This is a genomic window from Pantoea sp. EA-12 (assembly GCF_030053355.1).
Taxonomy (GTDB): Bacteria; Pseudomonadota; Gammaproteobacteria; order Enterobacterales; family Enterobacteriaceae; genus Pantoea; species Pantoea vagans_C.
In genome coordinates this window covers 115343-173013 of record NZ_JASGBY010000012.1, presented here as the reverse complement: position 1 = coordinate 173013, position 57671 = coordinate 115343, and the positions used below count along the sequence as shown (strand labels likewise).

At 53.3% G+C, this 57671-nt stretch carries 52 protein-coding genes (2 of these 52 running past the window's edge); 19 read left to right on the top strand and 33 right to left on the bottom strand.

The genetic code is table 11. The features are described 5' to 3' along the window. The 6 genes from QMZ30_RS18240 to QMZ30_RS18215 form a co-directional block, all read right to left on the bottom strand. A protein-coding gene (locus QMZ30_RS18240; RefSeq protein WP_283228469.1) for an ABC transporter substrate-binding protein crosses the window boundary here: on the bottom strand, positions 1–614 show its beginning. The gene continues 658 nt to the left of window position 1, outside the view; the window shows 614 of its 1272 coding nt (coding positions 1–614); the start codon lies at positions 612–614; its stop codon lies off the left edge, out of view. A 21-nt stretch (positions 615–635) separates the two neighbouring features. Further along, positions 636–1802: a PLP-dependent transferase gene (locus QMZ30_RS18235; RefSeq protein WP_283228468.1), complete on the bottom strand. Its 1167-nt coding sequence runs from the start codon at positions 1800–1802 to the stop codon at positions 636–638. Continuing rightward, positions 1789–2499: a FadR/GntR family transcriptional regulator gene (locus QMZ30_RS18230; protein ID WP_283228467.1), complete on the bottom strand. Its 711-nt coding sequence runs from the start codon at positions 2497–2499 to the stop codon at positions 1789–1791. Before QMZ30_RS18230 ends, QMZ30_RS18235 begins: the two co-directional genes overlap by 14 nt. Before the next feature lie 544 nt (positions 2500–3043). Then, a complete protein-coding gene (locus QMZ30_RS18225; RefSeq protein ID WP_283228466.1) occupies positions 3044–3400 on the bottom strand; it encodes a cupin domain-containing protein in 357 nt (118 codons plus the stop codon). Between the two features lie 163 nt (positions 3401–3563). Beyond that, positions 3564–4331, bottom strand: a complete 768-nt coding sequence (locus QMZ30_RS18220) for an amino acid ABC transporter ATP-binding protein (RefSeq protein WP_283228465.1) — start codon at positions 4329–4331, stop codon at positions 3564–3566. Between the two features lies 1 nt (position 4332). Beyond that, a complete protein-coding gene (locus tag QMZ30_RS18215; RefSeq protein ID WP_349306836.1) occupies positions 4333–4983 on the bottom strand; it encodes an amino acid ABC transporter permease in 651 nt (216 codons plus the stop codon). Between the two features lie 290 nt (positions 4984–5273). On the opposite strand from QMZ30_RS18215, the gene QMZ30_RS18210 reads away from it, so the two are divergent. From QMZ30_RS18210 to QMZ30_RS18200, 3 genes are read left to right on the top strand one after another with little or no spacing between them, the layout of a single operon-like run. Beyond that, a complete protein-coding gene (locus QMZ30_RS18210) occupies positions 5274–6023 on the top strand; it encodes a substrate-binding periplasmic protein (RefSeq protein WP_058973414.1) in 750 nt (249 codons plus the stop codon). Positions 6024–6063: 40 nt separating this feature from the next. Next, positions 6064–6669, top strand: a complete 606-nt coding sequence (locus tag QMZ30_RS18205) for a cupin domain-containing protein (protein WP_283228463.1) — start codon at positions 6064–6066, stop codon at positions 6667–6669. A gap of 18 nt (positions 6670–6687) precedes the next feature. Beyond that, a complete protein-coding gene (locus QMZ30_RS18200) occupies positions 6688–8016 on the top strand; it encodes an NAD(P)/FAD-dependent oxidoreductase (RefSeq protein ID WP_283228462.1) in 1329 nt (442 codons plus the stop codon). 447 nt (positions 8017–8463) lie between these two features. On the opposite strand, the gene QMZ30_RS18195 is transcribed toward QMZ30_RS18200, so the two are convergent. The 3 genes from QMZ30_RS18195 to QMZ30_RS18185 all read right to left on the bottom strand — a co-directional run bounded on the left by QMZ30_RS18195 (position 8464) and on the right by QMZ30_RS18185 (position 12882). Beyond that, entirely contained in the window at positions 8464–9750 is a 1287-nt protein-coding gene (locus QMZ30_RS18195; RefSeq protein ID WP_039332861.1) for a methyl-accepting chemotaxis protein, read from the bottom strand. Positions 9751–9997: 247 nt separating this feature from the next. Continuing rightward, a complete protein-coding gene (locus tag QMZ30_RS18190) occupies positions 9998–11311 on the bottom strand; it encodes an MFS transporter (RefSeq protein WP_283228461.1) in 1314 nt (437 codons plus the stop codon). Positions 11312–11583: 272 nt separating this feature from the next. Then, positions 11584–12882, bottom strand: a complete 1299-nt coding sequence (locus QMZ30_RS18185; RefSeq protein WP_283228460.1) for a serine hydrolase domain-containing protein — start codon at positions 12880–12882, stop codon at positions 11584–11586. Positions 12883–12994: 112 nt separating this feature from the next. Here QMZ30_RS18185 and QMZ30_RS18180 point away from each other — a divergent pair, with 112 nt between their 5' ends. After that, complete coding sequence (locus QMZ30_RS18180; protein ID WP_283228459.1) at positions 12995–13915, top strand: LysR family transcriptional regulator; 921 nt, start codon at positions 12995–12997, stop codon at positions 13913–13915. Between the two features lie 245 nt (positions 13916–14160). Continuing rightward, complete coding sequence (locus QMZ30_RS18175) at positions 14161–16125, top strand: autotransporter outer membrane beta-barrel domain-containing protein (RefSeq protein ID WP_283228458.1); 1965 nt, start codon at positions 14161–14163, stop codon at positions 16123–16125. Between the two features lie 97 nt (positions 16126–16222). On the opposite strand, the gene QMZ30_RS18170 is transcribed toward QMZ30_RS18175, so the two are convergent. Beyond that, positions 16223–16360 (bottom strand): hypothetical protein, encoded by a 138-nt coding sequence (locus QMZ30_RS18170; RefSeq protein WP_283228457.1) that lies wholly within the window; start codon positions 16358–16360, stop codon positions 16223–16225. Positions 16361–16462: 102 nt separating this feature from the next. Between QMZ30_RS18170 and QMZ30_RS18165 the strand changes: the two genes are divergently transcribed. After that, on the top strand, positions 16463–18304 hold the full coding sequence (locus QMZ30_RS18165; protein ID WP_283228456.1) for a putative phage tail protein: 1842 nt from the start codon (positions 16463–16465) through the stop codon (positions 18302–18304). Between the two features lie 35 nt (positions 18305–18339). On the opposite strand, the gene QMZ30_RS18160 is transcribed toward QMZ30_RS18165, so the two are convergent. From QMZ30_RS18160 to QMZ30_RS18120, 9 genes are all read right to left on the bottom strand, one after another. Next, positions 18340–19611 carry a TonB-dependent receptor gene (locus tag QMZ30_RS18160; protein ID WP_283228455.1) on the bottom strand — a complete coding sequence of 424 codons (1272 nt, stop codon included), beginning with the start codon at positions 19609–19611 and terminating at the stop codon, positions 18340–18342. A gap of 105 nt (positions 19612–19716) precedes the next feature. Further along, on the bottom strand, positions 19717–21105 hold the full coding sequence (locus tag QMZ30_RS18155; protein ID WP_283228454.1) for an FAD-binding oxidoreductase: 1389 nt from the start codon (positions 21103–21105) through the stop codon (positions 19717–19719). Between the two features lie 61 nt (positions 21106–21166). Next, complete coding sequence (locus QMZ30_RS18150) at positions 21167–21964, bottom strand: ABC transporter permease (RefSeq protein ID WP_283228453.1); 798 nt, start codon at positions 21962–21964, stop codon at positions 21167–21169. Beyond that, positions 21964–22797, bottom strand: a complete 834-nt coding sequence (locus tag QMZ30_RS18145) for an ABC transporter ATP-binding protein (protein ID WP_283228452.1) — start codon at positions 22795–22797, stop codon at positions 21964–21966. The genes QMZ30_RS18150 and QMZ30_RS18145 overlap by 1 nt, the downstream gene beginning before the upstream one ends. Beyond that, the gene (locus tag QMZ30_RS18140) at positions 22794–23765 is read right to left on the bottom strand and encodes an ABC transporter substrate-binding protein (protein WP_283228451.1); all 972 of its coding nucleotides are present in this window, start codon (positions 23763–23765) and stop codon (positions 22794–22796) included. The genes QMZ30_RS18145 and QMZ30_RS18140 overlap by 4 nt, the downstream gene beginning before the upstream one ends. A 13-nt stretch (positions 23766–23778) precedes the next feature. Then, positions 23779–24657, bottom strand: coding sequence for a creatininase family protein (locus QMZ30_RS18135; RefSeq protein ID WP_283228450.1), 879 nt, complete (start codon positions 24655–24657; stop codon positions 23779–23781). Positions 24658–24671: 14 nt separating this feature from the next. Next, positions 24672–25127, bottom strand: a complete 456-nt coding sequence (locus QMZ30_RS18130; RefSeq protein ID WP_039332882.1) for a RidA family protein — start codon at positions 25125–25127, stop codon at positions 24672–24674. Further along, positions 25117–26313 carry an amidohydrolase family protein gene (locus QMZ30_RS18125; RefSeq protein ID WP_283228449.1) on the bottom strand — a complete coding sequence of 399 codons (1197 nt, stop codon included), beginning with the start codon at positions 26311–26313 and terminating at the stop codon, positions 25117–25119. The genes QMZ30_RS18130 and QMZ30_RS18125 overlap by 11 nt, the downstream gene beginning before the upstream one ends. Next, positions 26310–27260: a PDR/VanB family oxidoreductase gene (locus QMZ30_RS18120; RefSeq protein WP_283228448.1), complete on the bottom strand. Its 951-nt coding sequence runs from the start codon at positions 27258–27260 to the stop codon at positions 26310–26312. The genes QMZ30_RS18125 and QMZ30_RS18120 overlap by 4 nt, the downstream gene beginning before the upstream one ends. A 146-nt stretch (positions 27261–27406) precedes the next feature. Here QMZ30_RS18120 and QMZ30_RS18115 point away from each other — a divergent pair, with 146 nt between their 5' ends. Then, the gene (locus QMZ30_RS18115; RefSeq protein ID WP_283228447.1) at positions 27407–28345 is read left to right on the top strand and encodes a LysR family transcriptional regulator; all 939 of its coding nucleotides are present in this window, start codon (positions 27407–27409) and stop codon (positions 28343–28345) included. Positions 28346–28552: 207 nt separating this feature from the next. Continuing rightward, a complete protein-coding gene (locus QMZ30_RS18110; RefSeq protein WP_283228446.1) occupies positions 28553–29536 on the top strand; it encodes an Abi family protein in 984 nt (327 codons plus the stop codon). A 60-nt stretch (positions 29537–29596) separates the two neighbouring features. Here QMZ30_RS18110 and QMZ30_RS18105 read toward each other — a convergent pair whose 3' ends face one another. Then, positions 29597–30943, bottom strand: coding sequence for a glycoside hydrolase family 10-like protein (locus tag QMZ30_RS18105; RefSeq protein WP_283228445.1), 1347 nt, complete (start codon positions 30941–30943; stop codon positions 29597–29599). A gap of 148 nt (positions 30944–31091) precedes the next feature. On the opposite strand from QMZ30_RS18105, the gene QMZ30_RS18100 reads away from it, so the two are divergent. Continuing rightward, entirely contained in the window at positions 31092–31418 is a 327-nt protein-coding gene (locus QMZ30_RS18100; RefSeq protein ID WP_283228444.1) for a hypothetical protein, read from the top strand. Between the two features lie 35 nt (positions 31419–31453). On the opposite strand, the gene gabP is transcribed toward QMZ30_RS18100, so the two are convergent. Then, positions 31454–32854, bottom strand: coding sequence for a GABA permease (gene gabP / locus QMZ30_RS18095; RefSeq protein ID WP_283228492.1), 1401 nt, complete (start codon positions 32852–32854; stop codon positions 31454–31456). 97 nt (positions 32855–32951) lie between these two features. Further along, positions 32952–34214 (bottom strand): 4-aminobutyrate--2-oxoglutarate transaminase, encoded by a 1263-nt coding sequence (gabT, locus tag QMZ30_RS18090; RefSeq protein WP_283228443.1) that lies wholly within the window; start codon positions 34212–34214, stop codon positions 32952–32954. Positions 34215–34323: 109 nt separating this feature from the next. Between gabT and pdxR the strand changes: the two genes are divergently transcribed. Next, the gene (gene pdxR, locus QMZ30_RS18085) at positions 34324–35829 is read left to right on the top strand and encodes a MocR-like pyridoxine biosynthesis transcription factor PdxR (RefSeq protein WP_283228442.1); all 1506 of its coding nucleotides are present in this window, start codon (positions 34324–34326) and stop codon (positions 35827–35829) included. 37 nt (positions 35830–35866) lie between these two features. On the opposite strand, the gene QMZ30_RS18080 is transcribed toward pdxR, so the two are convergent. Next, positions 35867–36724, bottom strand: coding sequence for an aldo/keto reductase family oxidoreductase (locus QMZ30_RS18080; protein WP_283228441.1), 858 nt, complete (start codon positions 36722–36724; stop codon positions 35867–35869). 97 nt (positions 36725–36821) lie between these two features. Here QMZ30_RS18080 and QMZ30_RS18075 point away from each other — a divergent pair, with 97 nt between their 5' ends. Then, on the top strand, positions 36822–37763 hold the full coding sequence (locus tag QMZ30_RS18075; RefSeq protein ID WP_283228440.1) for a LysR substrate-binding domain-containing protein: 942 nt from the start codon (positions 36822–36824) through the stop codon (positions 37761–37763). Here QMZ30_RS18075 and QMZ30_RS18070 read toward each other — a convergent pair. The 8 genes from QMZ30_RS18070 to QMZ30_RS18035 form a co-directional block, all read right to left on the bottom strand. Next, on the bottom strand, positions 37725–38339 hold the full coding sequence (locus QMZ30_RS18070; protein ID WP_283228439.1) for an ANTAR domain-containing response regulator: 615 nt from the start codon (positions 38337–38339) through the stop codon (positions 37725–37727). The two genes, QMZ30_RS18075 and QMZ30_RS18070, sit on opposite strands and share 39 nt — an antisense overlap. Continuing rightward, positions 38339–39496, bottom strand: a complete 1158-nt coding sequence (locus QMZ30_RS18065) for a transporter substrate-binding domain-containing protein (protein WP_283228438.1) — start codon at positions 39494–39496, stop codon at positions 38339–38341. Before QMZ30_RS18065 ends, QMZ30_RS18070 begins: the two co-directional genes overlap by 1 nt. 68 nt (positions 39497–39564) lie before the next feature. Further along, positions 39565–41271, bottom strand: a complete 1707-nt coding sequence (locus QMZ30_RS18060) for a nitrilase-related carbon-nitrogen hydrolase (protein ID WP_283228437.1) — start codon at positions 41269–41271, stop codon at positions 39565–39567. Further along, on the bottom strand, positions 41271–42764 hold the full coding sequence (locus QMZ30_RS18055) for a purine-cytosine permease family protein (RefSeq protein ID WP_283228436.1): 1494 nt from the start codon (positions 42762–42764) through the stop codon (positions 41271–41273). Before QMZ30_RS18055 ends, QMZ30_RS18060 begins: the two co-directional genes overlap by 1 nt. Before the next feature lie 363 nt (positions 42765–43127). After that, a complete protein-coding gene (locus QMZ30_RS18050; protein WP_283228435.1) occupies positions 43128–44594 on the bottom strand; it encodes a pyridoxal phosphate-dependent decarboxylase family protein in 1467 nt (488 codons plus the stop codon). A gap of 12 nt (positions 44595–44606) precedes the next feature. Continuing rightward, on the bottom strand, positions 44607–45989 hold the full coding sequence (locus QMZ30_RS18045) for a diaminobutyrate--2-oxoglutarate transaminase (RefSeq protein ID WP_034829839.1): 1383 nt from the start codon (positions 45987–45989) through the stop codon (positions 44607–44609). A 215-nt stretch (positions 45990–46204) separates the two neighbouring features. Next, the gene (locus tag QMZ30_RS18040) at positions 46205–46969 is read right to left on the bottom strand and encodes a prepilin peptidase (RefSeq protein WP_283228434.1); all 765 of its coding nucleotides are present in this window, start codon (positions 46967–46969) and stop codon (positions 46205–46207) included. A 119-nt stretch (positions 46970–47088) separates the two neighbouring features. After that, positions 47089–48105: a LacI family DNA-binding transcriptional regulator gene (locus tag QMZ30_RS18035; protein WP_283228433.1), complete on the bottom strand. Its 1017-nt coding sequence runs from the start codon at positions 48103–48105 to the stop codon at positions 47089–47091. A 152-nt stretch (positions 48106–48257) separates the two neighbouring features. Between QMZ30_RS18035 and QMZ30_RS18030 the strand changes: the two genes are divergently transcribed. Then, complete coding sequence (locus QMZ30_RS18030) at positions 48258–49403, top strand: phytanoyl-CoA dioxygenase family protein (protein ID WP_283228432.1); 1146 nt, start codon at positions 48258–48260, stop codon at positions 49401–49403. A gap of 23 nt (positions 49404–49426) precedes the next feature. Here QMZ30_RS18030 and QMZ30_RS18025 read toward each other — a convergent pair whose 3' ends face one another. Next, positions 49427–49636: a hypothetical protein gene (locus QMZ30_RS18025; RefSeq protein WP_283228431.1), complete on the bottom strand. Its 210-nt coding sequence runs from the start codon at positions 49634–49636 to the stop codon at positions 49427–49429. 528 nt (positions 49637–50164) lie between these two features. On the opposite strand from QMZ30_RS18025, the gene arnB reads away from it, so the two are divergent. From arnB to arnF, 7 genes are read left to right on the top strand one after another with little or no spacing between them, the layout of a single operon-like run. After that, positions 50165–51301 carry a UDP-4-amino-4-deoxy-L-arabinose aminotransferase gene (gene arnB / locus QMZ30_RS18020; protein ID WP_283228430.1) on the top strand — a complete coding sequence of 379 codons (1137 nt, stop codon included), beginning with the start codon at positions 50165–50167 and terminating at the stop codon, positions 51299–51301. A gap of 5 nt (positions 51302–51306) precedes the next feature. Then, entirely contained in the window at positions 51307–52293 is a 987-nt protein-coding gene (gene arnC, locus QMZ30_RS18015; RefSeq protein WP_058973682.1) for an undecaprenyl-phosphate 4-deoxy-4-formamido-L-arabinose transferase, read from the top strand. Beyond that, positions 52290–54269 carry a bifunctional UDP-4-amino-4-deoxy-L-arabinose formyltransferase/UDP-glucuronic acid oxidase ArnA gene (arnA, locus tag QMZ30_RS18010; RefSeq protein ID WP_283228429.1) on the top strand — a complete coding sequence of 660 codons (1980 nt, stop codon included), beginning with the start codon at positions 52290–52292 and terminating at the stop codon, positions 54267–54269. Before arnC ends, arnA begins: the two co-directional genes overlap by 4 nt. Next, a complete protein-coding gene (gene arnD / locus QMZ30_RS18005) occupies positions 54266–55150 on the top strand; it encodes a 4-deoxy-4-formamido-L-arabinose-phosphoundecaprenol deformylase (RefSeq protein WP_283228428.1) in 885 nt (294 codons plus the stop codon). Before arnA ends, arnD begins: the two co-directional genes overlap by 4 nt. 31 nt (positions 55151–55181) lie before the next feature. Further along, complete coding sequence (arnT, locus tag QMZ30_RS18000) at positions 55182–56843, top strand: lipid IV(A) 4-amino-4-deoxy-L-arabinosyltransferase (protein WP_283228427.1); 1662 nt, start codon at positions 55182–55184, stop codon at positions 56841–56843. Next, positions 56840–57172, top strand: a complete 333-nt coding sequence (arnE, locus tag QMZ30_RS17995) for a 4-amino-4-deoxy-L-arabinose-phosphoundecaprenol flippase subunit ArnE (protein WP_039332932.1) — start codon at positions 56840–56842, stop codon at positions 57170–57172. Before arnT ends, arnE begins: the two co-directional genes overlap by 4 nt. Next, a complete protein-coding gene (gene arnF, locus QMZ30_RS17990) occupies positions 57169–57543 on the top strand; it encodes a 4-amino-4-deoxy-L-arabinose-phosphoundecaprenol flippase subunit ArnF (protein ID WP_283228426.1) in 375 nt (124 codons plus the stop codon). The genes arnE and arnF overlap by 4 nt, the downstream gene beginning before the upstream one ends. 7 nt (positions 57544–57550) lie before the next feature. Here arnF and QMZ30_RS17985 read toward each other — a convergent pair whose 3' ends face one another. After that, positions 57551–57671, bottom strand: partial view of a helix-turn-helix transcriptional regulator gene (locus QMZ30_RS17985; RefSeq protein WP_283228425.1) — the final stretch only. It continues 503 nt past the right edge of the window; the window shows 121 of its 624 coding nt (coding positions 504–624); the start codon falls outside the window, past its right edge; it ends in the stop codon at positions 57551–57553.

The following is a 57671-nucleotide window of genomic DNA, read 5'->3' as shown; positions in this document are numbered from 1 at the left end:
GAGCCATTCATGGCCGCCATAAACATCATCCAGGCATTAGTGCCACCGACACCGCCGCGCATACAGTAGCCGCTGATACCGTTACCCAACTGACTGATGCGCTTGGCATCGCTGGCGAACTCCTCCATGGTTTTCGGCGGCTCACTTAAACCGGCCTGCTGGAACAGTTTTTTATTCCAGAACAGGGCGCGCAGATAGAAGCCGTAAGGCACCATGGTGGCTTTACCGTTGGCGGCCCGCGCCATGGCCAGAGTTTTGTCGGTTAACTGCGCCGTGCTATCCCAGCTTTTCAGCCGAGGTTCAAGATCCACCAGCATGTTGTTGCTGGCGTAGAGCCCTTGCCAGGTGTCGGGCATTTCTACGACATCGGGCACTTGCCCGGTTTGCAGCATGGTGCCCAGTTTTTCGAATGCCTGACCCCACGGCAGCGAAATCAACTCAATCTCGGTTCCAGGATGTTCTGTTTTGTATTCATCCAGCATTTTCTGCAGCAGTTCAGTGCGCGGCGGGCTGGTGATCACTTCAACCACGGTGAGTTTTGCAGCCATACTGCTGAGCGCTGTACCCAATCCAACGGCTAAAACCAGTGCTTTGAAAGCGAAACGGGTTGTCATTGCAGATTCTCCTGGAGGTGTTTACGCACGCGTGGCGGTAGCAAGGGCCTGTTGCAGGTCGGCCCACAGGTCGTCGGTCTCTTCTAATCCAATTGAGATGCGGATCAAACGCGGAGAGACGCCAAAATCGACAGCAGAGTTGAATTCACTGGCCTGGTTGATGACCGAGATGGCCGGCATTACCAGACTTTCAAATCCGCCCCAGCTGACGCCCATATGGAACAGCTGGAGGGCGTTACAAAAGGCCGGGATATCGATCTGTTCAGTGACTTCGAAAGCAAACAAGCCGCTGTACCCGCGCAGCGTGGACCAAGGCTGTGGCTGGAGTCCCGGATGACACACCGCCGTGACTTGCGGATGGGCGTGCAACCGCTCGGCCAGCGCCATACCGCTTTGATGGTGGTGTTTCATGCGTATAGGCAGCGTGCGCAGGCCGCGCATCAGCAGCGAGGCTTCATGGGCAGAGAGTTTTCCTCCCAGGAACGGGCTGATGTGACGGGCGATGTTGTTGATGTGCTGCTGGCTGGCGATGACCAAACCCGCTACCACATCGCTGTGGCCGCTGATGTATTTCGATGCGGAGTGCACCACGATATCGATGCCACACAGCAACGGCTGCTGGAAGATGGGCGATGCCCAGCTGTTATCGATGATGGTGACGGCGCCAGCATCGCGCGCCAGCGTCGCCAGTTTGTTGAGGTTTAATTCACTCATCACCCAGCTGACCGGGCTTTCCAGATAGAGCAGGCTGGCTCCCGGTAACGCAGCGCGTATTGCCGCTTCGTCATCACCGTCGACAAATTCCGTGGTGATGCCAAACCGCTGGCAGAAGCCGCGCAGGAATCGATAGGTGTCCGGGTAGACGTGATTGACGCATACCACTTTTGCGCCAGGTTGCAGCACGCTGAGGATGGCATTACTGATGGCCGCCATGCCGCTGCCAAAGGCCAGGCACGCTTCTCCGCCTTCTAATGCGGCCACTTTGTCCTGCAATGCTTTAACGGTGGGGTTGTCCACGCGTGAATAGAGCGGTTGGTCACTCTCTCCACGGAAGCGGGCAATCATGCTGTCGTAGTCACTAAAAGTGAACAGCGATGACTGGTAGATCGGCGGCGTGACTGCACCTTTTTCATGACGTGTATCGTGGGTTAATAGCGTTTGTTGCGAGACAGGCTTATCGCTTTGCATTGATTACATCCTTCATGTCGCGTTCAGTGATATCGAGAATTTGATGGCAAATGGCGCGCGCTAAGACGGCATCACGCTGGTTTATGGCATTGAATAGTTGACGGTGCAGGGGGAAGGAGTCGGCGAATAGCGCCTGCTCCGGCGGTGATTCGAAAAACGCATGCATGCTGTCATAGATGCCGTTGAGCATTTGCAGTAGGAGAGGGTTGCCTGCCGCGCGGTAGATGCTGGTATGAAAGGCCCAGTCCTGGATGCCTGCCGACCCGATGGCCAGATGCACGCCCTCCATCTCATCCAGACGATGTTCGATCTCTTTGAGGTCTTCAGCCGTGGCACGTTGGGCTGCCAGTACGCAGGATTCGGATTCAATGATGCGTCGCACTTCCAGCGCGTGCAGCATGTTGACGGAGTCGTTTTTGAATCGCAGCGACAGGAAGCTGTCATTGATGCCGACCTCGGCCTGTAAAAAGGTGCCACTGCCTTTTTTGCGCAGGATGATGCCCAGTGCTTCCCAGCGTTTGAGCGCCTCACGCACGGTGTTGCGGCTTACTCCTAGCTTTTCAGCCAGCACGCGTTCGGGTGGCAAGCGGCTGCCTGGTTGTGCGCCAGATTGCGCCATATAGCGAGTGAGCGCATCGAGGATCAGCGAGTCGCTGCGCGGTGTGGTAATCGGTTGAAGCTCAATCGGTGAATGCATGCTGCCTGCCTTAATTGGTCCAACATCTCTACCAATCTCATAGCAAGCGGTGTGCCATTTATTTTTGTTGTTGAATTAAAAGGATTCTTTAATGAGTGATAAGTAGGCGATCTGAGTTTTACTGGTGCAGTGGAGGGGGATTTGCACAGTGGTGGGACAGGTGGGAGTGAAGAGAGTGGGACCGTGAGAGGCTCTCTGAATTTTTGATGGGCTCATTATCAACAGCGGGTAGGCAGTACAGCGGGTACGCAGTCTGGGGCCGCACAGGGGCCGGCGGTCCTCGCGCCGCTGACGCGGTGCCTTCACTTCACTCGTCTGCCTTAACGGACCGGTGCCGATGGAACATCCATGTTCCAGCGCCACCTTTCGCCCGCGTCCTGCGGGCTCTCCTGGCATACTCTCTCCGTTCAGCGCTGCGGAATGCCTGCCCCTGTGCGGCCCCAGCCTGCTCATCAGCTTTGGTGCGCGTTGTTAAAAACAAACAGGGGATAGCTGATTGTTCATTAGATTTGGTGTGTGTTGTTAAAAACACACAGGGTTATGCTTAGCTGGCATCAAAAATGACATACAGCTTACGCATGGTGTTCTCAATAACCCATGTTCCCTCGGTGTTGGCTTCGAAGAAGAATGAATCACCGGGTTTAAAATTGAGGGTGGCCTCACCATCTGGGGTAAATGAGCCGTTGCCGTTGAGAAAATGCATGATTTCAGCCTGTTTTACCGAGCGGCGATAGGAGCCGACCGCACATTCGAATATGCCTGTATCGATATCTTCTTTGCCCGGAATGACTTTTTGAATGCCAGACAGAGGAATAGTCCCGCTGCCTGGTAAGCCTTCAACTGTGCCCCAGGGTTCCATTTCTTTAATTGCGGCGGCTTGTTCAATTTTTTGCACTTTCATTACGCTATGTTCCCTGACATTAAGTGAAGAGGATGACCTTAAAGGATGTGACTGCGTGATTCAGAATAAAGAATGGGATTGAGACAGAAATGCATTTATCGCCACGTGGATAACACTTTTGCATCGTTATCCACGTGGCTGAAGCAGAAACTTTCGTCGCAGATTACGACGCGGTTTGGCAGCAAGCGCAGGGTTGTGCGGTGGTATTGCCGAGCACGCGGCGCAGGAAATCTTGCGTGCGTGCTTCTTGTGGTCGCAACAGGACGTTTTCGGCTGCACCTTGCTCAACAATCTGTCCGCTGTGCAGGAAACAGACGCGATCGGCCACTTCACGGGCGAATTGCATTTCATGGGTGACGACAATCATTGTCATCCCTTCACGCGCCAGATTGCGCATCACTTGCAGCACTTCGCCGACCAGTTCGGGGTCGAGGGCTGAAGTGGGTTCATCAAACAGGATGGCTTTGGGTTGCAGTGCCAGCGTCCGAGCAATCGCCACGCGCTGCTGTTGGCCGCCAGAGAGTTGGGTAGGCCAGGCGTTAATTTTTTCGGCCAGTCCGACCATTGCCAGCAAGTCTTTGGCGCGTTTCTCGGCAACGTTGCGTGACTCGCCGTTAACGTGAATCGGCCCTTCCATCACGTTCTCTAATACGCTGCGGTGCGGGAACAGATTGAACCGTTGAAACACCATGCCGATCTGGCGTCGCAGGTCATTGATGCTTTTGTGTTTGTTATTCACGCGCTGGCCCAGCACGTTGATCTCGCCACCTTCATAAGTCTCAAGGCCGTTAATGCAGCGTAAAATGGTCGATTTTCCGGAGCCTGAAGGCCCAATCAAACAGACCACCTCACCTTCACTGACGGTAAAACTCACCCCTTTGAGGACTTCGATATGACCAAATTTTTTGTGTACATCGCGTATCTCGATCATCTCAAGCTCCTTTAATCTGGCGTTTTTCCAGCTTTTTAGTCAGCGCCAGCAACGGCATGCACAGCACTAAGTAGAGAAGCGCGACCAGCGTATACACCGTGGTGTTATCGAATGTAGAGGCGGCAATCAGCTGGCCCTGGCGGGTCATTTCGGTGACCGCAATCGTTGAGGCCAGCGCAGAATCTTTTAGCATCATCACCAGGGTGTTACTGAAGGGGGGCAAGGCAACATGAAATGCCTGCGGCAACACCACGCGGCGCATCGCTTTGCCGAAACCCATACCCATTGAGCGAGCGGCTTCCAGTTGGCCACGATCCACCGATTCAATGCCGGAACGGAAAATCTCAGCAATATAAGTCGCAAAACAGAAGGCAATGCCAATCACACTGGCCTGAAAAGAGGTGAGGGTGATACCAATATCGGGAAAAACAAAATAGATATAAAACAGCACCACGATCATGGGTAGACCGCGCGTGATGTTAATAATAACGGCAACGGGCCAGGAGATTATTTTCCACGGACACATTTTTGCCGCAGCAAAAAGTAAGCCCAAAGGAGTACTGATAATCAGCGACAAAAGGGTGATGTAAATCGTCATTTCAGCCCCTTTCAATAAAAAGGGCAGATAAACGTGGATACTGCTCCAGTCCATCATCTTCTCCTGCGTGGTTGCATCACCGGGCAAAATGGGGTGGTGATTTCATTATAATGAATATCGTTGTTAGCGGATTGCTGTCAATGAATACCCTCAATCGAGAGATAGCGTTTACTTATTATGTCCATATGAACAAGCTATAGATTTGAAATTCAGCGAAATCAAAGGCTTTATCAATAATCTGTGAGGTAAAGCCTTTTCATCAAATAAAACGTTGACAGCATGATGCATATTTTCATTATAGTGAAAAAGAACGCCATCCTTTTCATTGCATACAGGAGTGAGATATGTCGGCTAATCGTACCCGGTTAATGATTCTCAGCCTTGCGGCTGTATTCTGTGCTCATGCCAGTGCGGCAGCATTGACGGCGGGGTCGCCCCCTTCCAGTGCCCCAACCACGTTTCTGAATACGCAGACCGGTAAAATCGAGGGCTTTATGCCGGATGTGGCGGCAGAAGTGGCGAAGCGTGAGCATCTGGATATCAACTATACGGCGATACCGTTTTCAACCCTGATTCAATCGGTGATTGCCGGGAAAATCGACATGATTGTGGCCGGGATGACGCCAACCGAAGAGCGGGCGAAACGCATCACTTTCTCTCAACCAGTGACGGCCTTTGGCGCCGGGTTGGTGGTGCGTGATGACAATAAAAAAGCTTATCACTCCTGGCAGGATGTGAAGGGTGAAGTGGTGGGTACGATGGCAGGAACCGACTACACCCAAAGCCTGATGGCCAGTGGTATCGCCAAAGAAGTGAAGGTGTATGACAGCCCTGCAGATATGACGCGTGATCTCTCGCTGGGGCGTATAGCCGCCGGGATGAATGACTACCCCATTCTGAAAGCCCAGGAGAAAGCGGGTGGGTTGAAAGGCATGCATGTGGTGGATGGATATGTGCCGGAGCATGTCTCCCCGATGGCCTTTGGTGTGAAAAAAGGCAACGATGCCTTAATGGCGCAGATTAATAGCGCACTGACCAGCATGAAAGATGACGGCACGTTGCAAACCATTAAAACCAAATGGGGTATGCCGTAATCTGCTCCGCAAGACAACGGCGCGTGATGGGTGACAGGGAATGAAAAAAGAACGAATCAGCGATGAAGTAGCCGGCGCACAGGAAGCGGATATTGGATCGCGCCTGAAACGCATCCGTAAGGCGCGCAATATGACCATTACAGAACTGGCGCTGCTCGCCAATGTCTCCTCGGGTGCGATCAGTCAGATTGAACGCAATCTGACCAATCCAACTGTGCGCGTTCTTGAGCAATTACGGCTGGTACTGAAGGTGCCCCTGACGGCTTTTCTTGAAGAGAGCGAGTCGACGCTGCGCGGCGCTGAGCACTATGTTCGTCGCGCCGTGGAACGCCCGCACTTTAATGTGGGCAAGCGCGGGATATCGAAAGAGATGCTCTCTCCGTCAGGCGATCATGATTTGCAGTTTATGTTCATCAACATACCGCCGGGTGTTCGTTCCGATGAGATGCTGATGGGAAAGGGGGAGAAAGCGGGTCTGGTGATGGAAGGCGAGCTGACGCTGGAGATTGACGGGGATACCGCACTCCTCACGCCGGGTGACAGCTTTCAATTCCAGAGCCACTTGCCTCACAATATTTTTAACCATACCGCCAACGACGCCAGAGTGTTGTGGATTATGCACATCCCCTCTGAACACCATTTATAAATGGCAGGATCAAACAGCATGCGTATCAAGGTTAATGCAGTAGCCGACAGTGAAACGTTTCCTACCGCCGTGGATGTCATCGTCATTGGCGGCGGCATCATTGGCACCTCCGTCAGCTATGAACTGGCAAAGCAGGGTGTGTCGGTCGCCCTGTTTGAGAAGGGCGTGATCGGCGGAGAACAGTCCGGACGAAACTGGGGTTGGGTACGCCAGCAAAACCGCGATCTATATGAATTGCCGATGGCGATACGCAGCCTGCAGCGCTGGGATGCGCTAAGCAGTGAAATCGGGCTTGATTTGGGCTTCAGCCGCCAGGGCATTACCTATGGCACCTTGAGTGAAAGCGATTTGGCGCGCTGGGAAGCATGGGGCAAACAGGCGCAACAAATAGGTTTCGTTAGTCATTTGATGACGGCAAAAGAAGCACGGGATCGCATTGGTGATAATGCCGCCTGGGTCGGCGGCGTGTGGTCGCCGAGCGATGGCAAAGCGGAACCTTCCATGGCCGCGCCAGCGATTGCCACCGGGGCAAAAAATTTGGGTGCTTCGGTGCATCAAAATTGCGCGGTACGGGGTTTGGATATCAGCGGTGGGCGCGTCACGGGCGTCTGGACCGAGCGCGGCTTAGTCAAAGCGAATCGGGTGATTTGCTGCGGCGGGGCCTGGAGTTCACGCTTCTGCAAGCAGTACGGCATTGAGATGCCTAGCGCCAATATTCTCGGCACGGCGTTTAAAACCACTGCTGCGCCGGAGGTGATCAAAGGGTGCCTGAGCACTGGCGGGTTATGCATTCGCCGTCGCCAGGATGGCAGCTACACCGTCGCGCTGTCCGGTCGTGGACAGATCGATCTGGCACCACAAAATATCCGCTATGCCACCAAGTTCTATCCAATGTATCGCAGTAAAATCGCCAAGAAACTCAAGGTGCGGATCAACGGTTCCTTCTTTAATGGCCCAGAAGCGGCGGGTTCCTGGTCTAACCAGGGTATTTCACCGTTCGAGAAGATTCGCGTGCTGGACCCGGCGCCGGACAACGGCATTTTGCAAGAAGCGATGCAGATGCTGGTTCAGCTCTATCCAGAACTGAACTGCATCAAAATCGATCATGCGTGGGGCGGCTGGATCGATACCACGCCCGATTTAGTGCCGGTTATTGACGAGATGGCGAGTGTGCCGGGGCTGTTTATTGCATCAGGATTCAGCGGTCACGGTTTCGGTATTGGCCCCGGTGCCGGTCTGCTGTGCGCGCAGATGGTGAACAACCAACCACTGTTCACTGATGCCACACCGTATAGCCTGGCGCGCTTTGCTAAAGGCAACGCGATTCGCGAACCGCAGATGATGTGAGATGTAATAACGCATCGCGGGTCGCATTTAACTCAGTTTTACCCGCAATTTATGCACTGTAGGGGCGGTTTTTAGGCCTAATGATTGTCAGGTAGGCGACTGACGATTACGCCGTCTGGAGCCGCACCGGGGCTGGCGGTCCTCGCGCCGCTATGCGGTGCCTTCACTTCACTCGTCTGCCTTAACGGACCGGTGGCGCTGGAACATCCATGTTCCAGCGCCACCTTTCGCCCGCGTCCTGCGGGCTCTCCTGGCAGACTCACTCCGTTCAGCGCTGCGGATGCCAGCCCCGGTGCGGCCCCAGCCCGCTCAGAAAAGACAGGCCACTTTATCAATAAGCAGCCTGAGTTCTTTGCTGACAAGCATTGGCCTCAAGGCCGCACAAACTCGCAGCGGATACGCCAAAGCTCGCCCCTACGTTCAACGGTTGGCCTATACACTTTATTGCTAGACATCCAAACGATGAATCACGTTCACAAATTCATGTACGCCGCTGTTGATCTCGCGCAGGCTGCGTGACAGCACGCTGATTTTGTCCTGCTCGGTGACCACGAACTGCTTCACTTCCTCCAGCTGTTGATCCATTTGCTGAATCAATCGTGCATTGTGCTCCACGACTTGGGTAATCTTCTTTGTGGCGCTGGAGGTCGATGCCGCCAGACGACGGACTTCATCAGCCACCACGCTAAAACCACGTCCTGCTTCACCCGCGCGTGCGGCTTCAATAGCGGCGTTTAATGCCAGAATATTGGTTTGCGAAGCAATCAAGTTAATGGTCTCAACCACTTCATTGATGCTTTTGGCCGATTCATTAAGCTGGATACCAATTTCAGTGGCGGCATTGACCTGCACGGCCACCAACCCAGAGTTACGGATGGTCTCTTCCAGCACCTCGTTGGCGTTATCGGTGATTTGGGATGTTTGCCCGGAGGTGGTGAGCGCAATATCGGCCACGCGTTTGGCTGCTTCAACACGTGCAGTGATGTCGGAGGCGATTTTAATGACCTTATATACTTTGCCATCGGCATCCAGTACCGGGTTATAACTCGCCTCTAACCAAATACGTTCACCGCCGGCAGTTTTGCGTTCAAAGCGTCCAACAAAGTGCTGTCCTTTGCCGATTTTTCGCCAGAAGTCAGGATTTTCACGGTAAAAATTATCAAAACAGAACAGACGATGATGCTGACCCACTATCGACTTCAGCTCATAACCCATATGCGTCAGGAAGTTGGCGTTAGCCGTCAGGATATGCCCGTCGGGAGTAAATTCAATCACCGCCATTGAGCGGTCAAGCGCGGTGATCACCGCTTCCTTTTGTTCCAGTTCCTGATGACGTGAGGTGATGTCGGAGGCAACTTTAATCACCTTGTACACTTTGCCCTTGTCATCACTGACCGGGAAATAGGTGGCGCTTAAGTAGAAGCGCTGCCGCTGTTTATTGTAGCGTTCAAAAATGCCGGTTACTGATTCGCCGGATGCCAGCGTTTGCCAGAAAGCGTAATAGTCCGAGGATTGGGCATAAGCGGGACTACAGAAAATACGGTGATGCTGCCCCTGAATTTCATGCAGTGTGTAGCCGGTGACGTCAAGAAATTGCTGATTGGCGCTGAGAATTTCGCCAGCAGGCGAAAACTCAATCCATGCCACATGCTGCTTTATCGCATTGATATCCTTGATGACATCGCCACTTTTATAAAATGGCAGAGAAAGGCTGGATTTCTTCACCCCAAACATGTGTGACCTCAGGCGAGATTATGTCGTTGAACATAATGCGTGCAGCTTGTGCCGCTCCGCTGAATTTCCCTAAGCCGAACACTTCATCTGACGACGGTGTCTCTCTGCGCGCGCGCAGGCAGGGTTTATTGAATTATGTTTGCCTGATGTTGTGATAAGCGAACCGGTACAGGTCCGCTTTGGTAAAATCTACTTAATTATCGGCACGTATTCTAGAAGATTTAATTGAAATACATGAAAAAGGCGATCACTTGCCTGACCCAAGATAAGCCAGGTTTTTCAACCGATCTTTAGGAGGACGCGAGACAATAATGCCAAGTATGCCTCCCAAAATCAGTGCCAGCGCGACAATCAGTAAACCGGAATGATAACTATGGCTCATATCTTTAAGTTTTCCCAACAGTGGGGGCAGGCCTAACCCCACAAAATTGGCCACCGTATTGATGAAAGCGATTGATGCCGCGGCGGCCACCCCTGCCAGCTTCTCTGTGGTCACTGCCCAAAAGATCGGCGTCAGGGCAAAATTGAAACCGACAGTGAGTACCAACAGCACATACGAGAGCCATAAATTTGAAGAATAGATGGCCGCTGTAAGCGCCAGTCCCGAGAAGATAAGTGGCAGCCCCAAATGCCAGCTGCGCTCACGCGTTTTGTCTGAATGACGGCCGTTAAAATACATGAAGAGACAAGCCATGATAAAAGGCACGGCGGAGAGTAAACCGATAACAAAATTACTCTGTTCTAATGCCATGCTTTTAATGATCAGTGGCATAAACAGGGTGATGCCAATCGAACCAAACGCCTGCAGGAACCACACCAGGCTAAGCAACAGTACGGTTCTGTCTTTTAATGCATTAACCCATGAATGATTTTTACCGATCTCAACACCAGCATTATCTTGTTCAAGACGCTGACGTAACCATGACTTTTGAGTTGAATTCAACCATGGCGCGTGTTCTGGCGAATCGGGGAGACGAAACAGTACGACACATCCAAGAATGATCGCCGGAATACCTTCCAGCGCAAAGAGCCAACGCCAACCGGCAATATCTGCTAATCCATGCATATTTAGAATCGCGCCCGATATCGGCAGACCAATGATAGAGGCAGCTACCGATCCCATATAAAAAAATGACATGGCACGTGCCCGATTGCTTTTGGGAAACCAGCACGAAATATAATAGATAATGCCGGGTGCAAATCCTGCCTCCGCCATGCCGAGTAAAAATCGCATAACATACAGTTGGTTAGCGGTATGAATAAACGCCATACCAACACCGACAATTCCCCAAGTGATCATGATTCGCGCAATCCATCGACGTGCGCCCACTTTGGTCATAATCACATTACTGGGGATCTCAAAGAGTATGTAAGAAATATAAAACATCCCAACACCCAGCCCATACATGCTGGTTGAAAGCCCTAAGTCCGCGTTCATTTGTAGGGCAGCAATAGAGATATTGGTTTTATCGAGATTGGCAACGAAATAGCAAATAACGATAAATGGAATAATCTTGCTATTCAGTTGTTTCAGCGTGGAGGTGTACAGATCACTGCTCATATTATCAACCTCAATATTGACTTCAATCTTTTGGCAGCAGGAAACCTACCCGCAAAGCAGGGAGGAATTCAGGTGTTATTATTATTTTTTTAAGCGTGTCATCTAATGCTGGTGTGGGACGGTGCAATATAAAGTGAAAAGAATATAACGAAGATCATTGTAGTACTAAAAATAGTGATTGTACTACAATGTGGATCACAAAACGGACGTCAGGATGTTGAGTGAGGCCGTGATTAAAGACCCGCGCCGCAATGACGCGGGTAAAACCGCACTTAACGCAATTGCTGCGCTATCGCGCTGTACATCAAGGCGGCTTCCAGAGGTTGCGCGCTAAATGAAGGCTCCGCTTCTGGCCAGGTTGACCACTGCACGATCACCAGATTCTCGGCGCGATTGACCATGATGACCTGACCATAGATACCCAATGCCCAGAGTGAGTTTTTTAAACCCTGTGCCGGCGTTGGATCGACATTCTGAGCATTCGCAGGTATCGCATTGTTCCACCACTGATAGCCGTAAATGCCTTCAGGATGCGCCGCACTGACAGAGTGTTGTGCCTGCGTCCAGTGAGCTGCATCGCTAATCCAGTGTTCAGGCAGGATCTGCTTGCCATTTGGCAGGCGACCATCGCGCAGGATAAATTCCCCGAAACGCCCCCAGTCTTCCAGCGTGGCATTGAAGCCATGCGCGCCCACATCATGTTTTCCTTGCTGATAAGCATGCCACACGCCATCGCTGGCCATACCGTTGGGTTGCCATAACGCCTGTTGCAACCAGGCAGCCAGTGACATGCCCGTGGCGCGCTCCAGTACGTCGCCCAGTAGCCATGCACCGCCTGACGAATAAGACCACTGTTCACCCGCTGGATGTGCGCGCTTCAAATGCGTGACGATATCGCGAACACACGCGTAGGTGCCGCTATGGGCTTCGCACTGGGTGAGTTGTGCAAAGTCAGATTTTGGGTTGGTGTAATCTTCGTTCCATGCCACGCCAGATGTGTGCTGTATCAACTGCTTAAGCGTCACGCCATCCCATGCCGTACCCTTTAGTTCTGGTTCGTATCGGGTGATCTTGTCTTCAAGCGAATGGATTTTTCCCTGTTTGATGGCAATACCCACCAGAGTGGAGACCACCGATTTACCCACTGAGCGTGACGTCCACAAAGTAGAATCTGTGTTCCCTGCGGCAAAATATTTGTAAGCCACTTTGCCATTCTTTAGCACCAGCATCCCAGCAACGTTCTGACGCGTGAGGTAATCAGCAAGATGATAGCGGTTGCCTTTTACCTGATAACTGGCGTCAAGGAGTTTTTTAGGGGCTGGTGTGAGAGGGGTTGAAGCCCCGTGATGAAAGACATCACCAGCGTAATTACGATAGTCATTGCGGAAGCCCACGACGCGATCTGTTTGATTCCAGTTAAGCATCTCGCGGGGTGCAGGCAGTTGATGATCAAAAGGAGTCGGGCAGACGCTTAATGCCACGCCACCGCAGTCGGCAGCGGCCGTGGCATAGCTGCAAGCAGCCAGGGAAACAGAGAGCAATAGGGGTTTGATCACGTTGCGTGGTTTCATAAAAATGCCTTAATAATGCAGTTGTTGGTGCGGCGAGTATAGAAATCTGCGGGTTCAGGTTAAAATCAGCCGATGGGGGAATTTCCCCCCTAAAAACAGTGACGGATTGCTCATGAATGCGCTGAATTACTCTTTTTCACAGATTGAAGCCTTCGCTGCAGTCGCGGAGTTCGGCACGGTATCGCGTGCCGCTGAAAAGTTGGGGAAAGACCGAACCACAGTGCGGGATTTGCTTGATTATCTTGAAGATGCGCTGGGTTATACATTGTTCGTGCGTGAAGGACGCAAATTGTCACTGACGCCAAAGGGCGAACAACTGCATCGCCAGGCGCATCTGTTAGTGCGTCAGGCCCATGCCTTCGAAGCGTTCGCCCGGACCTTGCCCGAGCCGCGTACTCAGCAAATTACACTGGTATACGATCCTTTTGTTCCTCGGGCATTTCTGCATGCTCTGGTTAGCGAATGCCGTGCAGCACAAGTACGGTTAAGCCTTTGGTGTGCCTCGCGGGCTGAAGCGGAGAAGGCGCTCAAATCGGGTAAGGCGGATTTGGCGATTTGTCAGGCAGTGAATCGTACGCTGGGCAACCAGCTGGAGTGGCGGGCTTTAGGATCGATAGCATTGAACTTCTACGCAGCGAAGAGTTTGTTTGCCGATCATGCTGAACCCTTAACCTTGCTCAATCTGGCGCTTGAGCCGCAACTGGTGATGCACGCACATGCTGATGAGCAAATTACCCAGCGCCTGCAAATTTCGGGACTTTCACTGTTCATTAACGAGCGCAGTATGCTGCAGAACATGATGGAGCAGGGGGAAGGCTGGGGTTTTTTGCCGACGCATTTTCAGGCGCACACATGGCGACAGGTTCAGGTGCTGAACACGGAAGTCGGCCATCAAGGACTGAATATCACGCTGGTCTCGCTCTGGGCACCGGGCGCCACAAAACACGCTTTTCTTCGTCATACACTTGTTAATCTTCAACAGGTTTGGGACTGCGCTGTAAACAACGCGGATGTGTTACCTAAGTCAAATTAAGCGCATTTAGCTGCGATTTTTGTCTCCTGCAACTGGTTTTACCTCTTCCTTATAACTACACCTTAAACGTCCTTGTTTGCGGCATGCCATCAATTTGAGTGGGGTTTCCGACTCTGAAGGCATGCCTCTTTATTCTGATTTTGCATCGTTGATGCGACCTTGCGGGCGTGCGTTGCTGCGGAACAATGCGCACGGCCACTCTTAAGCGATCAGGAGGTAGCTTCTGATCCATCATGGAGTTGATGATGAAAAACCGTAGATACGCGTTATCGGCTGCCGCTGTGGCCGTAGCACTGATTTCAAGCCCCGCGTCCCATGCCTGGGATAGTCTAACCGTCTTTGGCGATAGCCTGAGTGATAGTGGCAACATCGGCCGCTTCACCGCCGATGGGTCACAACATCCCCTGTATGATGAAATCCTCGCGGCACATTTGGGTGAAAATCTGCAGCCGTCGAAGCTGGGCGGCAGTAACTATGCACAAGGTGGCGCGGTCGCGGTGCCTGAACTTGACCCCCAACTTAACACCCAGGATCAACTCGCCGCCTATCTGCAATCCACCGGCGGGCGAGCGGACAGTAATGGTTTGTATATTCACTGGGTCGGTGCCAATGACATTGCTGCTGCTGTGACCAATCCACTTACCGCAACTGAAACCATCAGTAACAGTGCCGAATCGGCAGCCGCGCAGGTGAAAACATTGCTGGATGCGGGCGCGGGGGCGGTAATTGTGCCTAACGTCCCGCAACTGGGCTTAACGCCCTATATGGTGCAGTTGGTATTAAGCACCTTGGGGAACGCTGCCACCGTGGCGGCTTTTCAGTCCCTGGACAATGCGGCGACGCCGGATGCAGCAGCACGCGATCAGGCAGTCAAAGATGCGTTTAACGTGGCGGCGGGCCAAGTCTCTACGATTCCAGCAGTGCGTGACGCGTTGGCGCAGCAGTTGTATCGCGCGTGGCAGGCGCTGAGTACCCAGGTAACGGCGTTATCCGACGGCTATAACCAGCAGGAAGAGGCGCAACTGGCCGCGTTGAAAGGCAATATTGTGCGCGTCGATATCGCCGGATTGTTCAATGAAGTCATTGCCAATCCCGTTCAGTATGGCCTGAGTAACACCATCGGTATCGAATGTCCGGTGGGCACTTCAGCGGACGCGTGTCAGTCATCCGATGCCGGTTTCAGTACCGCGCAAAATTATCTGTTTGCCGACCGACTGCATCCCAGCCCGGCAGTGCATGCGATGCTGGCCGACTATATCCAGTCGATTCTTGACGCCCCGGCGCAGGTCGCGGCGCTGTCGCAGTCTACGTTGATGATGGCGCGTGATATGCACAATACGCTGGATGGTCATCTGCAACAGCAACGTCGCAATCCCGCCAGCAGCGGACAATTCACCGTATTCGGCGGCTATGCCGGGCAACATTTGGATTATCAAGGAGATGACTGGCTAAATGGTGATGCGAATACCACTAACCTGACATTAGGGATTGGCTATCAGCTGACCGATAACTGGCAAACCGGCCTGCTGTTTTCCAACAGCAATCAACGTATGAATCCGTCCTCTAAATACGATTACAAGCTGCGCGGTAATCTGGTGGCGCTTTATAGCCAGTTAACGCTATTCGAGCAGGGTTGGATCAATGCCGACCTGCATTATGCCGATCTCGATTTTGACAGCATAGAGCGCAAGATCACCATTGGCCCAGCCACGCGCACGGAGCAGGGCAACAGCAGCGGTAAACTGCTGGGGATGCGCGTGCAAACCGGTTGGGATCTGCCATTAGGTACCCATATCACCACCGGACCGGTTGCCAGCTATGCACTGGATTATGGTCGTGTGGGCGGTTACAGCGAAAATGGCAACAGCAGTACCTCAATGCGGTTCTCCGACCAAACGCTGCATTCACAGATTGGTGCGGTTGGCTGGCGTATCGATAGCCAGCAGTGGGTAGTGAATCCCTGGGCGCAAGTGACCTACAACCACCAGTTTGGTGATACCGAATCCACAGTGCGTGCCGGTCTGAAATCCACCCAGACATCGTTCTCGCGTGCGGTAGCAGAAGGGGATAAAAACTGGCTGGATGTGGCGGTGGGGGCCAATGTGCCGTTGGGCAACACGGTTAACGCATTTGCAGGCGTTTCCACCGTTGCCAGTAACAATGATTATCACCAGGTCACGTGGAACCTCGGGGTAAACGCTACGTTTTGACAGTCAGCGCCAGCCATCAGATGGCGGGCGCGCGATTCGCTTTACCGCCGCTTATTGATGAGTGAATGAATCAATAAGCGGCTCAAGACTTCTCATGCTAATAGCCCGGCGTAAAGATGATTATCGTGCCGCCATTAGCCATAATTTCACTGCGATTAATCTGTAAAATATCAGACTGCCGCTGCGCTTTTATTGTGCAATCATTGTCTTGTTTCATCACCATTAATATGCTCATTGTTTCTCCTCCAGTTAACCTGGCACACATCAACACATTAACTATCAGCTACTTATACTCCATGGGTGCAGTTATTTTCTCTTAACATTTAAGGGGTACACCATGGCTTCGACATCGCAAAATACCATCACAGCGACAACGGCACCGGTTATTCAGATAAGCGACATCGCTACTTTAAGGGCCACAGAACCTTCAACCGGAGGGGAATTGGCTACGGTGCTGGAATACACCAAAGGCACCAAAATGGGGGGTGGGGTGTTTGTATATGATGCGACGGATACTACCAGCGTAGATGATGGGGGCTTGGTCTTTGTTACCCCCAATAAAAAACGCTGGAAGCGCTATGTGTTCGATTATAACGCCGTCACCGTTGTGGAATTTGGGGCCGTTGCGGATGGTAAGACGGATTGTATTGAAGCCGTGAAACGTATGTTTGCGTGGTCACAACGGGTTCTGCCCGCCGCTGGCATTCGCTTCACTGCCGGTGTATTCAGCATGTCCACCTTTGACATATCGGATAAAGAGGTTAACCGTTTCAAAGTAAGTGGCGCGACGGTTAACTTTGGCTATTTTCCTACTACCACGCTGGTGTTCAATTGGGAAACGCAACCACGTGGATTGCACTTTTTTAAGGTGAATGCGCGTTACGTGGAAATTTCCGGTTTTGTTGTAAAAGGCATGAGTTCCAATAGTGGCGGTGATGGGGGCACAGCGTTTAATAAAGTCGGATTCTACGCCAATATTATCACCGGCGGTCAGTTCCTGCGTGTGAGTAGTATGGAGTTTCGCTATTTGGGCGGACGTGCATTGGATTTGCTGGATACGCTCGATTGTAAAATCGATCAGTTCTATTCCCGTGGCTGCCAGGACAGTATCGTTTATGCGCGTTGGTCCGATCAGGAACAGGGCGCATGGGATCACAGTACTGCCATCGAACTGTCAAACTTTAATTTACAGGGCGGCACCACCAAACCCGTACTTGATCTGCCACGCTGTACACAATCGTTTATTCGTAATGGCTGGATTGAACACTCCGAGTACGCCGGGGATCTCACCAATGGTCAGTGGGTGATTGAAGGGCTAGCCATTGAATCGACAGACAATCCGCTTAAGCTGGGATATTGTCGGGCACTCATTATTCAAAAAAGCATTCATAATCAAAGTGCTGGATTTGATTACAGCACGACCGGGATTGAACCCTGGACATTGATATCTGAAGGCGATCGCGGAGTGATGGAAATATCGGATTGGGGGGCAGTGATTCAAGGTTCACTCAATTACGATTATATCAGCTCGCAGCACCATATGGATAATCGAACTAAAGATGCTAAATGGTTTTATATAGGCGAATTTAATTTTTCTGACGAAGGTACGCAAATTCATGTGCGCGTCGTAGGAACTTCACAAATATTATCACAAGGTGAAACTCAGGCAGATTACAGTTATCGATCTCCTGAAGGTTGCGCGAACATCTATCTTCAATGTCGTAACGAGGCGAACACTATTGGTAGCTGGTATGGTGAGGGTTCTTGCCCTGTTGCCAAAGTGCATATTGAAGGTGGTTCCACTCGCACCAAGCTGTATGTGAAACTAAATCCTTTCACGGGGTTTGCCACGGCGCAAGTTGAGACCAACGGCAAAGACCGATATCAATCAGGCCTGTGTTTTATTTTTCGTAAAAGTTTTACTGCGTGTTCTGATGCGGAAGCTCAAAAATTTGACGCAGCCCCCATTGTCGCATTCGAACAACACTGGATCGGCAATAGCAAAGTGGGTATAGGATATAACAATAATGATGAATTATTATTGCGTGGGACATTGGTATTAGGGGAGGCAGAAGAGTATTCCCCCGGTAAGTGGCGAACACGACGTTATCTTAAAGTGATGGTAAATGGTGCTCCCTGGAGTATTCCGTTAAACGATGCTGAACATCCCTATATTTAATAAAAATGCCAGCAACTTCAGTTGCTGGCATAATATTAAAAATCGTACTGCAAACTCAAACGGTTCTGCCAGAAGTGGGAATCATACAACGGTGATGTCTGCACCCCAGCGAAATCGGTCAGGCTCAGGCCTTTCAACACTCCGCTGAACGCCCACGTAAAGTACACCAGGTATTCCGACTGATTAATGCTCGCCGACTGTGCCGAGGGTTTCAGATCCATAAACGAATATTGCGTACCCAACGACAGGTTTTCATTCAGCACGTAATTCAGGTTGGTCATATAGGCATTGCCGCTGCCCAAATCTTGCGTGCTGGTGAAGAACGGCTGCGCGAAATAGGGTCCGGACGAACTGTTGTGCGCGTAAGGCACCACCAGTGAACCGTTGCCCCAACTGTTAGGGCTGGCGGCGATGTGATCATAGCCAAGCTTCCAGTTCAGAGCGGGCGTGAAGGTCAGCGCCAGTTGCGCACCGTAGGAGGTGCTGTTTACCTCTCCAGCCAGCGCCTTGCCTAAACTGGTGCCGCGAATAAACTGTACCGCGACATCCGGCTGGAACAGCGTGTCTTGCCACTGCAAATGGCTTTCGCCATAAACGACGCGGGAATAATCAGCGTATTCCTGATACCACAGTTGCCCGGTGAGCTTTTTATTGTCCCATTGTGTGCCGCGTCCACCGCCAATTGCCCACATACCGTTGGTGCGCTCATCGATATCGGTATACGCCGTGGTATCAAGGAACTGATCATCGCCCCAAGGCTTATAACGCCACACTTTGGTTGCATGCAGATAATTGGTGCTGTCGCCGTAATTGGCATCAACGCCACGGAACAGAATGGGCGTAATGCGCCAGTCGTAGTCACCGACAAAAGGAATATTGATACGCTGATCGCCCGCAGTGATTTTGAAATCATCTTGCTGCCAGCTTAAATAAGCCTCACCAACATTGGTTTGATTATCACCGATATCACTGATGGTATGCGCTTCATCGGGATGATCAATGCCGCGTAAAAAGATGGCGCTGACGCCTGCACGGAATCCATATACCGGCGCGGTTTCATATTTCACGCTGCCACCATAGCTGGCGGTATCCTGATTAAAGCCTTTAGAAAAATAGGCGTTGTGCGTGGAGTAATACAGCGTACGTAAACTGCCGCTCACGGTGCCGCAGGTGAAAATATCGGTGAAGCTATCCACGCCACTGGCGTCGTACTGGCAGTTGCTAATATTGCTCTGTGTCGCTGCCAGTGCCGCTGGCGCGAAGGGGAAAAACAGCGCAATCAAACCCACACTTTTTAGTGCTCTCATTGCATGATCCCTAAATTGATATACCCGTCTTGAGAAAGCAAAGCACTGCCGTTGGGTGAATCAATCACCCAACGGTCGGCCTTGCCGTAAATAACAAAAAGGAAATTAATTGACGCCCGGAATATGCACTTCCGGTAACGTTTCACGCACTTCCCAGCCGCGCAATTTGCCAGGGTTTAATAAATTGTATGGATCGCAGGCGCGTTTCATCGCCACCACATCGGCACGCACCATCCCTTGTTTACCATCTTCAATATGGATGACGTGGGGATTATTGATTTTAACGCCATGGCTACGGTAAATATCCATAATGGCATTTAACCGATCTTCACTGCTGTACCGCACCAATGGCAGGCCACTACAGGTGAGGGTGCCGTTCATGTCACGTAAGAACTCTATGTGGGACATCACTTCATCGGAGAGTTGTGACTCCATATCCAGCGCCTGCTGGTGGTAATTATCCGCAGCATAGGCGGTTTGCAGATAAGTCAGAGTTTTGTCGATCTTAAGTGCCTGCAGGGTGGTGTGGTTCCAGCAATATTCGATTAATGAATGACCGCTATTTTCCCCTTCGGCGTAATGTAACGCGCTGCGTCCTGCGTGCTGCGTTAACAGGCTCGGCAGGAGTGCATCGCTTTCGCTGCCGACCACTGATATCACCCCGTGTTGACCGGCAACCTGTGCCTCGGCTAAATCACTGAAGTAATCCAGTACCGGTGCGGCAAATACCGCGATTTGGCGCTTTACCAAGCCTGGCGAACGGGCGAGGGCATCGGCGAACGCCATCGCGGAGGCAAAATCGGCAAAAGTATCCAGGCGTTCAATCCAGTCGTGACGCGGGGCCAGCGCCAGCTCTATCTCCAGCACGATGCCGTTACTGCCATAAGCATGATGCAGCAGCAACGCATCCGGTGCTTGCAACGTGATGATGCGCGGCGTCTCTTCCATGGTCATCATCCGCACGGACAACACGTTACCTGGCGCGGCCAGCGGACCGTAATTGATCGACCCCACGCCGCCAAAACCACCACCAAACAGGCCACCCAGCGTGGCGAGTTTCCAGGTGGATGGCATGCAGCGCAGTTCCCACCCGTGCGGCCGGGTGTGTGCTTCGAGATCGCCCAGTCGAATGCCGGCTTGCGCACGCACTGTACCGGTACCCATCGCAGTGACGGCATTTAAACGCGTCATATCAACCATCACCCCGCCATCCAGCGGAATCAGCTGACCGTAATTACCGGTACCGCCGCCGCGCAGGTTAAGCGGGATCCGTGCTTTCGCGCAGGCAGCCACCACGGCGCAGAGTTCATTTTCGTCTCGCGGACGCACTGCTAACTCGGCAAATTTCTCTTCAAGTTGCGGTTTCAGCACCGGACTGAACCAGTGAAAATCACGCGACAGGCGTTTGACCTTCGGCGCTTCTTTAATCCAGTCGAGTTCAGGCAACGCCGCGACCAGCGCCGCCAGTGCAGACTGGCGATCGATATCAGACATATTGAGTTCCTATCACTGTTTGGCGTGTAGGGGCGGCCTTTGTGCCGCCCACTGGGATGAATTAACTCGGGCTCAGTTCGCTCTCATGCCATGCCGCCAGCACGCGGCGCGTTAGCCATGACATCAACGCAAACAACAGGAAACCCGCGAGGGAGATCAGCAGCAGCGCTGCAAACATCAGCGGAATGTTCAGTTGATAGCCCGCTTGTAAAATCTGGTAGGCCAGGCCGGTATCCGTGCCTCCGGTTCCCGCGACAAACTCAGCGACCACCGCACCAATCAGCGACAAACCGCTGGAGATGCGCAGCGCGCCGAAGAAGTAGGGCAAAGCAGAGGGAACGCGCAGACGTAACAGAATTTGTAGACGCGATGCATGGTTCAATTTGAAGTAGCTCAGTAAACCGGGTGAGACGCTGCGCAACCCCTGTGTGGTGTTAGAGATGATGGGGAATACCGCCATCAGCGTGGCACACACCACCAGCGACATTGTGGTGTCTTTCACCCAGATAATAATCAGCGGTGCGATAGCCACAATCGGCGTGACTTGCAGGAACACGATATAGGGAAATAAGGCGGTCTCAATAAAACGGTTTTGTACCAGTAAAAACGCAATGATGGAGCCGATGATGATCGCCAGCACAAACGAGATCACGGTGATTTTCAAGGTGTAGAGCAACGACATAAATAACGAAGGGAAGTTCTGCACCAAGCTTTGCGCGACGACAACCGGTGAAGGAACCAGGAACGCAGGAACCTTAAACGCGGTTACGAGGAACTGCCACAGCAGCAGCATCGCTACGGCGACAATGGCCGGGAATAACCACTGCTGGAATTTGAGACTGGCGGCGAGCGGTTTCATTATTTGCTCTCCTGGCTGGCAGCGAATAAGCCGCGCTGCAATTGTTGTGCATATTGGGTGAACGGTTGACTGACGCGAAATTCGTCATCTCGCGGCATGCTGGTTTCAATGCGGATATCGTCCACTACGCGTCCGGGACGCGCCGCCATCATGATCACGCGTTGTGACAGGAACACGGCTTCCTGTATCGAGTGCGTCACGAACACTACCGTGAGTTTTTGCTCCTGCCATAAATCAAGCAGATCGCTGTCCAGTTTGTTGCGGGTGATCTCATCCAGCGCGCCAAAAGGCTCATCCATCAGCAGCACTTTAGGGCGAGTCACTAACCCACGGGCAATCGAGACACGCATCTGCATGCCACCAGAGAGTTCACGCGGTAATACGTGCCCAAACTGACCGAGGCCAACCAGCTCCAGAATTTCACGTACCCGCGTATCGGCTTCGGCGCGAGGCACACCAGCCAAATCCAACGGCAATCTGACGTTTTTATGCACATTGTTCCACGGCATCAGCGTCGCTTCCTGAAACACAAAGGAGAGCGGCAGATCGCGCTGATTTTCACGACGATCGCGGCGGAACAGCATCAATTTGCCATCAGTCGGCTCAATCAATCCGGCAATCATCTTCAGTAGGGTACTTTTGCCGCACCCTGACGGTCCCAGCAGGGAAACAAACTCGCCCTGACGGATGGTGAGATCCACGGGCAGCAATGCCCGTGTGCCATTGGGGTAAATTTTCTCTGCTGATAACACCTCAATCGCTGGTGGTGCCGCAGGCAGCGGCACCGGTTGTCCATCGTGGTTCATCAGCGTGAGTTTGCTGGCGGCGTTCATGGCATGACCTTGACGTCTTTAATGAACTGCAGCGTGTAACTGCCTTCAAACGGCACTTTGGCGGGATCGATCAGTTTGTTATCCACCAGCAGCTGCCAGGTCTGTTTCAGGCGAGGTTCGGTGATAATCCCGATACCCGCCGTTTGCGCATCACCGCCGGTGAGCATTTGGTATTTCTTCATCTGGGCGATACCAAAAGCAATCTGCTCATCGCTCATCTGCGGGTTCTCTTTCTTGATCAGCACGTTACCGGCGCTCGGATCCTGCAGATAGTTTTTCCAGCCCTGCATTGAGGCTTTAACAAAGGCGGCGACCGCCTCTGGACGTTTTTCGATGGTCGATTTCATGCAAACGATGCTGTTGCCATAAGGCGGATAGCCCCAGTCGCTAATCGGATACACATTGGCTTGCGCATTGGCTTTTTGCACCGCAAAAGGTTCAGAGGTGATGTAGCCCTGCTGTACCAGCGTCTTGTCTGCGAGGAACGGTTGGATACTGAAGGTGTAGGGACGGACGCGCGCGTTTTTCAGGTTCAGCGCTTTCTGCGCCCACGGCCAGTAGGAGGTATAGGCTTCCGCCGCCAGCAAGAAGGTTTTGCCCTGCAGATCGGCTTTATCTTTCACGTCAGGATGGGTAAGAAACGCTATCGCTGAATGCTGGAAAGTGGTGGCAACGGGCACGGCTTCGACGCCTTGCTGCCAGGATTCCAGCGCCTGCATGTTGTCGCTGATGATGCAGTCCGCTTGGCCGGCGGCCATCAACTGCATGGTATGCACCTGCGGGCCACCCATTTTGATGGTGACGTCCAGCCCTGCATCTTTATACAGGTTTTGCGCTAACGCCTGGTAGAAGCCACCATGCTCTGCCTGGGCATACCAGTTCGTCATAAATGTAAAAGGTTCAGCCGCCATGCTCTGGGCCGACAGTGCCAGCGAAAGTGCGGCCACCATGCTCAATTTTTTATTCATTGTTGATCCCCGTTTAGCGCGGTTGTAATAGTGATGCTGCGTCGTTGTGGTCTAACACTTTGCCCTGCCAGTGTCCGGTGCCCCATGCGGGTTCAGCGCGGGTTACCCAGCTCATTTGATGCACTTCAGTAATGACCTGCGCCCAGCTTTCAGCCAGTGAATCGAGGATCGCCGCGCCCTGTTCCGGCGTGGAGGGCAAGGGATCACCAATCACGCCGCTCGGGCCAAAATCATAGGAGGCCCATGCCGCCATTGGTTTGTTGGTGGAGAGCGTAGGGCAAGGGAATTCTGGGGGATAGTTCGCCACCGCTTTGCTCATCTGCACGGTATCCGGTGCCAGTGCCATCATCAGCGCGGTTTCAGCATGACCGGCATGCATCGCCATTTGACGCTCTTTGTCGTCCATAAAGCTTTCAGCGCAGTTCGGCACTTTGAAGGTGTCCTGCATGATGATGATCATGTCGCCATGGCGCAGGCGCAATTCACGCGCGGCCATCTGCAACGGCTGCGGTTGCCCGCCATGACCGTTCACCATCAGGAATTTACGGAATCCCGCGCGGTACAGCGATTCGCCAATTTCCAGGATGGTGTGCAGCAAGGTTTCACCGGTCAGCGTCAGCGTGCCGGGAAAGTGCAAGTGCTCATCGGATTTGCCGTAGGTGATAGGCGGAATGGCGTACGCCGGGATCTCTGCCGGTAAACGCGCCAGGGCATGACCAACCACACCGGAGGAGATCACGCTGTCTACCGCGCACGGCAGATGCGGACCGTGCTGCTCAATCGCGCCTGTCGGCAGCACGATAACCGTGTTGGCCTTATCGCCCAGCGTGGCAATGTCCGTCCAGCTCAGATACGGCAAAAAGCGGTTTGCCGGAATATAACCATGCAACATACTGTTTCCTCGTGTTATTGCGGCAACCACGCCGTGGCTTCAACTTCGATTAATACATCCGGGCTCGGCAGCATTTCACTGACCTGAACCACGGTAGAGACCGGCGGTTCATCGGGGAAGAACTGCTTACGCACCCGGCTGTAGTGGGGGAAATGGTCCAGATTGCGGAAGTACTGCACCAGTTTGAACACATCACTCATCTGCCCGCCTGCGCTTTCAATAGTGGTGCGGATGCTCTCCAGCACATACCAGCTCTGCGCCAGAATCGGGCCCTCTTTAATGTCCGTGGAAAATTCACCGGTGCGCCCTAACAATAGCTGCGCAGCTTCCGGGATATCGCCGTAACCGCGCACGATGGTGGCGGTTTGCGGGTTCACCGGGATAATGCCGGAGAGAAAAATAAAGTCGCCGACGCGTCGCCACGCCGCATATTTCGCCAGCGGTTTGCCCGCTCCTGCATCAAGCGTCATTTGTTTCGTCTCCATAACGCACGCCCTGTTTAAGCCGATAGCGCTGGCGTTGGCGCAGCGGCCAGCTCGCGGTATCGGCATGCGGAAAGATCACTAAATCGTTGTGATAAAAAGCGTCGGCCTGGCAGATAAGCTGCGAGGCCTCATCAAAAGCAGCGTCCAACTGGAGACTGATAAGACCGCTAAACAGGGTGTCGAGCGGGTCGTAGCTGCCGAATGGGCAGAAGGCGTCCTGGACGTTATCAGCGCCAAGTAGCAGCGGAATACCGCGCGCTTGCGCCTCTTTCACCAGCGTTAATCCGCGCTGGCGTGGTGTGCGGCCCGGCACGGCATCCTGCAACAGCAAATTGGTCAGCGGCAGGGCGATCTGCGTGACGCGCTGCTGTGCCAGCAGATCGAGGATCTGCAACGCATCCTCCTGTTGTGATAATGCGCAACTGTGGCTACAGGTGATGCGTCCACTGAAAGTGTGGTGTTGCAGATAGTTCGCCAGCCAGCGCATGCCTTGCGCATCCGCATTGAGTTCTTCGTCAATGTGCAGATCGATATCCAGTTGCCACTGTTCTGCCGCCTGCATCAGATGGGTAAAGGCTTGAGCATCCCAGTTGCTGGTATGAATAAACCCGCCGAGCAGTGCGCCTGGACCACTGACCGCCACCTGAGCCGCGATATGTTGAGCATCCTCCGCATGAGCAAAGAAACTCAAGGGTGCCAGCGCCACGCGTTCGATGCGACACAGCGGATGGTGCAAATCACCGATCACCTGCCACGCCAGCGGAGCTTCCGTTGTGAACCAGTCAACATGGGTGCGCAGCAGGCCAACGCCACTCTCTGCCGCCCACTGCAAAGCCTGGCTGGCACGTTGATTTAGATCTTCCTGGTTCCAGTGCAAACGATCCTGATGCATCGCTGCAATCGCCGCCAGCAGCCCCGGCTGTTGGGCTGGACTGCGCTGGATAGTGAAGGTTTTATCCAGATGCGCATGCGGTTCGATAAGTGCAGGAAGTACTAAAGCCCCTTTAAGCGGCAGGTAATCCGCATGGGCTTCTTCGTCAGGCTCGAATTGCAGCCTGTCAGCATGAAAATGTAAGGTCGCCAATTGCGGCTGGTTGCCGCTCATCGGCCAGTTGTCTGGCAATAACCAGCGAGGTAAGCGCGCCCCGGTAGCGCCTGGGTAGCGATTCATAGATCAAGCACCAAGAGGGGAGAATGTGCACGTGAGCAACACAGCACGATGCAATTATTGGCAGCGCGCTCTTTCTGGCTCAGCACTTCATCACGGTGATCGGGTTCGCCGGATACCACGCCCGTTATGCATGCACCGCACATCCCTTGCTCACACGACAGCTCAATCTCGATGCCCGCGGCTTCCAGCACCTCAGCAATGCTCTGTGTTTTGCCGACAGTGAAGCGTGCGCCTGAAGAGGCGATTTCGACCTCAAAACTGTCACCCGTGGTGGTCAAAGTGTTGTCGGCTTTAAAGCGCTCACTGTGCAATTGCTCTGGCTGCCAGCCGTATTGCAGCGCCAACTGCTGAAGGTGATCCATAAAACCTGCCGGGCCACAGGCCACCAGGGCGCTTTGTTCCGGTCTCTTAAGCTCATCAGGGATTTGGTGACGTAGACTGTCGCCTTCACTGCTGTAGTGAATGATCACGTGCTCGCCAAGCTGTGCCAGCCGATCATTAAAGGCCAGCTCATCATGTCGTTTGAGATAGATGTGCAACTGGAAATCCGCTTGCTTTAACGCCAGCGCCTCCGCCATCATCAGCAGGGGCGTGAGGCCGATGCCGGCGGCGAACAACAGGGTACGAGGCGCATCCGGTAGCGGAAAATGATTACGTGGCGCGGAAATCGTCAGCCTCTCGCCGACGTTAAGTGCCTGATGCAGCCAGCGCGATCCTCCCGTTGAGGCCTGATCCAGACGCACGCAGATTTGGTAGTTTTCTGCTTCGGCTGTAGAACACAGCGAGTATTGGCGTACGCCCCCCACAGGCAGGTGAACATCAATGTGTGCGCCCGGCGCGAATGCCGGAAGCGGTTGTTGGCTGGCACTTTCCAGCGTCAGTAATACATTGCCAGCACCGTTGAATTGCTTTGCGATGACGGTGGCAGCCAGGTGCGTTGATTTCATAATCAGCCTGTCTGAACAGGGATGTCTTCAGCGTTAACGCCGCGCATACCCTTGCTTTTATCATGGCTGGAATTATTATTTTGCCTTAGTGTAAGCGTCCATCTGTTTAATTCGCATGATGCGTTGCAAAAAAGAGAGCACCCACTATGTTCGCCTTCTCCCGATTTCTAATTTATTTCACCGAAGTGGCGCGTCAGGGTTCATTGCGCAAGGCTTCAGAGGTGTTGCACGTCTCCGCCTCGTCCATTGACCGACAGATATTGCGGGTAGAAGAGCAGCTGGATATGCCGCTGTTTGAACGTCATCCATCAGGATTACGTATGACCGCAGCAGGCGAGATTCTGCTGAATGCGGCAAAAAACTGGCAGCGGGAGTTTGGGCGCGTCTGTACTCAACTGGATGATTTGCGCGGGTTACGCCATGGGCATGTGCATATCGCCACGATTGATGCCATCAACCGCGGTTTTTTCTCTTCGATATTGCAACGCATTCGCGAGGAGTATCCGGGCATTTCGTTTACCCTCACCACCATGAGTAACATCCATATTGCCAACGCGCTGACCTCTGGGGATGCGGATTTCGGTATTATGCTCAACCCGCAGAGTTCCCGTGAGTTGCTGGTGAAGTCGTTTGCCGATTTACGCCTGGGAATTGTGGTCAGTAGCCAGCATCCTTTGGCTAAGCTGGAGTCCATTCGCTTCAGCCACTGCGAATCCTGGCCGTTTATCGTGCCTGCCGCGCCGCTGATGCTGGCCGATCCGCTGGAAGCCTTGGTCAACAGTTCAGGCATTCGCCTGAATGAGGTTGGTCGCACCAATAACATTCATATGCTGCGTTCGCTGGTGCGTGATGACGTGGGCATCAGTTTGATGTGCTGGCTGGATATCGTTGACGAATACCGTCGCGGGGAGTTGAAGTTTATACCGCTAATCGACACGGTGTTAAAACCGTTCACCTTATCGCTGTGTGTAGCGCCGCAGCGTCAGCTGTCGATTGCCGCATCGATGATGTTACGTGAACTGGAGTCGTTTTTTGCCCTGATGCAGAGCGAAGAAGCGCTGGCGGGTGTGATTGAGAGAACGTAATACACCGAAAAAGTAAGAAACCCCAGCAGAGCTGGGGCTTTAATTCTTGCGCTTTTTGTCTTGGATCTGGCACCGCACAGGTCGGGAGAAGAACGTTAGACTAGCTACAATGTGAAGTGTATTCGCAATTTTAAATCAAAGCAATCAATCCTGCTAATTTCTGGAGTATAACGTTTAAACTTAACAAAACATGGACGGGTTACTTTCATGCCTAGGGATTTTGATTTTAATGATATGGTGAGACTAATTTCACCCGCTCGATTAGCCAGTTACCATTCGACATTTACAATAAGCAACAAAGCCGAGCTTTTTGGTTTGTATAGCTGGAACCTCGAGTTTTCCGGTGTTCTGAGCAGTCTGCTGCAATTAGTTGAGGTTGCATTACGTAATGCAATAAACGAAGCAGGTAAAATGTGCATTCCAACTCATGTTGCAAATCAACATTGGTTTGACGTGATCCCGTATCATTTAATTGAAGATGACCGTGCCACAATTGAAGATAATGCATCAAAATCATTAATAAGACCCAATCAGGTCAGAGGTTTTTCAAATGGTATAGCTAAAGCAAAAAATAACGCGCGTAGGTTGCTCAACAAAAAACTCGGCAACAACACCACAGCGCTGCCAACATTGGATCAGATCATATCTCAAACAGATTTTAGCGTTTGGGAGTATGTTTTAGACAAAAGCTTTTATGATGGTGATGTAAGTAAAGGATTTTTATGGCCTAAGGGTTTTATTTATGCCTTCAAAAAACTGCCAGTAGTGACGGGAAAGAATAAATTGTTTCAACAGCGTGATATTCTGAGACGCCGAGTTGAAACAATAAGAATGCTTCGGAACAGGATTGCTCATAATGAGCCAATCTGGAAAGAGGTAGGTCATCGCAATGATGTTCAGGTGATTGAAATTCTTAAAAGGAAAATTGATGAGGTGATTGAGCTTACTTACTGGATTTCACCAAGCTTGAATGCATTTTTGCGCAACAGTGCACTAATGCATCGCCTGAACGTTGTTGTAAGCGAGTATGAGATAAACAATGCAAGGTATCGCAATCCGATCATCAACGTCGAAGATATCGAAATGCTTCGTAGCTTATTGAACAGCCAAAAAGAATCTAATAGAAAAGTTTTTATTTCATCAGGTGGTTTTTCTGCGTTTATTCAAAGTAAAAACTATCGTTTTAGTTAGCTCCAATGTATAAAATTATCTGATTCGCAGCTAACTTAGTGTCAAGCTGCGAATCTACTCTTAATACGTATTACCCCAGCGGCTACGCAAATAGTTGACCGCTTGCTGGGTCTGAGGCTGATTCAGGTAATTCTCGCGGAATAAAATTGTGCCGTTGATTTGCGGCACTGACTCGTTGAGGTCGAGCTGCTTTTTCAACTCAGGCACGCCGCCATTGACGGTCCAGTCCGGTTCCATTTTCGAACTTTCGCCGATCTTATACAGCGCTACGCCGATGTAGAGGCGCGTATGAGTAGGCTTCACTACGTTAGCCCACCAGTTAGCCAGCACGTCATACCGGGCCGCCTGGCGCGCAAACGGCCAGTAAAGTTGCGGGGCAATGTAATCTAACAGGCCCATCTGCACCCACTGCCGGGTGTCGGCGTAAGCTTCGTCGTAAGCTGCTGCACCACGCGTATCGGAACCCGCCGGATCATGTGAAATATTGCGCCACACACCAGCAGGGCTGACGCCAAATTCAACCTGGGGCTTGAGTTGTTTGATGGTGCGTGAGACTTGCTCTATTAACAGCTGAGTGTTGTGACGACGCCAGTCCGCTTTCGATGCAAAACCTTGCCCATACTGACGGAAAGTCGCGCTGTCGTTAAGCTGCGACCCCGGCGTCTCGGTGTAGAAATAGTCATCAAACTGCACGCCATCAATATCGTAATGCGACACCACTTCAGCGACGATGCTGGTAATCCAGTCACGCGCAGCTGGAATACCTGGATCCAGCACAAAGCGATCGCCTGCGGTGCGGATCCAGTCGCGATGCAGGACAAACACGCTTGCCGGGTGCAGCGATAGCGTTTTGTTTAATTCATTGACGGTGGAGGGCTTAACGTTAGTGGAGACACGATAAGGGTTAAACCACGCATGCACTTTAATGCCACGCTTGTGCGCTTCATCCAGCATAAACTGCAACGGATCGTATCCGGGATCTTCACCGATTTTGCCTGTCATCATATCGGACCACGGCAGAATTTTTGAACGCCACAGCGCGGTGCCATCGGGCTTCACCTGGAAGAACACCGTATTGATTCCCAGACTTTTCAGCTTATCCAGTTTGTCGGTTAACGCTTTTTGTTGCTGGCTAATACGATTGCTCGGGCTGGCATTAACGGAAGCGATCGGTGGCCAGTCAAGGCGTGAAACGGTGGTCAACCACACGCCGCGCACCGGTTCTTTACTGGCGACAGGTTGTGTCGGCTGCGGTTTCGGCGTCACTGTGGGCAGTGGCGTGACGAGTGACTTCGGTGGCTCGGATGAGCAACTGGCCAGAAGCAGGGCAGCAGCCAATAAGGTGACCGTTTTTTTGGCTGTGGCAACACAGGGGAAACGCGCTGAACAGGCTATGATAAACTCCATTTCTTTCAACTAACTGTTCGAAGAGCCTCATTCTCTTCTCATGAGTTATAAAGTCAATAAGAGCGCTCGGTAACGTAGCGGCGCAATTCATTGCGCGATGAATCGCACCGCTACCTGTCGGCGCTCGCTAATTATGGGATTAATTGTCATGACCTACGAAGACCTCTACCGTCGCATTGCGCAGATTGTTTTCAGCTGCGGGCCACAAGGCGCGCGCGAACTGATCGTAAAAGCAGAATTGTTTGCCGATGACGAAGGCGGTGAATACCAGTTCGATTATCTGGATGAGAACGGTGAGCCGGACTGGTTTGAACCCGATGCGCAGGCGATTGGCGATCTCACTGAAGCGCTGAAAGCTTTCCAGCACTACTTTGTTGAACATGAGATGACAGAAGGCAAACCGGTGTGGAACAAGTGCATCGTGGTGATTAATGTGCCGGAAGAGTCAATCAGTATCGACGTACAGTATGAGTGATGTTCCGCGGCATCCTTGCCCGGAACATTCAGACGTTACGAGCGTAGCGCCACCATCTCCTCGTGCTTACGTGCGGCCCGTTTGCGATGCACAATTCGGCTGGTGATCAACACGGCGAGCGTCAACAAGCCGGTGGCAATGATTTCAGAGCGGTGCTGTGGGTTGAACAGCATCGATATCAGTACCCCGACGATAAACACCATGGTTGCCCAGGTTAAGCCCGGGAACAGCCACATGCGATAGCTCAGCGTTTCCCCGCGCGCCTCACGCTTCTTACGCAGCACCAGATGAGAGGCGGCAATCACCAGATAGACCAACAGGGCAATGGCACCTGAGCTCGCCAGTAAGAACTCAAATACCGCTGCTGGAGCCAGATAATTGGCAATCACCGTCAAAAAAGCAGCGGCGGTGGACGCTATCACCGCGACCCATGGCGTACCACTGCGCGTGGTACGTGAGGCCGCAGCAGGCGCATCTTCACGGCGTGACAGGGAATAGAGCATGCGTGAAGCGGTATAAAGCGCAGAGTTGAGGCAGCTACACACCGCGATCAGGACCACGACATCGACAATTTGACGTGCGTAAGGAATGTTCATCATCTCCATGGCAGTCTGATAGGAGCCCGCTTTCATCAGTGATGGCGTGTTCCACGGCACCAGGGCGATGACGATGAAGATCGACAGCAGATAGAACAGCGCAATACGCCAGATAACCGAGTTGGTGGCTTGCGTGATCTGTTTCTTCGGCTCGCGTGATTCTGCGGCAGCAATGGTGACAATCTCGGTGCCCATAAATGAGAACATGGTGGTCAGAATCGCGGCCAGTACGGCGCTGATACCGTTCGGCATAAAGCCGTGGGTATCATAAAGGTGAGAGATACCACTGGTGCTGCTGCCCGGCATCAAACCGAATACCGCCAGACTGCCTACAACCAGGAAGGCGACTATCGCCACCACTTTGAGCAACGCAAACCAGAATTCGAACTCGCCGTAATTCTTCACGCTGAACAGGTTGCTGACGGTAAGGAATGTGGTGATGGCCAGCGTGTACTCCCACACTGCGACCTGCGGGAACCAGCCGTGCAGAATGGTGCCTGCGGCGTTTGCCTCTAACGGGATCACTAATACCCAGAACCACCAGTAGAGCCAGCCGATGGTAAAACCGGCCCAGCGACCCAGGGATTTATCCGCGTAAGTTGAAAAAGAGCCGGAATCCGGTGAGGCGACAGCCATCTCGGCCAGCATGCGCATAATGAGCACCACCAGCGTACCGGCGGCAATATAGGCCAGCAGGACAGCGGGGCCCGCTTCGGCAATCGCGTGACCTGAACCGACAAACAGCCCGGCACCAATCACGCCGGCAATCGATAACATTCTTACATGACGCGGCTTAAGCCCTTGCGCCAGCGCATCGGCATTCTGTGAACTCATTGTTATTCTCCAGATCGTCTTTCGGGCTGTTTATCGCACAGCCTGGCTGCAGCAGGTGAGAAGCCCAGCCCGCAGCATGCAGGCTGGGAAAACGGAGGAAAAGCTATGAATCCTGATGCTGGCTTAGTACGCCGCTGAGAATTTCCAGCGCCTGGCTAAACTGTGCATCCGGGATAGTCAGCGGATAGAGGAAGCGGATTACGTTGCCCTGTGGGCCGCAGGTTAACAGCAGTAAACCGCGTGCCATTGCCTGCAGCTGGATGGCTTGTGCGGTTTGCGCTTCAGCAAACTCCACGGCCACCATTGAACCTAGTGCACGAATGTCCGTAATGGCGGAGCAGCGAGAGCGGACCTGCTGGAGGAAATCATTCAACTGTGCGCCCAATTGGGCAGAACGCTCACACAGCTGCTCTTCAGCGATCACATCCAGCACCGCATGCGCTGCGGCAATGGCTAACGGGTTACCCGCGTAAGTGCCACCCAGTCCACCTGGGCCTGGTGCATCCATGATCTCAGCGCGGCCACTCACCGCTGACAGCGGCATGCCGCCTGCCAGGCTTTTCGCCATGGTGATCAGGTCGGGTTTAACGGTGTAGTGATCCATCGCAAACAGCTTGCCGGTACGACCAAAGCCGGTCTGCACTTCGTCGGCAATTAGCAGAATGCCGTGATCATCAGCCAGCTGGCGCAGGCGCTCCATAAAGGCAGGAGGCGCGATATGGAAACCGCCTTCACCCTGCACGGGTTCCAGCACAATCGCCGCGACATCCTGTGGGGCGACATCCTGAGTGAAGATATCGTGCAGGCTGGCCAGCGCATCATCCACGCTGATGCCGGTGACGCTATTGGGATAGCGCGCATGCCAGACCGATGCAGGCATCGGGCCAAAGTCACGCTTATAGGGAGCCACTTTGCCGGTCATCGCCATGGTCATAAAGGTGCGGCCGTGGAAGGCGTTGCCGAAGGTGATGATGCCGTGACGGCGAGTGGCGGCGCGGGCGACTTTCACCGCATTTTCTACCGCTTCTGCACCGGTAGAGAAGAAGGCGGTTTTGGCTTTACCTGCAATGGGCACCACGCTGTTGATGCGTTCTGCCAGCGCAACGTAGCTTTCATAAGGCGTCACCTGGAACGCCGTATGGGTGAATTTTTCTAACTGTTCAGCAATCGCTTTTACGATGCGCGGATGACGATGACCGGTATTCAGCACCGCGATACCGCCCGCGAAATCAATCCAGCTGTTACCCTCAACGTCACGCAACGTGGCGTTTTCTGCCTGCTCAACATACCACTGACACAGGTTGCCGGTACCGCGTGGCAGGGCATCATCTTTGCGTTGTTGCAGCTGGCTGTTTTTACCTTCCATAACCTTTCCTTAGCGATAAGCGTCTTTACAAATCACGACAAACACGCTTATTTATCCCTGCGCTAAGGTTTGTTGCCAGAGCCACTTTTAGAGAAAAGGATAGAGCCAATTGCGAAGTTTATACGCCGATCATGTATTGGAACGTTTGCAATTTTTGCCGGAGGGAACGCTGCAACAGCGTCTGCTGGTGTGCATGCAAGCGGCGATTGCTGAAGGGATTTTTCCACGGTCTAGCCGATTACCCGCGACACGTGATTTGGCGCGCGAATTGTCGGTGTCGCGTAACACGGTACTCACCGTTTATGAAAATTTGATGTCGCAGGGTTACGTCACCGCGCGCACCGGCAGCGGTACCTGGATTGCCGAAACCTTACCCGAAGGCTGCCTGAACAGCCCACGTAGCGTGGAGCTGAATTTACCCTCGACAGCTAAAACGGCAGCGATTTCTAAGCGCGGCGCATCGTTACTCGGCCATGCCAATGCTTCCCCTTATCAGTGGGGCGCCTTCGTGCCAGGCGCGCCTGACGTTACCCAGTTTCCGCATAAGCTGTTTAGTCAGATTCAGGCACGACTGAACCGGGAACCGGACGTTGATCGCCTGATCTACAGCAGCAACGGCGGTTGCCCGCAACTTCGCCAGGCGCTGGCGGAATACCTGAGCGTGGCGCGTTCCGTGCACGCGGATGCCGATCAGATCATCATTACCGAAGGCGTGCATCAGGCGGTGGATCTGGTGACACGAGTGTTGTGCGATCCCGGCGATCCGGTATGGATTGAGGAACCAGGCTATTGGGGAACGCGCAATCTGATGCGCATTAACGGATTGAAGATCCAGGCCAAACCCGTTGACGATCAGGGCATTATTCCCGAATTGCCGCCGCGCGCTCGTGCGCCTAAGATGATTTTCGTGACACCGTCACATCAATATCCACTCGGCGTCCACCTCAGCCTTGAACGTCGCAAACAATTGTTGGATTTGGCCCGCAAACACAAAACCTGGCTGGTGGAGGATGACTATGACAGTGAGTTTCGCTTTGCCGGTCAGCCTTTCCCCTCACTGCAAGGATTTGAACCGGATGCGCCAGTGATTTATATGGGCACATTCAGTAAAACCCTCTATCCGGCGTTACGTCTGGGCTATTTGGTGGTGCCAAAAGCGCTGGCGCAACCCTTGCGCGTGGCGGCGGCGGAACTCTACCGAGGTGGGCATCTGCTGGTGCAGCGCGCCCTGGCGGAGTTCATCCAGAAAGGGCACTACATGGCGCACATTCGCCGGATGCGCAAGCTCTACAGTCAGCGACGTCGGTTTTTAACCAGCTTGATCGAACGCTATCTCGGTGCGGATTTTATGCCGCGCGTGAACCATGAGGCGGGGTTGCATCTGGTGATTAACCTTCCAGTGGGATGTGATGATGTGGCTATCGCGGCCATGGCGCTGCGGCGCGGTGTTAAAGTGCGGCCGCTCTCGCAATACTATATGCATCCTCAGGAACGGCGTGGGCTGCTGTTGGGGTATGCCTGCGTGGATGAACGGCAGTGTCAGGATGCATTTGGGGTGCTAAAAGCGTGCCTGGTGGAGAGCGGAATTGTCGGGCGTGTCGGCGGTTCGAGCTAGTGTTTCTGGGCGGCCCTAAGGGCCGCACCCAATAAATTTAAGCAATGCTGTTTAAACGCTGCACCACCTCGGGTGACAGCACTAACTCACCGCTCGCCAGATTCTGTTTAAGGTGCTCCGGTGAAGAGGTGCCAGGAATGAGCAGAATGTTGGGTGAGCGCTGTAACAGCCAGGCCAGTGCCACTTGTAAGGTGGTGGCATGCAGCGCTTGAGCAACCTCGGTCAACTGCTCGGATTGCAGCGGTGAGAAGCCGCCCAACGGGAAGAAGGGCACGTAGGGGATTCCCTGGGCGGCCAGTTGATCAACCAGCGCCTCATCCTGACGATTTGCCAGATTGTAGAGGTTTTGCACGCAGGCGATTGGCGTCATTTTCTGCGCATCCGAGACCTGTTTTGCCGTCACATTGCTCAGCCCGATGTGTTTAACCAACCCGCGCTCTTTCAGTTTGATCATTGCTTCCACCTGCGGTTCCAGGGAACCTTCTGCCGGGGCGTGCACATCCAGCATGGAACGCAAGTTCACGACTTCCATTACCTCCAGACCGAGGTTGCGCAGATTATCTTCCACCGCCTGAGTCAGATCTTCCGGGGAGAACGCCGGTAACCAGCCGCCTTTGCTGTCACGACGGGCACCCACTTTGGTGACAATCACCAAATCCTCGTGATAAGGATGCAGCGATTGTTTGATCAGTTGATTGGTGACATGCGGGCCATAGAAGTCGCTGGTATCAATATGATTAACGCCCGCTGCCACCGCATCACGCAGCACCTGCAATGCGCGTTGTTCATCTGCCGGCGGGCCAAACACCCCCGGCCCAGCCAGTTGCATCGCGCCGTAGCCCAGGCGTTTTACCTGACGATCACCCAGCGTATAAGTATTTACGTTGTGAGACATGGAAACCTCCTTCGTCGATGTGTGTTCAGATTGTAATCGCCGATGCGCTGTGCAACTATCCGGATAATTCAGGACACAGTGTACGGATTGGCGAACAATGGCGTTAGATATTGCACTGCTGCACGCCGTGGTGGCGGTGGCAAAAGCGGGTGGCTTCCGAGAAGCGGCGCGCATGACCGGCAGTAATCCCTCCCGTTTAAGTGATGCGGTAAGACGCGCGGAGGAGCAGTTGGGCGTACGTTTGTTCAACCGCACCACGCGCACCGTGGCGCTCACCGAAGCGGGCAGAGCATTGATGTCACGCTTAATGCCCGCCATGAACGAAGTGGATGCGGCACTGGACGCATTGAATAATTTTCGCAACACGCCGGGTGGAACCTTGCGGCTCAATGTGCCCGTTAGCGCAGCGAGATTGGTTTTGCCCACTATCGTGCCCGGCTTTCTGGCGCGTTACCCCGATATCCAGCTGGAAGTGGTGGCGGAAAGTAACGTACAGGATATCTTCCGTGAGGGTTGTGATGCGGGTATCCGTTATGACGATCACCTGGAGCAGGATATGGTGGCACTGCCGATTGGTCCGCGCCTGCAACGCTTTGCTGCCGCGGCGGCTCCTGCTTATCTGGCCGCTAACGGTACGCCGCAGCATCCGCGCGATTTGATGCAACATCGGTGCTTATATGGGCGCTATGCCACGGGCGTGATAGCCGACTGGGAGTTTGAAAACGGCGAAGAAGTGGTGCGTTTGCAGCCGAAGGGCCCTTTGATTTGCAGTGTCGGTGCCGCCATGGATCTCACCGTGTCTGCTGCCGTGGCGGGGGCGGGCGTGGTCTACTTGTTCGAAGACTGGATTAAACCAGCGCTAAATGATGGCAGCTTACAGCCGATTTTAACCGACTGGTGGCAGAGTTTTTCTGGCTTATGGCTCTACTACAACGATCGTCGATTGATCCCCGCGCCGTTGCAGGCTTTTCTCGATTATGTGCGGGAAATTAACGCCATCTCAGCGTTTCTCCGTCGCCAGCGCCTTGAGCACGTTTAACCATGGGGTTTTGTTGTCAAGCAGCTGGCAGCTAAGATGTTCGATGGTCATATGCTGGTCCATCGCCGCGCGGCGCAGCAGATTGTAGGCATCGTCTTCGCCAAGCTGCAGCTCGTTCATCACCAAAATCTGCGCGGAGAACAGGTGTTTTCGTGCGCGCAGACGCTCTTCCTGACGCTTTAATTGCGTTTCCAACTGACTGATACGCGCGGCACTGTCCAGCGCCAGTGTAAAGGCGGTCATCACGCCGTCAAAGCGCACCGGTTTGCGCATATAACTGTCGATGCGCTGCTCGGTGATCCACTGCAGGCGCGAGGGGGTTTCCATGGCCGTCAGCGCTATTTTGGGCAAGGCGGGCCAGGGCAGTTTATGGGTAGGGTGAAACAACGCCGGATTATCGCCATCGAAAACCAGCAGTTGCTGCTCGACGAGTTGTGTTTCGCTGGGAAATATCGAAAAGAATGCGCCGACAATCCCCATGCGGGTAAACTGCTGCGCCAGATGCTGATTATCGCGATCTGAGCAACCAATGACGCCCACCTTGAGGCCGCGCATTTGCACGTTTTTTCGACTCATTAGCTGTCACCTCGTTGGCCCAGATCATCCAGGTCTACCCAAGCCAGCCAAGGGTCGGGTTTGATCGCCTCTGTCGCTTGCCAAAAACTCTCCAGCTTGCCGTTATGACAGCGCGCCAGATGCGGCGTCAACCAGCTGTGGTTGTTATCGGCATCGATACGAATCGATCCGGCAGGGGAATCCATCGCATCCTGCAGCACGGCGCAGCGTACCGCTTCCACCTCGGCATTGCCCTGACGGTGAATAGCGCGTGCCAGCAGATGCCCCGCCAGCCAGGCACTTTGACTGTCCACCGAGGCTGACACGGACTCGCCAAAACGCTGGCGATAGCAGCGCAGAAATTCGCGATTAGCGGGTGTATCTATGGACTGGAACCAACTCGCCGAGACCAGATACCCCTCCAGCGCCTCTGCGCCGATCATTGCCACTTCGGGTTCGCATAATGTCAGGCTAAGTTTCAGTACCTCGTTCATCCAGGGCTGTTGCAGACTGGCTTGATGCCAGGCGCGATAAAAACTGTAGGCGCTTTTGCCCACCATGGTGTTAAGCAACACTTTGGGCCGGCGGGTGATGATATCGGCAATCAGTTCATCAACGTTCTCTTCGCCCAGCGGTAACAGTTTGCTCTCCAGGACGCTCCCGCCAGCAGGGATCACCACTTCGCGTGTGATACGATCCATTTCCCACGACCAGACGTAATTCGAACCCACGTGATACATCTCCACGTCCTGCTGCTGCAACAGCCAGCGCAGCAGGGGCAACACGTGTTGATTCGGCGCTGCGCCGAGATAAATCACACTGTTGCTGCTTTCAAATCCTTCATAGCGGGCAGAATGCCATAGCAGGGCATTCGCGCCCTCGACCAACGGCAGAATGGTTTTACGCGCCGCAGAGGTGTAGCAGCCGATCAGATGGCGCACGCCGTGGCGATATAACAGGTCATGACAGTCCTGGTAATATTTATCCAGCGAGCCGCCGGGATCGCGCACGATGGGCGCGAGGGTGAAGTCGTAAAGCGGATTAGCGTTAATCTCCTCAATAGCCAACAAAATACCGTTGAGCATTTCGCGGCCAATCACCGCGTAATCGCCGGAAACGGAATAGAGGATGCCAACGGGAATGACATGTTTTTGTGCTGACGCTGAGGTTGCCGCCATGATTGCTCCAGATATTCCAGGTAACGTTGGGCGGCTATAAAGCCGCCCTTGTGGTGGCTCAAGCGGGCCTACAAAACTAACGCTTTTACCAGCGCGGTGTAATAGTGGGGTTGACGCATCAACACCAGATCTTTACGTCTTACCACATGATTAGGATAAGCGGTATCTGGCGAGCCGGTGGTGATATCCAGCACCGCTAAACCCTGAGCGCCAAATGCCTTGATCTCCGTACGAGGGAAAGCAAAGGTATCTGGGCCAAACACGCCGCTGAGACCGAAACTCTCTCCCTGAGCAGGAGGCCAGTTGGCAAAGGCCAGCCACACGTTATTCTCTCCTGCACGAACGCGCGGCAACAGCCAGTGATAAGGATCGGCTCCGCGAGGGATCGGCCAGGCATGGGGAATCGCCGTGCCCGCGTGTGCCATTGGCGTTGGTGTGTTGATCTGTGCGGGACAGGCGATGATATCGCAGCCTTCCAGCGCCAGGATACGCGCAGCTTCCGGTACCAGCAAATCTTCTCCAATAAGAATACCGACACGGCCACAGGGTAGATCGCAGGTCACCCACTGATTACCCGCACTGGCCCATTGCTGGTCTGCTTCACTTAGATGGATCTGACGATAATGCGCACATACGCCTGCACTACTCACCAATAGCGCGCTGTTATAAAAGTGATTATCGTCCCGTTCGACCAGGCCCGTCAGCAAGGCGATATCCAGCTCGATAGCGAGTTTAATCAACTGCTGAACGGGCGCATCGTTCAGGGTCAGCGCATTGCTCTGACCTTCACCGCCGCTCAACGCGCGCTCCGGTAGCACCAGCAATTCCGCTCCACGAGATTTTGCCTGTTCTGCCCAATGGCGAATCAATTGCAGATTTGCTGTGACGTCATTTTCGGGTCTGAACTGCGCGACAGCCACCCGGGAATCTTTGGCTGCAGGTAACGGATCGCGTCCGTACAGGCCAAAGAAATCCTGAGGATTCCACATAAAGGTTTGTGTCATCAGCCGTTGATATAGCTCCGGACGACGCTTCTGTAGCGTCTTGTTCACGCTGGGCACGTTAAGTTCTGCGCAGAGTACCTGATCGCCACTGTCACCACTCGCCAGTAAGCCGCCATCACTGTCTACAATGCAGCTGCCGCCGCTAAATTGCACACCACGCTCCCAACCCCAGCGGTTGCTCTCGATCAGCGCACAGCCATTCTCCCAGCCGCGCGTCAGCCAGTAAGGGGCGGGAGTGCGTTCGGCCAACCAGTTACTGATATGGCAGATAATGTGTGCACCACCCAACGCCGCGAGGCGAGCGGTTTCGATAAAGTGGATATCCATGCAAATCAACAATGCAATATTGCCGATTTCGGTGTGAAACACCTGATGGCCCACATCACCATTGGCGGCCCATTTCGGTTCGGAAATGTAAGGGTGTGTCTTCCGATGCACCCCAATTAATCCTTGTGGGCCAACCAGCACTGCGCTGTTGTAGTAAATATTTGTGACGGCGTCACGTTCTGGCATGCCAAATACCAGATAGCAGTGATATTCGCGGGCAATGGCTGCAAAGGCCTGGCTGGTGGGGCCATCGGCAGTTTCTACAAAGGGGGCGACTTCGTCACGGTCTTGCCAGCAATAGCCGGTAGTGGCCATTTCAGGCATCACGATCAAACGTGCGCCGTCACGGGCTGCCTCGGTAGCTAATTGCAGCAAACGCGCCACGTTTTCATCTTTGCGAAATTGAGTCGGTTCAAATTGAATCGTTGCGACTTTAACACTCATTATTTAGCCTCCTTGCTCAGTGCGGGGGTCAATACCGGCTTGGGCCCTTGATAGGCATCGGATGGTTTCCATGCGGTGGGCATATCTTCTGGGAAGGTCTTGAAGTAGTAACGACCGCGTGTCGCGACGCTAATGGCAACGTGCAGTACCGGGCCAACCAGCATGGCGATAAAGGAGGCATAAACCATTGGATACATGCCAAGCACGCCGGCAGCGCCGATGGCCACCGCAACGCAGAGCGCAATCACGCCGCTCGGGTTCCACATGCGCAGATACTCTTTGCGGAACTCGACAAAGTCTGACGGTGCCAGATGCAGTACCTTACGGCAGACATAGTAATCCGCGAGGATGATGAATACCCATGTGTTGGTGAGAATACCGGTAATCGACAAGAAGGTGCCGGTGTACTGCAGAATATTACAGACGTAGAACACCACGCCGAGTAACCAGACCAGCAACATCCACCATTGACGGCCAGGACGATAGTTCAACGCCATATCCATGGTGTTCGACAGGGCAATGGAGCCAGAGTAAAGGTTGAGTACGTTGATGCGAATCTGGGTGATCACCGCGAACAGCACGCCGGTTAATCCAATGATCAATGGGAATACAAATCCGGGATCCAGCGCCAGTGACCAGACGTCTTGTCCCTGAATGTGCGGCATCAGCGTATAGGCCATAAACGCGCCAAACAGCATCACCGCCACAATCGGAATCAACATGCCCAGCATAATGGTTGCCGTACCCTTGTGGCTGATACCCGGACGGGCGAAGCGGCCATAATCGGTTGCCATCAAACCCTGGAACACGATCTGTCCATTTGCCATGTTCATGACTAACCAGATTGCATTGCTGTCAACTTCGCCTTTAGGCTGCCAGCCGCCAAAGCCCACTGAAGGGTAGTGATGCGTAAGCTGCCAGATGCAGAAGCCAAACAGCAAGATGAAAATTGGTACCCCCCAGGTTTGCAGGAATTGCATCGAGGACATGCCTTTCCATACAAACCAGATAGCAGCCAGCCCCATCAAGGCAAAAATTGCGATACCGGTTATTGAGTTGACCGGCACGCCTGCATAGTTGGCAATGGCATGGGAAACAATGGTGCCTTCAAACAGGAAGTAAAAAATAAAGTTAACGGCGTAGATCAGTGAGGTGAAAGCTGAGCCCATGTAACCAAATCCGAGTCCACGCGTCATTAGATTCAGTGACAATCCTTCCTTGCTCGCCATTTTCATGATGCAGGAGCCAATCAGGGTGGCGAACACCACCATATAGCCGATAGGCAGCAGCAGGAGCGGCCAGCCGACCTGATAACTCATATCCGCACCGAGGCTAAACCAGAACATGGCGGTTGAGTTGCCCAGCAGCACTAAAATGATTGCTGGAATCGGCCAGCGATAGTGTGACGGCACTCGGCCGACGGCGTAATCTTCCACCGCTTCCGCTTCGGTGATGTCTTGTGGTCCCTGAAACCACGTTTTTAACTTGCTCATAGCGTTACTCCAAAAAAAAGCCCCGCCGACAGCATTGCCGGTGGGGCTTCTTCGCCTGAAATCGATGTATTGGAGTGGCACTCAGCCACAAACCGCTTACCAGACTACGGCGCCTGTTCCTGACCAGCAGGATGCGGTAAACAGATTGAAGCAATTGGCGTGCCAGAGTTAATAAAGTGGAGGACTGTTTGTCGCAGTTAAGCGCAAAGGCATCGTGAGCGGGCTCGTAGGGTGCGCATTTATGCACACTGGCACCAAAACAGTGCAGTCCGCACTGTGATTGCACGCATGCAAAGTTTTATTTGAGGCAATAAAAAAGCCGATAACCGTTGCCAGTTATCGGCTTTATCGCGTTAAGCGAGATTACGCGTTCAGCAACTGATTCGCGGTTTTCTCAACCAGCGCCAGCAGGACTTTGATATCTTCCAGCGTTACCGTTGGGTTCAGCAGCGTCAACTTCAGGCAGGTGACGCCCTGGTTTTCGGTTACGCCAACGTTAGCGCGACCAGAATCCAGCAGCGCATCTCCGATGCGTTGGTTGAACAGGGCAATCTGCGCGATATCGGTCAGTTGCTCTGGACGGTAACGGAACAGCACGCTAGCCAGCTGCGGCTGCATAACCAGCTCAAGGCGTGGTTCTGAAGCGACAAATTTAGCCACTTCCTGCGCCAGGGTTACACCGTGATCGATGATCGCGGCGTACTGTTTCTGACCCAATGCTTCGAGACCCATCCACAGTTTCAGCGCATCGAAACGACGCGTGGTCTGCAGAGATTTCGATACCAGGTTAGGTACGCCGGCTTCTTCGTCGAACTCAGAGTTCAGATAAGCCGCCTGATAACGCATCAGCTCATAGTGACGCTCGTCTTTCAGCAGGAATGCACCACAGCTGATGGTCTGGAAGTACTGTTTGTGGAAGTCCAGGGTGACTGAATCCACCAGTTCCAGGCCGTCCAGGTAATCACGATACTTCTCAGAAAGCAGCAGTGCGCCGCCCCATGCCGCGTCTACGTGTACCCAGATATTGCGCTCAGCAGCAATACCGGCGATTTCACGCAGTGGATCGATGGCACCCGCATCCGTGGTACCCGCGGTGGCGACGATAGCCAGAATCTGCTCACCGTTCGCTTCCGCCTGCGCCAGCTTGGCTTTCAGATCAGCCACATCCATACGGGCGAATTCATCAGATTTCACCTGTACAACGGACTGATAACCGTGGCCAAGCAGAGCCATGTTCTTCTGCACGGAGAAGTGTGCGTTCTCGGAACACAGCACTTTGATCTTACGCAGATCGCCAGTAATGCCATTCTGCTGAACAGAGTGACCCTGACGCGCATAGAAGGCATCACGCGCCAGCATCAGGCCCATCAGGTTACTCTGGGTGCCACCACTGGTGAACACGCCAGCATCACCGGCTGGATAACCCACCTGCGCACGCAACCATTCGATCAGTTTGACCTCAATGATGGTGGCAGAAGGGCTCTGATCCCAGGAGTCCATACTCTGGTTGGTGGCGTTGATCAGCACTTCTGCCGCCTGGCTAACGACCAGGCTAGGGCAGTGCAGGTGCGCCACACACTGTGGATGGTGCACGGACAGGCTGTCTTTCAGGAAATACTCAATCGCGCGTTCAATCGCGGCCTGGTTACCCAGGCCGTTTGGATTGAAGTCGAGCGTGATACGCTCGCGCAGTTCGGCAACCGTTTTGCCTTGATACATCTCAGGCTGTTGCAGCCACTGCACAACCGCGGCGCTGCTTTGGGCAATCGCCTGCTGGTACGCCTCAATGCTCAGTGCAGAGGCGGCCAGAATCGGGTTTACTTCAGACATGTACTCTTCCAATCAAACAGGTTTGACGCCAGCGCCAATCAGCGCCTGCTCAAATTTATCCAGGAAAATCGCCAGCTCTTCGTTGGTGATCAGCAGTGACGGCAGCAGACGCAGTACCGCACCGTGACGACCGCCACGCTCCAGAATCAGACCTGCTTCGAAACATTTCTTCTGCAGCAAGGCAGAAAGCTCGCCATCTGCTGGCAGGCTGCCCATATGATCAGCCGCTTCGTTTGGTTTCACGATCTCGATACCGATCATCATTCCCAAGCCGCGGATGTGGCCAATTACCGGGAAGCGTTTCTGCATCTCAGCCAGCTGCGCCTTCAGCCATTCGCCTTGCTCAGCCACTTTACCGGCGATGTTCTGCTCGGTCAGGACTTTCAGCGTTGCCAGACCGGTAGCCATCGCCAGCTGGTTGCCGCGGAAGGTGCCGGTGTGGTGGCCAGGTGACCAGGCATCGAACTGCTTTTTGATACCCAGAACTGCCAGTGGCAGACCGCCGCCCACAGCTTTTGACATCACGATGATGTCTGGCTCAATGCCAGCGTGTTCGAAGGCGAAGAATTTACCGGTACGGGCAAAGCCAGCCTGAACTTCGTCCAGGATCAGCAGAATGCCATGTTCCTGAGTCACTTTACGGATGCGCTGCAGCCACTCGACCGGAGCCGGGTTCACGCCGCCTTCACCCTGAACCGCTTCCAGGATAACAGCAGCAGGCTTGCGTACGCCGCTTTCAACGTCGTTGATCAGGTTTTCGAAGTAGTAGGTCAGCGCTTTAACGCCAGCTTCACCACCAAGACCCAGCGGGCAACGATACAGATGCGGGTAAGGCATGAATTGCACTTCTGGCATCATGCCGTTAACTGCTTCTTTCGGCGAGAGGTTGCCGGTGACAGCCAATGCACCATGAGTCATACCATGGTAACCGCCAGAGAAGCTGATCACGCCGCTACGGCCGGTGACTTTTTTCGCCAGCTTCAGCGCGGCTTCAACCGCATCCGCACCGGAAGGGCCGGTGAACTGCAGGCAATACTCTTTACCCTGACCAGGCAGCAGCGAGAGCAGTGACTCAGAGAATTGATCTTTCAGAGGTGTCGTCAGATCAAGAGTATGTAACGGCAAGCCGCTGGTAATGACATTTTGGATGCTCTGCAGAACATCAGGATGGTTGTGACCAAGTGCCAGCGTCCCTGCGCCAGCCAGACAGTCAAGATATTGTTTATTCTCAACATCTGTGATCCACACGCCATTGGCTTTAGCGATCGCTAAAGGCAATTTGCGCGGGTAACTCCTGACGTTAGATTCAAACTCAGCCTGACGGGCCAAGAAAGCGTCGTTGTTTCCGTTGAATGCGTTGGCACCAAAATTATCAATACGGACTTTATCCGTCATCATATCTCTCCTTCAACCGGGGCTCACACAGGCTGGCCGGTCGACTAGTTGAACAAAAAAGTATCAGTGGTTGAAAAAACGCGGCCAATATAGAGCCTTTTGACGTACATCACAATGATTAATTTTGTTTAGAATTGTTTATTCTTTTCATATAGGAATCAGGGCGTTGGCCACTAATTGGCCGGCTATTTTAGCGCCAGCCTATGAATGGGTTATTAAATAATCGTGTTAATAAAAAGACTTATACCCGCTAAGGCGATCCAGGGGCCAAATGCAAGGGGCTGATGGAGGTCACGATGCACACAGATTTTGCCGATAAAAATCGCTAAAATTGCCCCGCTACAGGCCAGTAAAAGCATCAACGGTATCAGCGTCCAGCCTAGCCATGCGCCTAAGGCAGCTACCAGTTTTACATCGCCCATTCCCAGGGCGGGAATACCTGTAATCCGTTGATAGGTTGTCGCTATGCACCACAGTGCGCCATAGCCCAAAATGGCACCAACAACGCCGTCGGATAGCGAACCGGGGATCCATTCCACTGCTTTTAATAATAGCCCAAGCCACAGCAAAGGCTGGGTGATCACATCTGGCAACAAAAGATGATCGATGTCGATCAGGGAGAGGGTTAACAGTAGCCAAAACAGCATGAGCGTAGCGGCCAAAGGTCGGTCGATGGGAAGCAGAACAATCATCGTCAGGCAAAAGAGTGCGCTGGCGATTTCGACGCCTGGATAACGTGCGCTGATTGCGCATTGACAGAAACGACAGCGACCCCGCAGCAACAGCCAACTCACCACCGGTAAGATGTCACGACAGCCGAGAACCTGTTTACAGGCGACACAGTGCGAACGTGGACGCCACACACTGATGCTGTGCTCTGGGTTAATTATCTGTGCCGGTAGACGATACACCACTACGTTAATAAAACTGCCCACGCTCAGAGCCACCGCGACAGCAATCAGCCATAACACCCATTCCATTGAACACGCCCTTTATTCCCGATTTATCCGCTCAAACCTACGCCGGGCTGGGCGAGTGCGCGAGCAGCATCGACGTGTTTCAAGCACTTTCATTCGGATTTTCGAGCCTGTTCCCGCCATCAGCTGTACATATTGAAGCGAGTAATGATGTTAATGCGAGAATAGGGCGCGACATGTTCGCGCTGCGGTAAAAAGCCGTGATACTCCAGCAGTGCGCGAAATGCGTGCTGTGCATCGAGTTGTAGGTTGTGGTCGATCAACGCATCGATCCTACCAGCCTGCATCAACGCCCGATTTTCACGATCAAGATCGTGCCCAATAAAGGTCTCGATCTTAATATTGTGCTCGTCGAAAGCCCGTAAAATCCCGGCATTTCCTCCGCCCACGGTGTATACCGCGTTGATATCGGGATGCTGTGTCAAAAAGTCACTAACACAGCTGTACATCTGCTGATCGATGCCAAAACCTCCGGCAACCACCGCGACTTGATGTTGCGGAGCGAACTGCGCCATCCCCGTGACAAATCCATCAATTCGTTCCTGCTCGCCAATAAACGCCTCGCTGCCGGTAATCGCGGCAATGCTCGTCATGTCTGCGCGAAGCCATTTGGACATGAGAAAGGCCGCTGCTTTTCCCGCACTGGCATTGTCCATACCGATATAGCGCAGGCGACTGCTGGCAGGCATATCGGTGACAACAGTCACCACTGGAATACGTTGTTTGCTGAGTTGTTCCAGCGTGGGCAGGAATCGCTCATCGTGGGTGGCTTTAAGGATGATGCCGTGGCTATTTAAGGCGCATTTTTTCAGTAGCGCATCCACTTCCTCAACCGTCATGGTTTCCTGACAATGGAAGCGTAATTGCAGACGAAAGGCACCAAAACTCGAAATTTGGCTGCTAAAGGCTTCACGCACCAACTCACTGAAACGATTAGGGGTATGCATGATGATATCGAAATAGAGCGTCCGTCCCTGGGCCAGGCCGGTTTTGCGCAGCAGGTCGAGGTCGGCCATCGCTTGTTGTATGCGATGTTCTGTTTGCGGGTGAACTTTCCCCCGTTTATGCAAAGCACGATCGATGGTGGCGAGACTTAAACCTGACTGTGCAGCGATCTGTTTTAAGGTAAATTTTGCCATAGGGTTGATGAGGTTTTTATGAGGTGTTTTTGATGTTTTGTTAACGTAATGTAGCTGCTAATTTGTCGGGTAACAACGCACCGCAGCGCGTTTCTGCGAGTGTACATAACGATAGAACTTACCCTGCAAACCGATATGAAAATGAGGTCATCATGACATCACATTATTTTGTAAATGAAGATCAGGCTAATCTGGATGACTTACGCACATTCTGTGCACAAAAGGTGGATGCCGCCGATTATCCATTGGCCACGGAGATCGTTTCAGAAGTACTGATCTATGATCGGGACGTGCTGGACGATGCAGCGCTCACGGACAAAAAAGCGGTGCTGAGTGAGTTACACAAAGCACTCTCCTATGGTCCCGGCGTGTTAGTGGTGCGTGGATTGTATGCGGATACGCACTGTGTGGATCGTGCCTCTCAAGCGTTTGAAGCGATCATGCATGAGGAAGCGAAGTCCAAGATCCAGGCCGATCACTTCTCTAAAGCGGGTAACAATGGCCGTATCTGGAATGCGCTGCAAAAGTTAGCTGAAGTTAATCCACAAGTCTTTATCGACTATTACGCCAATCCAACGTTAGGGCTGATTTGCCAGGCATGGCTCGGTCCGGCGTGGAGTATGACCTCACAGGTAAACCAGGTACGACCGGGTGGTGAGGCGCAGCAGGCGCATCGCGATTATCATCTTGGTTTCCAGCAAAGCGCCTTCGCGGCAGAATTTCCCATCCCCGTGCAGATTTTGTCTCAATATCTGACGCTGCAAGGTGCGGTGGCGCACAGTGATATGCCGCTGGCCTCAGGCCCGACCAGACTGCTGCCGTGGTCACATCAGTATGAGATGGGCTATATCGCTTATCGTCGCCCGGAGTTCGCGCAATATTTTGCCGATAATTTTGTGCAGCTACCGTTGCAGAAGGGCGATGGGCTGTTCTTCAATCCCGCACTGTTCCACGCAGCGGGTAACAACACCACGCAGGATCATATCCGCACGGCCAATTTGTTGCAGGTCTCCTCGGCCTTTGGCGTGCCCATGGAGGAAGTCAACCATGAGCAAATCCTTAAGTGGGTTTACCCTATATTAAGCCGCAGTGCGTTGAGTGAAGTGGAGCTGGAGGCGGCCATTGCGGTGGCGGCGCGTGGCTACTCATTCCCGACCAATCTGGATACGGACCCACCGGTGGGGGGATTGGTGCCAAAAACGCAGCAGCAGTTGGTTAAAGAGGCATTGCAGAGTAATTGGACCGAAGCTGAATTTAATTCAGCGCTGGATGCGCAAACCGAGCGGCGTAGAGCTTGAATCAATAAACAGCAGTCAGTGGCTTATGACTGCTGTTTAAACATCTGAATGGCGTCCTGCACATTACTGGTCGCCAGTGACATCACGCGGTCATTATTGAGAAACACATCATAATGGCCGGCGTTATAGCGGAAAACATATAAGTCGCCGCGAAAGCGCAAGCTCTTGGTCTTAACCCCAATATGATGGCGGCGCAGTGCAGCTTGCGAAAGTCTGTCAGCTCCCGTATTCATCGCGATACCCTCCGTTCGTCAATGCGTCAATATCCCGACATAGAGTATGGTTTGAATATTAGCTTAACCTTAAGAACCGTGCCGGTTATACACTAACAGTTTGTTTCCTTGCCAATTTTCCGTCATCAACCTCTCCGCACTCCTTATGTTCTCAAAAACAGCAAACGCCACGTTACAGACATTTGGTCATCCTGATGAAACTTGGGTGACGACTAAATAGTGCGATACAGCAGCCGACGTAAAAACTTCTACCAATCTTCAACATTTAAGAAAAAAGCCAACCTGCGCATTAGCCATTTAATGTTGAGTTAAGTTTTCCGCCGTATTTTGTTCTACAAGAAACCAAACAGGTGAGCTTAAGTTTTTTTTGCGTGAGATTAAAATTAAACACTTCGTGCTACCGAATTGTTTCTGCTTAATCTACGTTTAAACAGCAAGTTACTGAATGTTTTTGAGGATCTGAATGACTGCACACTGCAACTGGTCCTGTTGCAGGCAACTTTAGGTGTAAAACGTTAAGGTAAACTTATGACTTTTCTTCCATTCTCGCGTCCCGCTTTGGGCGAGGAAGAGTTAGCGGCAGTAAAAGAGGTCTTTGAGTCAGGTTGGATCACCACTGGCCCCAAAAATGCGGCGCTGGAACAAGCCTTTTGCCAGTTAACCGGCAATCAACATGCGATTGCTGTGAGTTCTGCCACGGCAGGCATGCACGTCACGCTTCTGGCGTTGAATATTCAGCCGGGTGATGAAGTGATCACACCTTCGCTGACGTGGGTCTCCACCATCAATATCATCACGTTGTTGGGTGCCACGCCGGTGATGATCGATATCGATCGCGATACGTTGATGGTCACGCCAGAGCAGATTGAAGCAGCCATTACGCCGCGTACCCGCGCCATTATTCCGGTGCATTACGCCGGTGCGCCCGCCGACATTGACGCGATTCGCGCGTTGGGCGATCAACACGGTATTGCCGTAATAGAAGACGCAGCACACGCAGCGGGTTGTTATTACAAAGGGCATCATGTCGGAAACCAAGGCACCGCCATCTTTTCCTTCCATGCCATCAAGAACATGACCTGTGCCGAAGGCGGCCTCATCGTTACCGATGATGCAGAGCTGGCTGACCGCATGCGCAGTCTGAAATTCCACGGTTTAGGCGTTGATGCCTACGACCGCCATACCCACGGCCGTAAGCCCCAGGCAGAAGTGATTATGCCGGGCTTTAAATACAATCTGCCGGATATCAGTGCGGCGATTGCGATGGTGCAACTCAACAAGCTGACGGCGATTAATGCTCGCCGTGCTGAGATTGTGCAGCGTTATCTGACCGAGTTAGCGGATACGCCGTTCCTGCCACTGGCGCAGCCCGCCTGGCCGCATCAACACGCGTGGCATCTGTTCATCATTCGTGTTGATGAAGCCGAATGCGGGATAAGTCGTGATGCGTTAATGGAAACGTTGAAAGCGCAGGATATTGGCACCGGCTTGCACTTCCGTGCTGCCCATACTCACAAATATTACCGCGAACGTTACCCGCAACTTTCCCTGCCGAATACGGAATGGAATAGCGATCGAATTTGCTCAATACCGTTATTTCCTGACATGCGCGATGAAGACATCACTCGTGTCATTACCGCACTGCGTCAGATCGCTGGAGTTTGATTGAGATGTTGGAAGAACAAGCCATTCGTAAAGTGTCCGTGGTGATCCCGGTCTTCAACGAAGAGGAGAGCCTGCCGGAACTGGTGCGTCGCACCGATGCGGCCTGCGCAGTACTGAATCTGGAATACGAAATCTTGCTGGTGGATGACGGCAGCAGTGACCGCTCGGGCGAGATGATTGCCGATGCAGCGGATATGCCCGGCAGCCATGTAGTAGGCGTGTTGTTGAACCGTAACTATGGTCAGCATTCGGCGATCATGGCCGGCTTTAACCATGTCTCAGGTGATTTGATTATCACCCTGGATGCTGACTTGCAGAATCCACCCGAAGAGATCCCGAATCTGGTAAGAGCCGCCCAGCAGGGTTATGACGTGGTCGGCACGGTACGTCAGAACCGTCAGGATAGCTGGTTCCGTCGTCGTGCCTCACGCACCATCAACCAACTTATTCAGAAGGTGACGGGTAAGGCAATGGGGGATTACGGCTGCATGTTGCGTGCTTACCGTCGTCACATTGTCGATGCGATGCTCAACTGCCATGAGCGCAGCACCTTTATTCCCATTCTCGCCAATACCTTTGCCCGCCGCACCATCGAATTGCCGGTGGCGCATGCGGAGCGTGAATTTGGTGATTCGAAATACAGCTTTATGAAGCTGATTAACCTGATGTATGACCTGGTGACCTGCCTGACCACCACGCCGCTGCGTCTGCTGAGCATTGTTGGCAGCCTGATTGCGTTAGCGGGCTTTGCCTTCTCACTGGTGTTGATTGTGTTGCGTCTGTTCCTCGGTGCCGATTGGGCCGGAGATGGCGTGTTCATGCTGTTTGCGGTGCTGTTTATCTTCGTCGGCGCGCAATTTATCGGCATGGGCTTACTCGGCGAATATATCGGCCGAATCTATAACGATGTACGCGCCCGTCCGCGCTACTTCATCCAACGTGTTATTAACTCGCAGAAAGATGCCTCATCTGTACAGGAAATTGAGCAATGAAAACGATCGTCTTCGCCTATCACGATATGGGCTGTGCAGGCATTACTGCGCTGTTGAACGCCGGTTTTGAAATCAGCGCGATCTTCACTCATGCGGACTCCACCGGAGAAAACAATTTCTTTGGTTCAGTGGCGCGTCTGGCGGCTGAGCAGGGCATTCCGGTATATGCACCGGAAGACGTAAACCATCCGCTGTGGGTTGATCGTATTAAAACCATGACCCCGGATTACATCTTCTCGTTCTATTACCGTAACCTGCTAAATGACAACATTCTCAGCAGCGCGCGTCTTGGTGCCTTTAACCTGCATGGTTCACTGCTGCCAAAATATCGTGGTCGCGCGCCGCTCAACTGGGCGCTGGTAAATGGTGAGAAAGAAACCGGCGTGACGCTGCATCGCATGGTGAAACGCGCGGATGCGGGAGATATCGTGGCGCAACAGCGTGTCGCGATTGAAGAGATAGACAATGCTTTGACGCTGCACCGTAAACTGGTGAACTGCGCGGCACAAGTGCTGGAGCAGGCGCTGCCCGCGATGAAGCGCGGTGAGATCGTCGCCACTCCTCAGGATCACAGTCAGGCGACCGTTGTCGGACGCCGCACGCCTGAAGATGGTCGCATTAAATGGGAACAGCCCGCGCAATCCATCAATAATCTGGTGCGTGCGGTGACCGACCCATGGCCGGGCGCATTTGCATTTGCTGGTACGGTCAAATTCGTGGTGTGGAAAGGTCGCGTTCATGCTGATGCGCCTGCGGCGAAACCGGGTACGGTGCTCTCCGTAGAACCTTTCCTGATTGCCTGTGGTGAAGGCGCACTGGAAGTGGTAACCGGGCAAAGTGAAAACGGTGTGTACATGAATGGTACGCAACTGGCACAAAGCCTGGGGATGGTGCCGGGCGCGCTGCTTTATTCGCAGCCGGTTGCTGCGGTCAAACGTCGTATTCGTGTGCTGATCCTTGGCGTTAACGGTTTCATCGGTAACCATTTGACCGAGCGCCTGTTGCAGGATGACAACTTCGAAGTTTACGGTCTGGATATTGGTTCTGATGCCATCAGTCGTTTCCTCGATCAACCACGCTTTCACTTTGTTGAAGGTGATATCAGCATTCACTCAGAATGGATTGAGTATCACATCAAGAAATGTGATGTGGTATTGCCGCTGGTGGCGATTGCTACGCCAATCGAGTACACCCGTAATCCACTGCGCGTATTCGAACTCGATTTTGAAGAGAACCTGAAGATCATCCGTGACTGCGTGAAATACAAAAAGCGCATCATCTTCCCGTCGACGTCGGAAGTGTACGGTATGTGCACCGATAAACATTTCGACGAAGATCACTCCAATCTGGTGGTGGGACCGATCAACAAGCAACGTTGGATCTATTCCGTCTCCAAACAGCTGCTGGACCGCGTGATCTGGGCTTACGGTGAAAAAGAGGGGCTGCGCTTCACCTTGTTCCGTCCGTTTAACTGGATGGGACCGCGTCTGGATAACTTGAATGCAGCCCGTATCGGCAGCTCGCGCGCCATCACCCAACTGATTCTCAATCTGGTGGAAGGTTCGCCGATCAAATTGATCGACGGTGGCGCGCAGAAACGCTGCTTTACCGATATCCGTGACGGTATTGAAGCCCTGTTCCGCATCATTGAGAACATAGGCAATAACTGTGATGGTCAAATCGTGAACATCGGTAACCCGGACAACGAAGCCAGCATTAAAGAGCTGGCTGAACGCCTGTTGGCCAGTTTTGAACGTCATCCTCTGCGCGATCGCTTCCCGCCGTTTGCCGGCTTCCGTGAAGTCGAGAGCAGCAGCTATTACGGCAAAGGTTATCAGGACGTAGAACACCGTAAGCCGGCTATCAAAAATGCGCGTCGTCTGCTGGACTGGACGCCAACCGTTGAGATGGATACCACCATTGATAACACGCTGGACTTCTTCCTGCGCACCGTTGAGCTGCAGGAGAAGCCATGAAGAAAATTGGTTTGCGCGTAGATGTTGATACCTGGCGTGGAACCAAACTCGGCGTCCCGGCACTGTTGGAACAGTTCAGCCTGCATCAGATGCAGGCCAGTTTCTTCTTCAGCGTAGGGCCGGACAACATGGGGCGCCACTTGTGGCGCCTGATGAAGCCGCGCTTCTTATGGAAAATGCTGCGCTCGCGCGCAGCTTCCCTCTATGGCTGGGATATTTTACTCGCGGGTACCGCATGGCCAGGGCGTGAAATTGGTCGCGGGCTGGAAGAGATCATCAGCGCCACGGCGGACCACCATGAAGTCGGGCTGCATGCGTGGGACCACTTTGCCTGGCAAACCTGGGCAGGCGTATGGCCAGAAGAGAAGTTGCTGGAGCAGATCGCCCGTGGCAAAAAGGCACTGGAATCGATTATCGGTGACAATGTCACTTGTTCAGCCGTGGCGGGATGGCGTGCTGATGGCCGCGTGGTGGCGGCCAAGCAACGATTTGGCTTCAGCTACAACAGCGACTGCCGCGGTACGGGGCCGTTTCTACCGCGTCTGCGTGATGGCAGCCTGGGCACGGTACAAATCCCGGTGACCCTCCCAACCTGGGACGAAGTGGTCGGTCAATCTGTGAGTGCGGCAGGCTTTAATGACTTTATCCTCGAACAGATGTTAGCTGCTGAAGGTGCGCCGGTTTATACCATCCACGCCGAAGTGGAAGGCATTGTCGGTTCACAAGCTTTTGGCGAATTGCTGACGCGCGCGAAGCAGCAAGGCATTCACTTTTGTCCGCTCAGTGAACTATTACCTGAAGATCTCAGCACGCTACCACAAGGCAATCTGGTGCGTGGGCATATCCCCGGACGAGAAGGCTGGCTGGGCTGCCAGGCCTGAGTGTTAACAGGAAACTAAACAGGAACCACGGATGCGTACAGGTACCAAAACGGCGCTGCTGTTAGCGCTCTTCGCACTCTACTACCTCATCCCCATTGAATTCCGCGCCTTATGGCAGCCGGATGAAACCCGCTATGCCGAGATCAGCCGAGAAATGCTGGTGAATGGCAATTGGGTGGTGCCGCACTTCTTTGACTTACGCTATTTCGAGAAGCCGATCGCCGGATATTGGGTCAATAATATCGGCCAACTGCTGTTTGGTCATAGCAACTTCGGCGTGCGCGCGGGTTCTATTTTCTGCACTTCGATCAGTGCGCTGTTGATTTACTGGCTGGGCAACCAGATGTTTGCCAGCCGTAAGATCGCCCTGACGGCCAGCGTGATCTTCATGACTTCGCTGCTGGTTTACGGGATCGGGACTTACGCGGTGCTCGATCCCATCCTGCTGTTGTGGCTGGTGGCGGCGATGTGCAGTTACTGGCTGGCTGCTCAGGCCACCAGTACTCAACAGCGTTTACTCGGTTATGTCTTGCTCGGCGCAGCATGCGCCATGGGCTTTATGACCAAAGGCTTCCTGGCATTGGCGGTGCCGGTCTTGGCCATTTTGCCGTGGGCCATCTGGCAAGGCCGCTTTGGTGAACTGCTGCGTTGGGGCCCCTTAACCATTGTGGTGGCTGCGCTGCTGAGTGCGCCATGGGCGCTGGCGATTCATCGTCAGGAAGGGGATTTCTGGCATTACTTCTTCTGGGTAGAACATATCCAACGCTTTGCGGAGAAAGATGCTCAGCACAAAGCGCCATTCTGGTACTACTTGCCGGTGCTGCTGGCGGGTTGCTTACCCTGGCTGGCACTGTTGCCGGGTTCCTTAGTGGGCGCGTGGCGTCAGCGCAGTCAGCATGCGGGGGCTGTCTATCTGCTGAGTTGGGTGTTACTGCCGCTGCTGTTCTTCAGTATCGCCAAAGGAAAATTGCCGACCTATATTCTGCCTTGCTTTGCACCGCTGGCACTGCTGATGGCGCACTATGCGCACAGCGGATCAGCGATGCTTGCCAGGGTGTTCAAAGTGAATGGTTGGATCAACCTGCTGTTTGGTGCCGTCACGACCATTGTGGTACTGGGGGTTATTGCACCATGGGGGCTGTCGCATCGTCCGGTTTATAGCAGCGATGAAACCGTTCGTGTTATCTGTGGTGCATTAGCGTTTGCCGGTTGGGGTGTGATGGGCTGGCTGAGTCTGAAGCCTGGCCACTGTCGCTGGCAGTTGGCGGCGCTCTGTCCGTTGATGTTGGCACTGCTGGTGGGATTTGCCATTCCGCAAAAGGTGCGTGATTCTAAACAGCCGCAGAACTTTGTCAGTGCCGTGCATAATCAACTGGTCGATAGTCGTTACGTGTTGGCAGACAATCCAGGCATCGCCGCTGCCGTGGCGTGGGAAGCGAAACGCAGTGATATCACTTTCTATGATGCAAAAGGGGAATTGCAATATGGTCTTAGCTATCCCGATGCGCAAACACGTTATGTTGATGGTCCAGCTTTTGCGGACTGGCTGCGCGAACATCGTCACCAGGGGAAAGTGTCATTGGTGATGATGCTGAACTCGGGCGAGAAGGAGCCGGATCCCTCATTGCCGACTCCTGACGATGTCTATCGCCAGGGGCGTCTGGTCTATTACGGCTACGATGCGAAACCATGAGTTTGCTGCTCATTCTTCTGGTGAGTCTGTTGAGCTGCGCCGCCCAGCTGTGTCAAAAGCAGGCGGCGTACCTCGGCACACGACAGGGCAAGAAAAAGCTGATCATGTGGATTGCGCTGAGCATTTTTTTGCTCGGCGTGGCGATGCTGCTGTGGCTGATCGTGTTGCGCGTGGTGCCCGTGAGTGTGGCCTATCCGATGCTCAGTCTCAACTTCGTGCTGGTAGCGATTGCCGCACGGCTGATCTGGCGTGAAACCTACTCATTGCAGCAGTGGTTCGGCACCCTGGCAATTGTCGCGGGTGTCGCGCTGATGGGGAGCCATCTATGAAAGGGGTGATCCTCGCGCTGTGCAGCGTGTTACTGGTGTCTTGCGCACAGTTGGTGCTGCGGGCAGCGATGCTGCATTTTCCGCCTCTTGCTGAGCTGCTCAGCCCACAGATTTGGCAACATCTGCAGCCCATGATGTTGCTGTGTCTTGGGCTGAGTGCCTATGCACTCTCTATGCTCTGCTGGATGTTAGCGCTGCGCCATTTGCCGCTGAATCGGCTCTATCCGCTGTTGAGTCTGAGTTATGTGCTGGTGTGGCTGGCCGCCATCTCGCTCCCTGTATTCAATGAGCCATTCCGCTGGAGCAGTTTTGCTGGCGTGGTGCTGATTGTGCTTGGGCTGCTGTGCGTTTCGTTACCGCGCAAGCGCTGAACACCAGCTACTCTTTCGCGTACAGGTAAACCGAGGCGCGCGACACGCCCAACTGCTGTGCAATCAGGTCCATCGACTTCTTCACTTCTAACAAGCCGCTATCGCGCAATTCAGCCATCAGCTGTTTG

Excerpts from the sequence above, each read along its gene's own strand:
- QMZ30_RS18235 (WP_283228468.1), bottom strand. The coding sequence starts at position 1,802 with ATGCAAAGCGATAAGCCTGTCTCGCAACAAACGCTATTAACCCACGAT.
- QMZ30_RS18230 (WP_283228467.1), bottom strand. The coding sequence starts at position 2,499 with ATGCATTCACCGATTGAGCTTCAACCGATTACCACACCGCGCAGCGAC.
- QMZ30_RS18225 (WP_283228466.1), bottom strand. The coding sequence starts at position 3,400 with ATGAAAGTGCAAAAAATTGAACAAGCCGCCGCAATTAAAGAAATGGAA.
- QMZ30_RS18220 (WP_283228465.1), bottom strand. The coding sequence starts at position 4,331 with ATGATCGAGATACGCGATGTACACAAAAAATTTGGTCATATCGAAGTC.
- QMZ30_RS18215 (WP_349306836.1), bottom strand. The coding sequence starts at position 4,983 with ATGGACTGGAGCAGTATCCACGTTTATCTGCCCTTTTTATTGAAAGGG.
- QMZ30_RS18210 (WP_058973414.1), top strand. The coding sequence starts at position 5,274 with ATGTCGGCTAATCGTACCCGGTTAATGATTCTCAGCCTTGCGGCTGTA.
- QMZ30_RS18205 (WP_283228463.1), top strand. The coding sequence starts at position 6,064 with ATGAAAAAAGAACGAATCAGCGATGAAGTAGCCGGCGCACAGGAAGCG.
- QMZ30_RS18200 (WP_283228462.1), top strand. The coding sequence starts at position 6,688 with ATGCGTATCAAGGTTAATGCAGTAGCCGACAGTGAAACGTTTCCTACC.
- QMZ30_RS18195 (WP_039332861.1), bottom strand. The coding sequence starts at position 9,750 with ATGTTTGGGGTGAAGAAATCCAGCCTTTCTCTGCCATTTTATAAAAGT.
- QMZ30_RS18190 (WP_283228461.1), bottom strand. The coding sequence starts at position 11,311 with ATGAGCAGTGATCTGTACACCTCCACGCTGAAACAACTGAATAGCAAG.
- QMZ30_RS18185 (WP_283228460.1), bottom strand. The coding sequence starts at position 12,882 with ATGAAACCACGCAACGTGATCAAACCCCTATTGCTCTCTGTTTCCCTG.
- QMZ30_RS18180 (WP_283228459.1), top strand. The coding sequence starts at position 12,995 with ATGAATGCGCTGAATTACTCTTTTTCACAGATTGAAGCCTTCGCTGCA.
- QMZ30_RS18175 (WP_283228458.1), top strand. The coding sequence starts at position 14,161 with ATGAAAAACCGTAGATACGCGTTATCGGCTGCCGCTGTGGCCGTAGCA.
- QMZ30_RS18170 (WP_283228457.1), bottom strand. The coding sequence starts at position 16,360 with ATGAGCATATTAATGGTGATGAAACAAGACAATGATTGCACAATAAAA.
- QMZ30_RS18165 (WP_283228456.1), top strand. The coding sequence starts at position 16,463 with ATGGCTTCGACATCGCAAAATACCATCACAGCGACAACGGCACCGGTT.
- QMZ30_RS18160 (WP_283228455.1), bottom strand. The coding sequence starts at position 19,611 with ATGAGAGCACTAAAAAGTGTGGGTTTGATTGCGCTGTTTTTCCCCTTC.
- QMZ30_RS18155 (WP_283228454.1), bottom strand. The coding sequence starts at position 21,105 with ATGTCTGATATCGATCGCCAGTCTGCACTGGCGGCGCTGGTCGCGGCG.
- QMZ30_RS18150 (WP_283228453.1), bottom strand. The coding sequence starts at position 21,964 with ATGAAACCGCTCGCCGCCAGTCTCAAATTCCAGCAGTGGTTATTCCCG.
- QMZ30_RS18145 (WP_283228452.1), bottom strand. The coding sequence starts at position 22,797 with ATGAACGCCGCCAGCAAACTCACGCTGATGAACCACGATGGACAACCG.
- QMZ30_RS18140 (WP_283228451.1), bottom strand. The coding sequence starts at position 23,765 with ATGAATAAAAAATTGAGCATGGTGGCCGCACTTTCGCTGGCACTGTCG.
- QMZ30_RS18135 (WP_283228450.1), bottom strand. The coding sequence starts at position 24,657 with ATGTTGCATGGTTATATTCCGGCAAACCGCTTTTTGCCGTATCTGAGC.
- QMZ30_RS18130 (WP_039332882.1), bottom strand. The coding sequence starts at position 25,127 with ATGACGCTTGATGCAGGAGCGGGCAAACCGCTGGCGAAATATGCGGCG.
- QMZ30_RS18125 (WP_283228449.1), bottom strand. The coding sequence starts at position 26,313 with ATGAATCGCTACCCAGGCGCTACCGGGGCGCGCTTACCTCGCTGGTTA.
- QMZ30_RS18120 (WP_283228448.1), bottom strand. The coding sequence starts at position 27,260 with ATGAAATCAACGCACCTGGCTGCCACCGTCATCGCAAAGCAATTCAAC.
- QMZ30_RS18115 (WP_283228447.1), top strand. The coding sequence starts at position 27,407 with ATGTTCGCCTTCTCCCGATTTCTAATTTATTTCACCGAAGTGGCGCGT.
- QMZ30_RS18110 (WP_283228446.1), top strand. The coding sequence starts at position 28,553 with ATGCCTAGGGATTTTGATTTTAATGATATGGTGAGACTAATTTCACCC.
- QMZ30_RS18105 (WP_283228445.1), bottom strand. The coding sequence starts at position 30,943 with ATGGAGTTTATCATAGCCTGTTCAGCGCGTTTCCCCTGTGTTGCCACA.
- QMZ30_RS18100 (WP_283228444.1), top strand. The coding sequence starts at position 31,092 with ATGACCTACGAAGACCTCTACCGTCGCATTGCGCAGATTGTTTTCAGC.
- gabT (WP_283228443.1), bottom strand. The coding sequence starts at position 34,214 with ATGGAAGGTAAAAACAGCCAGCTGCAACAACGCAAAGATGATGCCCTG.
- QMZ30_RS18080 (WP_283228441.1), bottom strand. The coding sequence starts at position 36,724 with ATGTCTCACAACGTAAATACTTATACGCTGGGTGATCGTCAGGTAAAA.
- QMZ30_RS18075 (WP_283228440.1), top strand. The coding sequence starts at position 36,822 with ATGGCGTTAGATATTGCACTGCTGCACGCCGTGGTGGCGGTGGCAAAA.
- QMZ30_RS18070 (WP_283228439.1), bottom strand. The coding sequence starts at position 38,339 with ATGAGTCGAAAAAACGTGCAAATGCGCGGCCTCAAGGTGGGCGTCATT.
- QMZ30_RS18065 (WP_283228438.1), bottom strand. The coding sequence starts at position 39,496 with ATGGCGGCAACCTCAGCGTCAGCACAAAAACATGTCATTCCCGTTGGC.
- QMZ30_RS18060 (WP_283228437.1), bottom strand. The coding sequence starts at position 41,271 with ATGAGTGTTAAAGTCGCAACGATTCAATTTGAACCGACTCAATTTCGC.
- QMZ30_RS18055 (WP_283228436.1), bottom strand. The coding sequence starts at position 42,764 with ATGAGCAAGTTAAAAACGTGGTTTCAGGGACCACAAGACATCACCGAA.
- QMZ30_RS18050 (WP_283228435.1), bottom strand. The coding sequence starts at position 44,594 with ATGTCTGAAGTAAACCCGATTCTGGCCGCCTCTGCACTGAGCATTGAG.
- QMZ30_RS18045 (WP_034829839.1), bottom strand. The coding sequence starts at position 45,989 with ATGACGGATAAAGTCCGTATTGATAATTTTGGTGCCAACGCATTCAAC.
- QMZ30_RS18040 (WP_283228434.1), bottom strand. The coding sequence starts at position 46,969 with ATGGAATGGGTGTTATGGCTGATTGCTGTCGCGGTGGCTCTGAGCGTG.
- QMZ30_RS18035 (WP_283228433.1), bottom strand. The coding sequence starts at position 48,105 with ATGGCAAAATTTACCTTAAAACAGATCGCTGCACAGTCAGGTTTAAGT.
- QMZ30_RS18030 (WP_283228432.1), top strand. The coding sequence starts at position 48,258 with ATGACATCACATTATTTTGTAAATGAAGATCAGGCTAATCTGGATGAC.
- QMZ30_RS18025 (WP_283228431.1), bottom strand. The coding sequence starts at position 49,636 with ATGAATACGGGAGCTGACAGACTTTCGCAAGCTGCACTGCGCCGCCAT.
- arnB (WP_283228430.1), top strand. The coding sequence starts at position 50,165 with ATGACTTTTCTTCCATTCTCGCGTCCCGCTTTGGGCGAGGAAGAGTTA.
- arnC (WP_058973682.1), top strand. The coding sequence starts at position 51,307 with ATGTTGGAAGAACAAGCCATTCGTAAAGTGTCCGTGGTGATCCCGGTC.
- arnA (WP_283228429.1), top strand. The coding sequence starts at position 52,290 with ATGAAAACGATCGTCTTCGCCTATCACGATATGGGCTGTGCAGGCATT.
- arnD (WP_283228428.1), top strand. The coding sequence starts at position 54,266 with ATGAAGAAAATTGGTTTGCGCGTAGATGTTGATACCTGGCGTGGAACC.
- arnT (WP_283228427.1), top strand. The coding sequence starts at position 55,182 with ATGCGTACAGGTACCAAAACGGCGCTGCTGTTAGCGCTCTTCGCACTC.
- arnE (WP_039332932.1), top strand. The coding sequence starts at position 56,840 with ATGAGTTTGCTGCTCATTCTTCTGGTGAGTCTGTTGAGCTGCGCCGCC.
- arnF (WP_283228426.1), top strand. The coding sequence starts at position 57,169 with ATGAAAGGGGTGATCCTCGCGCTGTGCAGCGTGTTACTGGTGTCTTGC.